This window comes from Nonomuraea sp. NPDC047897 (assembly GCF_043204415.1).
In the GTDB taxonomy this organism is placed as follows: domain Bacteria; phylum Actinomycetota; class Actinomycetes; order Streptosporangiales; family Streptosporangiaceae; genus Nonomuraea.
This window is the reverse complement of the sequence record NZ_JBIDCC010000011.1, coordinates 56880-100411: the sequence shown is the minus strand read 5'-3', so window position 1 is coordinate 100411 and position 43532 is coordinate 56880. Positions and strand designations below refer to the sequence as shown.

Below are 43532 nucleotides of genomic sequence, written 5' to 3'. Positions count from 1 at the left end.
GGCTGGCAGCTCTACGTCTACCTCCGTCGCCTGCACCGCGACGGCACCCGCTGAAGGGGGGGGGCGCCCCCCCCCCCCCCCCCCCCCCCCCCCCCCCACCCCCGCCCCCCCCCCCCCCCCCCGCGGCCCCCCCCCACGTCGCGTCCGGGCCTCAGGAGCCCTTCGGGGTCGCACTCGTCCGGCTCAGCCGCAGGTTCTCCAGCCGGTCGAAACCGTCCAGCAGCCGCTCACCCACGAGCCGCATCCTGCGCAACGTCGACGGGGGCAGCAGCACCGCCCGCACCCGCCTCCCGCGCGACACCGTCGCGGCCAGGGCCTGCCGCACCGTGCGCAGGTCCTTCCGCATCGGCCCGATCTCACCCGGGTCCCTGGCGAACAGCGACCGCTCCACCGCCGAGGCGATCGCCGCCAGGGCCGCAGCCGCTTCGGGGCCGAGCTCGTACTGCTGGGTCAGCCGCCGCGCCAGGGCGCGCGGCGTCTCGCTGGCGTGCCGGGCCATCCCGTAGTCGAGCAGCGCGTCGTCCAGCTCCGCCCACGCCGCGCCGGGCCCGCCCGCGGGCATGCCCGGCGCGCCGCCACCCGCCCGGACGGACGTGTCGCCGCCGTCCCGGCCGAGAGCGCGGACGCGCCGGCCGCGGCTCACCAGCCGCAGCCCCGCCGGCAGGAGCAGGACCAGCAGGAGCGCGGCGGCCCCGATGCCGAGCTTGCCGGCCAGCGGCATCGAGTCGTCCGGCGGCAGCCCGCCGGTGGCCAGGCTCGCCTCGCGGTCCAGCTCGCGCGGGTTGACCCGGGCCTGCGGGTCCACCGGCTCGTCGGCGGAACTGCTCGTCGCCCCGGGCGTCGGGCTCGTGCTGTCGCCCTCCACCGGGTCGAGCGGCGGCACCGTGTACGCCGGCACCCGGGCGCTGCCCTGGCCGAGCGACCCGGTCGGGGTCGGCTCGAACGGCAGCCAGCCCACGCCCTCGAAGTACAGCTCGGGCCAGGAGTGGGAGTCGTTCGTCCCCACCATCCAGCGGTCCGCGATCTTCGTGCCGCCGGTGTAGCCGATCGCCACCCGCGACGGGATGCCCACCAACCTGGCCAGCACCGCCATCGAGGCCGCGAACTGCTCGCAGTAGCCCGCCCGGCTGCGCAGCAGGAAGTCCCGCAGCGCGTTGTTGTCGTGGCCCTGCGTCCTGAGGCTGTAGGTGAAGTTGCCGGTCTTGGTGAAGAACTCCTGCAACTTCACCGCCGCGTCGTACGTCGTGTCGGCGTCGCCCGTGATCCGGGAGGCCAGCTCCTCGATCTCCGGGGGCAGGTCGTCGGGCAGTCTGAGGAAGCGCGGGTCGGCCCCGCTCCTGTTCTGCGGCAGCGACTCCAGCAGCTCGCCGGTGGCGGCGGGCTCGCTCGTGGCCACCTGGTACTGCAGCCCGGCGGCCTCGTCGCGGGTGGAGAACACCATGAGCGTGTCCACGTCGGCACGCCAGTCGCCGTCGACGCGGATCTGCCGGGGCGGGTACGGCAGCGGCAGGAACGACAGATCGGCGATCTCCTCGCTGATCCGGATGTCGGTCACCACGTTGCCGACCTTGACCCCGCCGCCCAGCCCGGGCGGCGGCGGGAGCGGGCCGTTGTCCGTGCGGTTGTCCGCCGAGCCCTCCGGGCGGGTCATGCCGAACTGCTCGCCGTCGAAGGTGTCGAGCGCGTAGATCCGCAGGTAGCGCGGCTGGTCGTCGTTGTTGGTGTAGGTCAGCACGGTGCGCCGCTCGGGCAGCTCCAGCTGGCCCCGCAGGCCCGCGATGGGGCTGGGGATGCTGATCGAGTTTCCCGCCCCCGACCCCCGGCCGCCCACCCCGAACGTGAAGAACGACACCGGCTCCATGGCGGGCAGCGCGGCCGGCACCAGTACGGCCAGCGCGATCGCGGCGAACCCGATGCGCTTGCCCGACAGGCGCAGCCCCCGCGTGTCCATGGCCGGACGCGAGCCGCTGCGCCCCTCGGCGGTGGCCATCCGCGTGCGGCGCACCAGCACGGCCCGGCCCCAGTGGCCCAGCCGCTCCCGGCCGTCGGCGACGAGCAGGCCGGTGAAGCCGAACGCGGCGAGGATGAACGCGGGCCAGCTGATCGGCTCGGTCAGGATCGTGGCCGGCACCGTGGCCAGCGCCAGCATCGGCAGCCCGGCCAGCGCCGCCCGCCGCAGCCGTACGGCGAACAGGTCCACCAGGGTCGCGATGAGCCCCACCCCGCCCGCCGTCAGCAGCGAGATGCCCTCGTTGGCCGGCACCGGGGCGGCGAACCGCTGGATGTCGGTCCAGCCCGTGGCCAGCACCCGCGCCAGTTCCTCCACCGACCCCTTGGTCGGCACCACGTACAGCCACGCCTCCGGGGCGGCGTACGAGGCGGTCAGGTAGATCCACAGCGCGACGAGCGCGACCGGCGGCGCCGCCCAGGCGGGTAGCGACAGGCGGCCGGCCAGCAGGCTCGCGGCCAGCACCGCCAGCACCGCCCCCGCCGACGACCAGAGCCACGAGGCGGCGTCGAACAGCGGGTAGAGCAGGATCGCCGCGGACAGCGTGGCCGCCGCGGCGGCGACGGACAGTCTCATGCCGCCCCTCCCTGACCGAGTGCGAACCTGCCGCGCTGGGCGGCGTCCTGCCACACCGAGGCGATGGACGTGCCGGCGGGCAGGCGCACGATGCGCCAGCCGTAGCCGGCCAGCACGCCCTGCACCGCCCGGTGGTCGTCCGAGGTGTCCGGCTCGCCGCCGTCCCACGTCTCGACGTCGAGCAGCACGGCCACGCCGGTGACGCCGGTGTGCCGCACCCGGCCCAGTTCCCTGGCCTCCTCCAGGTCGAGCGATCCGAGGACCGCCACGACCAGCCCGTCACCGCCGCCCTGACGCAGCGCCGAGACGCCGATCTCCAGCGAGCGGGCGGGGCTGTGGCGGATGACGGCCAGCGTGTCGAGCAGCGAGTGGCTCACCGCCGTGTCCGTCAGGTGCTCGGAGCCCTGGTCGGTGACCAGGCGCAGCCCGAGGCCCTCGCGCGAGAGGTGCACGCCGATCGACGCCGCCGCCGAGACGGCCACCTCGAACGACGAGCGCGGGCCCTCGCCCCGGTGGGCGTGCCTGCGCGTGTCCAGCAGCAGGGCGCCGCGGCTCTGCCACTGCTGCTCCTCGCGCCGCACCATCAGCTCGCCGTGCCGGGCCGTCGAGCGCCAGTGCACCCGGCGCAGGTCGTCGCCCTGCCGGTACTCGCGCGGGGCCACGTCGTCGTCGCCCGCCGCGGCCACGCTCCGGGTGCGGCTGTCGCCGCCGCCCGTCCACTCGCCCGACAGCCGTACGTGGGGCAGCGCCACCACCTGCGGCGTCACCACGAGGGTGTCGCTGATCGTGAACGACCGGGTCAGCTCCACCAGCCCGAACGGGTCGGCGATGCGCACCGACAGCGGGCCGATCGAGTAGCGGCCGCGCAGGTCGGACCGGACCCGGTAGTCGATCTCGCGGATGCCCCGCGGCTCCACCCGGTCCAGGACGAACCGGGGCCGCACGCCCAGCGCGTACGGCACGGTGTCCTCGATGAGAAGCAGCCCGGTCGGCAGGCGGGTGACGTTCTCCAGGCGCAGGGTCACGGTGGCCTCCCCGCCCACCTCGCTCCTGGCCGGGTCGAGCCGCCGGGCACAGCTCAGCCGGTAGCGGGTCCGCGCCACGACCATCGCCGCGAGCAGCGGCAGCGCCGTCACCAGCACCCCGATCCTGAACAGGTCGTTCTCGCCCAGCAGCACCGCCATGAGCAGCGCCGCGATCCCGGAGGCGAGGAAGGACCTGCCCCTGGAGGTGAGCGCCCGAAGCCCGTCCCTCACGACGCCCGCGTCTCCGGTACGGGCACGCGCCTGAGCAGATCGGTCACCACCTGCTCGGGCAGGCGGCGCTGGCCCTGCGCCTCGACGCTGGGCAGCAGCCGGTGCGCGAGCACGGGCACGGCGAGGTCCTGCAGGTCGTCGGGGATGACGTAGTCGCGGCCGGACAGCGCCGCGTGCGCCCTGGCGGCCCGGACGAGCTGCAACGTCGAGCGCGGGGAGGCGCCCAGCCGCAGGTCGGGGGAGGTGCGGGTGGCGACCACCAGGTCGATGGCGTACTTCTTGACCGGCTGCGCGACGTAGACGCCGCGGACCGCCTCGATGAGCGCCCGCACCTCGGCCGTCGTCGCGACCGGCTCCAGCTTGTCCAGAGGGGAGGCGCCGCCGTGCACGTCGAGCATCTCCAGCTCGGCCGTGGGCGCCGGATAGCCCATCGCGACGCGGGCGGTGAAGCGGTCGCGCTGCGCCTCGGGCAGCGGGTAGGTGCCCTCCATCTCGATGGGGTTCTGGGTGGCGATCACCATGAAGGGCATGTCGAGCCGGTAGGTCACGCCGTCGACCGTGACCTGGTGCTCCTCCATGCACTCCAGCAGGGCCGACTGCGTCTTGGGTGAGGCGCGGTTGATCTCGTCGCCCACCACGATGTTCGCGAACACCGGCCCGGGCTTGAACTCGAACTCCCGCGTCTGCTGGTTGTAGGCGCTGACGCCGGTGATGTCGCTCGGCAGCAGGTCGGGGGTGAACTGCACCCGGCGGACCGGGCAGTCGATGGACCGGGCGAGCGCCTTGGCGAGCATGGTCTTGCCGACCCCGGGTACGTCCTCGATCAGCAGGTGGCCCTCGGCGAGCAGGACGGTGAGGGTGAGACGCACGGCGTCGCTCTTGCCCTCGACCACAGACTCGACCGCCTCGCGGATCCGGTGTGCGGTGGAGACCAGCTCGTCGAGCCGGTGAGGGACGTCATGGGTTACTGCCACCAGGCCTCCATGAGACGAAGTGCTACGGGTGTCCCGGCGGCGTGGACGCCATTGCGGGAGCCATGCCTTTCCTTTTCCATTGTCTGTACGACCCTACGACGCTGCGGGTTCTTGGGCGACTTTTGAGGATTTTCCACAGAAGCGAGTCAGTGTCCGGTTTCTGTGGCATACGCGTGCTGATCCGGTCACACGCCCCTCCGCCTCCGCCCCACCGTCCTCCACCCGCCGCCACCCGCCCGCCACCCGCCCGCCACCCGCCGCCGGTTCCGGTGACCTGCGCGTCTTCGACACGCCCAGGGCGGCCGCGCGGCCCCTCACCGCCCCCCACTCCGCTCCACCGCTCTGACCTGCGGAAACGTCCGGCGAACAGGCGGCGACGTGCTGTTGAATCAGTTGACGGTGGGGAGAAGTGGAGTATGGTGGTGCGCAGTGGAGGGCACGGTGCGTCAGCGCTGGGCGCTTCGCTAGGCACGGGAGGTGGGGCCGATGTTCCTCGGCACCCATCAGCCGCGCCTCGACGACAAGGGACGGCTGTTCCTGCCGGCTAAGTACCGTGAGGAGCTGGCGGAGGGTCTTGTGATCACCAAAGGCCAGGAGCGATGCCTCTACGTCTTTCCCGTGGAGGAGTTCCAGCGCATTACCGAGGCTCTCAGCACCGCCCCGGTCACCGCCAAGGCGGTGCGTGACTACAGCCGCGTCTTCTTCGCCAGCGCGTCCGACGAGACTCCCGACAAGCAGGGACGCATCACGATCCCGCAGAGCCTGCGCCACTACGCGGGCCTGCAGCGTGACTGCGTGGTCATCGGGGCCAACACCCGGCTGGAGATCTGGGACTCGCAGGCATGGGACACCTACCTCCAAGCGCAGGAGCAGGCGTTCGCCGACCTGTCGGAGGAGGTGCTGCCAGGGATCTTGTGAGAGCCACGGTCGATCCGTCGGACATGTCGTTCGGCGAGGTCTCCACCCGCAACCACTGCCCGCCGGCTGATGCACCTTCCCCGGTGTCAGATGGAGGGCGTTCACGAAGAGGGTGCGGATGGGGACCTGGCCGGGCGGCGCCGGGTGGGGACCCAGGAAGGTCCGATCGATCACCGGACGCGCGTCAACCGCGAGCACGGACGCGAGAGGGGGGTTGGAGATGCACGACACCGCAGGCACGGGCGGTCACGTTCCGGTCATGCTCGACCGCGTACTGGAGCTGCTGGCCCCGGCGTTGACGGGCGCGAGCCCGGTCGTCGTCGACGCCAACCTCGGCCTCGGCGGCCACTCGGAGGCCCTGCTCGCGGCCCACCCGTCGCTTCATCTCATCGGCATCGACCGCGACCCGTTCGCGATCGAGTTCTCCACCCGCAGGCTCGCGCCCTACGCCGGCCGGACCACGCTGGTGCACGCCACCTCCGACCGGCTGGCCGACGTGCTCGCCGAGGCGGGCCGCCCGTCGATCGACGGCGCGCTGTTCGACCTCGGCGTGTCCTCGCCGCAGCTCGACGAGGCCGAGCGTGGCTTCGCCTACTCCTACGACGCCCCCCTCGACATGCGGATGGACACCAGCCAGGAGCTGACCGCGGAGAAGGTCGTCAACACCTACTCCGCGGCGGACCTGACGCGCATCCTCCGCGACTACGGGGAGGAACGGTTCGCACCGCGTGTCGCGGGCTTCCTGGTCAGGGAACGGGCCAAGGAGGCCATAACGTCGACCAAGCGGCTCGCAGAGATCGTTCGTGACGCGATCCCGGCCGCGACCCGGCGCACCGGGGGCAACCCCGCCAAGAGGACTTTCCAGGCGCTGCGCATCGAGGTGAACGCGGAGCTCGCCGCCCTGGAGGCGGCGCTTCCCGCAGCTCTCGACGCGCTCGCGCTGGGTGGGCGAGTCGTCGTGCTCTCCTACCACTCCCTCGAGGACCGGCTGACCAAGCAGGTCCTCACGGCGCGAACCAGGGACACCAGCCCGCCCGGGCTGCCCGTCCCGCTGCCGGCTCACCAGCCGCGGTTCCGCCTGCTGACGAGGGGAGCCGAGCTCCCGAGCGAAGAGGAGGTGGCCCGTAACCCGCGGGCCGCCTCGGCCCGGCTACGGGCGGCAGAGAGGATCCGTGTTGACCACCACGACTGAGCAGGACACCGGGCGCGACACGCCCTCCCGCGGAGGGTCGCCCAAGACCGGCGTGAAGCCCGGGCCCGGCGCCACGCCACGGACCGGCCGCCGCCGGCCGCCCGCGCCGCACCAGTCCAAGCCCAACCCGGTCACCGGCCCCGCCCCGGACGCCGCACGCCCCGCCCCGGACACCGACGCCGCCTCCGGCACGCGCCGCGCCGGTGCCGCCCCGCCCGCCGCTTCGGGCTCACGGGCTGCTTCGGGCTCGCGCGCCGCGTCCGGTCCTGCCTCTCGTGCGGGTTCCGGCGCGCGTACCGCGTCGCCTTCCGGGACGCGTCCGGCGCAGAAGCCCGGCACGCGTCCCACGCAGGGGCCCGGCACCGGCACCGGCGCAGGATCGCGTCCCGTGCCGCCGCCGCGACCGGCCGCCGACACCGCCGCCCGCGCCGGTGCCGCGCGGCTGCGCGCGGCCCGTCCAGCGGCGCAGCGCCGGCCCGAGCGGCGGCGCCAGCGCGCGCCGTTCGTGCTGCTCGTCGTCGGCCTGCTGTGCGGCGGCCTGATGAGCCTGCTGCTGCTCAACACCGTCCTGGCGCGCGACTCGATCACCGCCGGCGAGCTGCGCGAGGACATCGCCAACGCGCGCCGGCACAACGAGTACCTGCGCCAGGAGAACGACCGGGCCACCCAGCCCGACGCCATCGCCGACCAGGCCGAGCAGCAGGGCCTGACCCGCGACACGGGCATCAACCCGCTGCCCCTCGACGACGAAGCGCCGCTGCCCGGCAGGGCCGCCGAGCCCGGCCCACAGCGGGGCGCGTCGCCCGACGGGCGATCCGGCACCGGGACGGGCACGGAGACCGGCGCGGAAGCGCCGGAGGCCGGTACGGAGTCCGGTTCGGTGGGCCGCGCGCGGTGAGGGAGACAGGCGGCAAGGGCCCGGGGCCCGGCCGCGGCGCTGGCGGCGCCGGCTCTCAGGGAGGGGCCGGCGCCGTTCGTCGTCGGCCGGGTGGTCCGGGGCGGCAGGGCGGCTCGGCGCGTTCGGAGGGCACGGGGCGGCCGGCTGACGAGCGGCGCGACCCCCGCACCGGCCGTAAGCAGCCCGACCCGTTCGACCTGCCCTTCGGCAGCGGCCCTGCGGCCGACGCCCAACGCCGCCGGCCGCCCCGCGAGGCCGCGGGTGGAGGTCCCGACGATGACGAGCCGCGCGGCTCCGGCGCCCGGCGGCCCCGCACCGGTGACGAACCGCCGGGGCCCTCCGGGCAGCGGCCCCGCGCGGGAGACGCCGCCGGCTCCTCCACCCGGCGCTCACGTACCGGCGACGAGCCGTCGGTCGGGCACGATCGCGGGCGCGAGCGTGCCCTGCGCGAGGACGCCGCCGCCCCCCGCTCCCGTGCGGGTCAGGACGACGCGAAGAGGCGTACCGGTGCGGGTCAGGACGACGCGCGTGGTCGTACCCGTGCGGGTCAGGACGACGCGAAGAGGCGTACCGGTGCGGGTCAGGACGACGCGCGTGGTCGTGCCCGTGCGGGTCAGGACGACGCGCGTGGTCGGACCCGCGTCGCGCACCCGGGCGACGCCCCGGACCGCGCCCGCGACGGAGCCGCCGGTCGTCCCCGCGACAGCCGCCACCGGCCGGACGCCGCCACCGGCCGGACCCGTTCCGACGACGCCCTCGGCCGGGCCCGGGAGGGGCGGGAGCCGCGCGACGGCGCGCGCCGCGGCTGGAACGCCTGGCGCCCGTGGCAGGACGGCGACGAGCGGCGGCCCGGGCGCGGCGGCGACGGCCCCCGGCCTCCCCGCAGGCCCCCGGCGCCCCCGCGCCCGCCCAAGCCGCCCCTCGTGCTGCGCCTGGGCAACCCCCGCCGGCGCATCAACATCGGCCTGATCGGCATGACCTTCATCCTGTCGATCTTCGCCGGGCGGCTCATCCAGATGCAGGGCCTCGACTCCAAGGTCTACGAGGCGGCGGCCGCCGGCCAGCGGCTGCACAAGGAGGTCATCCCGGCCAAGCGCGGCACGATCACCGACGTCAACGGCCACGCCCTGGCCGTGACCGTCGAGGCGCGCGAGGTCGCCATCGACCCGAGCAAGGTGCCCGCCGAGGTCCGTCCCAAGATCGCGGCGATCCTGGCCAGGCACCTCGGCAAGTCCGAGCAGGAGATGGCCGCCAAGCTGGCCAAGGACGACACCCGCTACCAGCTCCTGGCCAGGGACGTCGACCCGGTCGTGGCCGACCGGCTGCTCAGGGGGGGCGTGCCGGCGCTGACGGAGAAGCGGACCTACCGCCGCCTCTACCCGGGGGGCGATCTGGCCGGAAGCCTCATCGGGTTCGTCGGCGACGAGGGCAAGGGCCTCGGCGGCATCGAGGCGGCCAAGAACTCCCTGCTGGCCGGCCGCGACGGCGAGTTGCGCGCCGAGACCGGCCGCGACGGGCAGCGCATCCCGATGACCAGCAGCCAGCGGACCGCCCCCGTCGACGGCCGCGACGTACGGCTGACGATCGACCGCGACATCCAGTGGGCCGCCCAGCGCACGCTCGCGGAGCAGGTCGAGAAGTCGGGCGCGAGCAGCGGCACCGTCATCGTCATGGACGTGCGCACGGCCCAGATCCTCGCCATGGCCAACGCGCCCGAGCTGGACCTGGACAACTGGCGCAGCTCGTCCCCCGACCTGTACGTCAACCGCGCCGCCTCCGACGTGTTCGAGCCCGGCAGCACCAACAAGGTGATCACGGCGGCGGCCGCGCTGGAGGCGCGCGCCGTCACACCTGGCACGGTGTTCCAGGTCAAGGACAACATCAAGTGCGCCGACCGGACCCTGCGCGACGCCCACCCGCACCCGCCGCAGGCCATGACGTTCCAGGAGGCGATGGCCCAGTCCAGCAACGTCGCCACCATCATGGCCGCGCGCAAGATCGGCGACGCGAAGCTGTACGAGATGCTCCGGGCGTTCGGGTTCGGCAGCCGGTCGGGCGGCGGCGTGCCCGGCGCCGGGGCGGGCCTGCTGCCCGACCACAAGAACTGGTCGGGCAGCCAGAGCTGCACCGTAGCCTATGGTCAGGGCGTGTCGGTGACGGCGCTGCAGATGGCCAGCGTCTACCAGACCATCGCCAACGGCGGTGTCAAGGTGGAGCCGCAGATCGTGGCGGGCACCACCGACGCGGCGGGCAGGTTCGTCCCCGCTCCTGCCGGTAAGCAGACCAGGGTGGTGAGCGAGAAGACCGCCGACGAGATCACGACCATGCTGGAGGCCGCAGTGAGCGCGCAGGGCACCGGCGAGCTGGCCGCGATCCCCGGCTACCGGGTCGCGGGCAAGACCGGCACCGCCGACCGCTACGATCAGCAACTCGGCCGTTACGACGGCTACACGGCCTCCTTCGCGGGCTTCAGCCCCGCCGACGCGCCCCGCCTGGTGGTGCTCTCGGTGCTGCAGAACCCGAAGAACGGTCATTTCGGCGGGCAGGTCGCCGCGCCCGTGTTCAAGGATGTGATGACGTTCGCCATCAAGAGCAGGAAGATCCCGCCGACCGGCTCGGCCGCGCCTCCAGCGCGGACACGCGCGGGACAGTGACCGGGAAAGGTACGCTGCCGCCGTGCGTCCCCCGTCCATGCGTCCCACGACCACCGCGCCCCGTCCGCTGACGGGGCTCGCGACCATGCTCGACGCCGAGCCCGGCTCGCCCAGGTCGCCCCACGCCGCGCTGACCGGCGTCACCCTCGACTCCCGCCAGGTCATGCGCGGCGACCTCTATGTCGCCGTGCGCGGCGCACACGCGCACGGCGCGAGCTTCGCCGGCGAGGCGCTGGCGCGCGGCGCCGTCGCCGTGCTCACCGATCCCGCCGGCCGCGAGGCGGCGGCGGCGACCGGGCTGCCGGTGCTGGTCGTGCCCGACCCGCGCGCCCTGCTCGGGCAGATCGCCTCGTGGGTGTACGGCCAGCCGGCGCACGACATCCAGGTGCTGGGCGTCACCGGCACCAGCGGCAAGTCGACCACCACGTTCCTGCTGGAGGCGGGGCTGCGCGCGGCGGGGCACACGGCGGGGCTGGTCGGCGGCGTCGAGATCCGGGTGGGCGACGACCGTTTCCCGGCCCGGCTGACCACGCCGGAGGCGTCGGAGCTGCACGGCTTGTTCGGCCTCATGCGCGAGCGCGGGGTGACGGCCGCCGCGATGGAGGTCTCCAGCCACGCCCTGGCGCTCGGCCGGGTCGACGGCGTCTTCTACGACGTGGCCCTGTTCACCAACCTGTCGCAGGATCATCTCGACTTCCACAAGGACCTCGACGACTATTTCTCGACCAAGGCGCGGCTGTTCCAGCCGGAGCTGAGCCGCGCGGGCGTGACCAACCTCGACGACCCCCACGGCCGCGAGCTGCTGGCGCGGGCCAAGGTGCCGATGACGACCTTCTCCGCGCTGGGCGACCCGTCGGCCGACTGGCGGGCCCTCGACACCCGGCTGGGCGCCGACGGCAGCACGTTCCGCGTGGTCGGCCCGGGCGGGGTGGAGGCCGACGCGCAGATCGCGCTGCCCGGCCCGTTCAACGTGGCCAACGCGCTCGGCGCGGTCGTCACGCTGGTCGAGGCCGGGGTGACGCTGCAGACGGCCGTCCACGGGGTCGGCGCCGCGGCCGGGGTGCCCGGCCGGATGGAGCGGGTGACCGGGCCCGGCGAGGACTTCCAGGCCGTCGTCGACTACTCGCACAAGCCGGGTGCGGTCGAGTCGGTGCTGCACTCGTTGCGCGAGGTGACCGCGGGGCGCCTCACCGTGGTGCTGGGCTGCGGCGGCGACCGTGACGCCGGAAAACGCCCGCTGATGGGCGAGGCCGCGGCGCGGCTGGCCGATGTGGCGATTTTCACCAGCGACAATCCCCGCTCCGAGGACCCGCTGGCGATCCTGGCCGCGATGATGGAGGGAGCGCTCCGCGTTCCGCAGCACGACCGCGCTCATGTGATCATTGAGCCTGACCGCGCGGCCGCCATCGACCGGGCGATCGGCCGGGCCGAGCGCGGCGACGTGGTCGTCGTGGCAGGCAAGGGCCACGAGCAGGGCCAGTACATCTCAGGCGAAGTGATCCCCTTCGACGACCGCGAGGTCGTCGCCGAGGCGATCGCCGCACGCAAGGAAAGCAGGAAGCACGCATGATCCCGTTGCCCCTGGCCAGGATCGCCGAGATCACCTCGGGCGCCCTGTCGGGCAAGGCCGACCCCCGGGCGGTGGTCCGCGGTCCCGTCGTGATCGACTCGCGCGACGTCCGGCCGGGATCGCTGTTCGTCGCGTTCAAGGGCGCGCGCGTCGACGGCCACGACTACGCCGCCCAGGCGGTCCGGGCCGGAGCCGTCGCGGTGCTGGCGAGCAGGCCGGTCGAGGCGCCCGCGGTGATCGTGCCCGATCCGGCTCTCGCGCTGGCCGGGCTGGCCACGGCGCAGGCGGCGGCGCTGCCCGACGCCACCGTGATCGGCGTGACCGGGTCGGCCGGCAAGACGACCACCAAGGACCTGCTGGCCCGGCTCACCGCGCGGATCGGCCCGACCATCGCGCCGGTCGGCAGCTACAACAACGAGATCGGCCACCCGCTGACGGTGCTCAAGGCCGACCTCGACACCCGGTTCATGGTGCTGGAGCTCAGCGCGCGCAACATCGGCCACATCGAGGCGCTCACCCGCATCGCGCCGCCCCGCATCGGCGTCGTCCTCAACGTCGGCACCGCCCACCTCGGCGTGTTCGGCGGCAAGGAGGCGATCGCGCGGGCCAAGGGCGAGCTGGTCGAGGCGCTGCCCCGCGACGGGGTCGCGGTGCTCAACGCCGACGACCCGCTGGTGCGGGCGATGGCCGCGCGCACCGCCGCCCGGGTCACCCTGTACGGGCAGGGCGAGGACGCCGCGATCCGCGCCGAGGGCGTGACCGTGGACGAGCGCGGCCGGGCCTCCTTCACGCTGCACACGCCCTCCGGCGCCGCCCCGGTCAAGCTGAAGCTGTACGGCGCCCCGGCCGTCGAGAACTCCCTGGCCGCCGCGGCGGCCGCCTACGAGCTGGGACTGCCCGTCGCCACCATCGCCGAGGAGCTGTCGGAGGCCACGCCGCGCAGCCGGTGGCGCATGGAGGTCACCGACCGGCCCGACGGGGTCACGGTCGTCAACGACGCCTACAACGCCAATCCCGATTCGATGCGGGCCGCGTTCGAGGCGCTGGGCGCGCTCGGCAAGGGGCGGCGGCGGTTCGCCGTGATCGCGGCCCTGCGCGAGCTGGGCGAGGACGGCGCTGCGCTCAACGAGGAGCTGGGCCGCCTGGCGGGCGGCTCGGGCCTGGCCGGCCTCGTCGTCGCCGGCCCCGACGCGGAGCCGGTCCTGGAGGGGGCCGCGGCGGTCGCGGGGCCCCCGTCCGCCGTCTCGCCGGACATTTCCGGTATGTCGCCCAGCAACGGCCGGGCGCTCCCGATCGTGCACGTGCCCGACGCGCAGGCCGCCGCCGCCCAGGTGGACGCCTGGCTGCAGCCCGGTGACGTGGTGCTGGTCAAGGGCCCGCGGGCGATGGGTCTTGAGAGGACGGCCGAGCTGCTGCTCGGGGGTGCCCCCCAGTGACCAACATCATCATCGCCGGCGCGGTCGGCCTGATCCTGTCCATGCTCGGCACGCCCCTGGCCATCCGGCTGTTCTCCCGGCGCGGCTACGGCCAGGAGATCCGCGAGGAAGGCCCGTCCGGCCACTACGACAAGCGCGGCACCCCCACCATGGGCGGCACCGTCATCGTGCTGGCCTCCCTGCTCGCCTACGGCGGCTCGCACGCGGCCACGCTCACCCCGCCGACCGTGTCCGGGCTGCTCGTGCTGTTCCTGATGACCGGACTCGGCGCGGTCGGCTTCCTCGACGACTTCATCAAGATCTACAAGCAGCGCAGCCTGGGCCTGCGCAGCGGCGCCAAGGCCCTCGGCCAGCTCGTCGTCGGCGCGGTCTTCGCCGTCCTGGTCACCCAGCAGGCCAACGTCTACGGCATCACCCCCGCCGAGACCCGGCTGTCCTTCCTGCGCGACTTCGGACCGTCGATCGGCATCGTCGGGTTCACCGTCTGGGTCCTGATCATGATCGTCGGCTTCTCCAACGCGGTGAACCTCACCGACGGCCTTGACGGCCTGGCCAGCGGCGCCACCGGCGTCGTGCTCGCCGCGTACGTGCTGATCGGCAACTGGCAGCTGCGCAACAACTGCATCGACCAGCTCGGCCCCAACTGCTACTGGGTGCGCGACCCGCTCGACCTCGCCGTGGTGGCCGCGGCCGTGCTCGGCGCCCTGATCGGCTTCCTGTGGTGGAACGCCCCGCCCGCCCGGATCTTCATGGGCGACACCGGCTCGCTGGCGCTCGGCGGCGTCCTGGCGGGCCTGGCCATCGCCACCCGCACCCAGCTCCTGCTGATCATCCTCGCCGGCCTCTGCGTGATCATCACGCTGTCCGTCATCATCCAGGTCGGCTTCTTCAAGATGACCGGCAAACGCGTCTTCCGGATGGCGCCGCTGCAGCACCACTTCGAGCTCAAGGGCTGGGCCGAGACCACGATCGTGGTCCGCTTCTGGCTGATCGCCATGCTCTGCGCCGCCCTCGGCCTCGGCCTGTTCTACGTCGAGTGGATGCCGAGGTGACCCGATGAGCCGCACCTGCGTCGCCGGGCTCGGCGTCTCCGGCACCGCCGTCGCGCGGGCGCTCGCCGGGCGCGGCGAGCACGTCGTGGTCGTCGAGTCCACCGAGGGCGAACGGCAGCGCGCGGCGGCCGCCGAGCTGGCCGGACAGGGCGTCGAGGTGCGGTTCGGGCCGATGGAGCTGCCCGAGGGCGTCAGCCGGCTCGTCACCACCGGCTGGGCGCCGCACCACCCGCTCATCGCCGCCGCGTCCGCCGCCGGCGTGGAGATCGTCGGCGAGGTCGAGCTGGCCTGGCGGCTGCGACCCGCCCACGCCGCCCCCTGGCTGGCGCTGACCGGCACCAACGGCAAGACCACGGCCGTGCGCATGCTCACCTCCATCCTGCGGGCGGCCGGCCGCGACGCGCTCGCCGTCGGCAACGTGGGCGTCCCGGTCATCCAGGCCGTCACGGAACCGTACGACGTGCTCGCCGTCGAGCTGTCGAGCTTCCAGCTCCACTGGTCGAGCAGCCTCGCCCCGCACGCCGCCGCCATCCTCAACGTGGCGCCCGACCACCTCGACTGGCACGGCTCCATGGACGCCTACGCCGCGGCCAAGGGACGCATCTACGAGCGGGCCGGCACCGTCGTGCACAACGCCGACGACCCCGAGGCCGCCCGCCTGGCCGAGCCCTACGCCGGAGCCGTCGGCTTCACGCTCGGCGTCCCCCGGCCCGGCCAGCTCGGCGTGGTCGAGGACCTCCTCGTCGACCGGGCGTTCGTTGCCGACCCCGTCGAGGTGGCCGAGGAGCTGGCCACTCTGGCCGACGTGCGCCCCCTCGCCCCGCACAACGTGGCCAACGCCCTGGCCGCCGCCGCGCTGGCCCGCTCCGTGGGCGTGCCCGCCGCCGCCGTGCGGCAGGGCCTGCGCGACTTCACGCCCGACCCGCACCGGCTGGCCCACGTCGAGCGGATCGGCGAGGTCGACTACGTCGACGACTCCAAGGCCACCAACCCGCACGCGGCCGCAGCCGCCCTGTCGGCCTACCGCTCGATCGTGTGGATCGCGGGCGGCCAGCTCAAGGGCGCCGACGTGGACGACCTGGTACGCCGGGCCGCCCCCCGGCTGCGCGGCGCGGTGCTGCTCGGCGCCGACCGCGCCACGATCGCCGAGGCACTCGCGCGACACGCGCCGAATGTCCCCGTCGTGGACATCCCCGGCCAAGACACTGGAACGATGAACCGAGTCGTCTCCGAAGCCGCCCGCCTGGCCTCGCCGGGGGACACCGTGCTGCTCTCCCCGGCCGGCGCGTCGCTCGACATGTTCACCGGCTACCCGGCCCGGGGGGAGGCCTTCGCGCGAGCCGTACGCGAGTTGAAGGCGGCCACGTGAGCGCCACCACCGACGACCGGCCGCGGCGCACCGCCGTCGAGGGCCCGGCCGGGTGGGCCCGCGAGCAGCTCGGCGCGCTCAAGGAGCTGCTGGGCAAGCCGCTCACCACCTACTACCTGGTCATCGGGTGCAGCGGGCTGCTGCTGGCGCTCGGGCTGATGATGGTGCTGTCCGCCTCCAGCATCGAGTCGATGCAGAAGACCGGCAGCCCCTACTCGTGGTTCATCAAGCAGTCGCTGTCGGCCGCGGTCGGCGTGGTCGTCATGTGGGTGTGCGCGCGGCTGCCGCACAAGTTCTTCCGCTGGGCCGGCTACCCGCTGATGGCGCTGTCCATCATCGCGCTGGTCATGGTGCTGTTCATCGGCTCCGCCGAGCTGGGCGCCCAGCGGTGGATCTACCTGCCGGGCGGGCTGACCATCCAGCCGTCCGAGCCGGCCAAGCTCGGCCTGGCCCTGTGGGGCGCCGACCTGCTCGCCCGCCGGGCCCGCCAGGGCCGCATCGAGTGGCGGCACATGCTCATCCCGCTCATGCCCGGCACGGCCATCCTGGCCGTCATGGTCATGCTCGGCCGCGACCTGGGCACCACCCTCGTGCTGTTCATGATCTTCCTGGCGCTGCTGTGGGTGGTGGGGGCGCCGATCCGGCTGTTCGGCGGCATCCTGGCGCTCGCCGTGCTCGCCGCCGTCATCATGATCAGGGTGGAGCCCTACCGGATGGCCCGGGTCAACTCGATGCTCAACCCGTGGGCCGACGCGCAGGGCGCCGGCTACCAGGCCGTGCAGGGGCAGATCGCGATGGGCTCCGGCGGATGGTTCGGCCTCGGCCTCGGCAGCAGCCGGGCCAAGTGGAACTGGCTGCCGCACGGCGAGAGCGACTTCATCTTCGCCATCCTCGGCGAGGAGCTGGGCCTCATGGGCACCCTCGTCGTGGTGGCGCTGTTCGGCCTGCTCGGCTACGCGGGGCTGCGCGTCGCCACCCGGGTCAACGACCCCTTCGTCCGCCTGGCCGCCGCCGCCGTGGTCGCCTGGATCGCCGGGCAGGCCATCGTCAACATGGGCGCCGTGCTCGGCGTGCTGCCGATCACCGGCATTCCGCTGCCCCTGGTGTCGTACGGCGGCTCGGCGCTGCTGCCGACGCTGGCCGCGCTCGGGATGCTCCTGTCGTTCGCCAAGAGGGAACCGGGTGCGCGCGAAGCTCTGGCCGCACGCGGCCCCGGGCCGGCCGTACGGGCCCTAAGCTGGCTTGGCCTGGGCGGAATGACCAGACGCGGAGCGAGACGTTAGGGAGTGGACATGAGGGTGGTCCTCGCCGGGGGAGGGACGGCCGGCCACATCGAGCCGGCCCTCGCCCTTGCCGACGCGCTGCGCCATCTCGACCCGAGCGTCGGCATCACCTGCGTCGGCACCGAGCGGGGCCTGGAGACCAGCCTCGTCCCGGCCAGGGGCTACGACCTGGAGCTGGTGCCCGCCGTGCCGCTGCCCCGCGCCCTCACCACGCAGCTGCTCACCATGCCCGGCCGGCTGGCCGTGGCGGTCAACGCCGTGGCCGGCGTTCTCGACCGGGTCGGCGCCGACGTCCTCGTCGGGTTCGGCGGCTACGTGGCCACCCCGGCCTACCTCGCGGCCAAGCGCCGCGGCCTGCCGATCGTCGTCCACGAGGCCAACCCGCGGCCCGGCCTGGCCAACCGGCTCGGCGCCAAGCTCACCGACCACGTCTTCGCCGGCTGCCCCGACGCCTCGTTCAAGGGCGACTACATCGGCACCCCGCTGCGCCGCGAGATCGTCACCCTCGACCGGCTGTCCACCGGCGACAAGGCCCGCTCCTGGTTCGGGCTGGAGAACGACCGGCCGACCCTGCTCGTCTTCGGCGGCTCCCGCGGCGCCCGGTCGATCAACCAGGCCGCCCTGGCCGCCGCCCCCGCCCTGCGCGCGGCCGGCGTGCAGGTGCTCCACGTGCTCGGCCCGGGCAACACCGCCGAGCGCGAGCCGCCGCCCGGCGACCCCCAGTACGTCCTGCTGCCGTACGTCGACCGCATGGACCTCGCCTACGCGGCGGCCGACGTGGCGCTGTGCCGCAGCGGCGCCTCCACCTGCGCCGAGATGACCGCCGTCGGCCTGCCCGGCGCGTACGTGCCGCTCCCGCACGGCAACGGCGAGCAGCGGATCAACGCCGAGCGCGTCGTCTCGGGCGGCGGCGGGCTGGTCGTCGACGACGCCGAGCTGTCACCCGATTGGATCATCCGTAACGTGCTGCCCATCCTGCGCGACCCCGAGCGGGTCGCCGTCATGTCCGAGGCCGCCTCCCGGCTGGGGCGCAAGGACGCCGATATCATGCTCGCGAGGAAAGTCTTGGAGATAGCCCGATGAGTCTGGTCAAGCTGGTCGACCCCGTCTCCGCCGAGGACCTGGGGCGGGTGCACTTCATCGGCATCGGCGGCGCCGGCATGTCGGGCATCGCGCGCATCCTGCTCAAACGGGGCGTCCACGTCTCCGGCAGCGACGCCCGCGGCGGCGACCTGCTCGACGAGCTGCGCCGGCTGGGCGCCGCCGTGCACGTCGGCCACGCCGCCTCCCACGTCAAGAACGTCGACACCGTGGTCGTCTCCACCGCGATCCGCGACTCCAACCCCGAGCTGGGCGAGGCGCTCAGGCAGGGGCTGCGGGTCATCCCGCGGGCCGCCGCTCTCGCCTCCGTGATGGCCGGCCGCACCGCCGTCGCCATCGCGGGCACCCACGGCAAGACCACCACCACCTCCATGCTCGCCGTGGCGCTGCAGAAGTGCGGCGCCGACCCGTCCTACTGCGTGGGCGGGCAGCTCGTCACCACCGGGCTCGGCGCCGACGAGGGCTCCGGACAGGTGTTCGTGGCCGAGGCCGACGAGAGCGACGGGTCGTTCCTCATGCTCGCGCCCGACATCGCCGTGGTGACCAACGTCGAGGCCGACCACCTCGACAACTACGGTGACCCGCGGGCCGTCCACGACAGCTTCGCCCGCTTCGCCGACCGCGTCGGCTCGGTGCTCATCGCCTGCGCCGACGACCCCGGCGCCGTCGAGCTGGCCGAGGTCGCGCGCTCGCGCGGCATCCGGGTGCGCACCTACGGCGCCGCGGGCGAGCTCCGCGTCACCGACGTGCGGCCCGACGGGTTCGGCACCACGTTCACCGTCGAGGGCCGCGGCGACGTCAGGCTGGCCGTTCCCGGGGCCCACAACGCCCTCAACGCCACGGCGGTCATCGCCGTGGCCGAGGAGCTGGGGCTGCCCTTCGAGGAGATCAGGGACGGCCTGGCGGCCTTCACCGGGGCCAAGCGGCGCTTCGAGGCCAAGGGCGAGGCCGGCGGGGTCGCCGTCTTCGACAGCTACGCCCACCACCCGACGGAGCTGGCCGCCGACCTGAGGGCCGCGCGCGACGTGGTGGCCTCCTTCTCCGGCACCGGCCGGGTCGTCGCGATCTTCCAGCCGCACCTCTACTCGCGCACCAGGTTCTTCGCCGACGAGTTCGGCGCCGCGCTGGCTCTCGCCGACGAGGTCGTCGTGCTCGACGTCTACGGCGCCCGGGAGGACCCCGAGCCGGGGGTGTCCGGGGCGATGGTCGCCGAGCGGGTCCCGCTGCCCGCCGAGCGGGTGGCGTACGCGCCCGACCGCGCCGCGGTGCCGGCGCTGGCGGCGGCGCGGGCGCGGCCCGGTGACATCGTGCTCACGATGGGCGCCGGCGACGTCACCGAGCTGGGCGCGCTGATCCTCGCCGAGCTCTCCGCCCGCTGACCGGCCCGCCGGTGCCGCCGACCCGCCCGCGCGTCCCGTGCTCCGGCCCGTGCTCCGGCCCGCCGGTGCCGGGCGCGTCCCGGGCGGCGAGAGGCTCCGCGCGGCGTAGGGTCGGTGTCACGATCATGTCCCGGCGCCCGGCGGCGCCGCGACGGAGGACCCGGGGGGAGTGATGAAGGCGCGCACGGCACTGCTGGTGCTGCTCACCGCCGGCGTGGTCGGCACGGCCGCGTGGCTGGTGTTCTTCTCGCCCGTGCTCGGCGTCCGTTCGATCGACATCGTGGGAAATATCACAGTTCCCACCGATCGTGTCAGGCAACAGGCGGCGGTGCCCGCGCTGCACCCGCTCGCCACGGTTGACCTGGCCGGCGTCGAGGCGCGGGTGCTGGGCATCCGCCGGCTCGCCACGGCCAGGGCCGAACGGGTGTGGCCGGGCACGCTCAGGATCGAGGTGGTCGAGCGCGAGCCCGTCGCCGCCCTCCAGGTGGGCGGCAAGGCGGCGGTGGTCGACAAGCATGGCGTGGTCATCGAGGTCAAGGACACCGTCCCGCCGTTGCTGCCCGTGCTGGTCGTGGACCGGCCCGCCGCGGGCGACCCGGCGACCACGGCCGCGCTCCAGGTGATCCAGCACCTGCCCGGCGAGCTCGTGGGCCGGGTCAGGCAGGTGCGGGCCACCACCGCCGAGGGGGTGTCGCTCACGCTCTCCGACGGCCGCAGCGTCGTCTGGGGCGGCACCGACCGGGGCGAGGAGAAGGGCCGCATCCTCACGAGGCTGCTGCGGCGCAAGGCCGACGTCTACGACGTCAGCTCCCCGGACGTGGTGACCCTGCGCTGAGCCGGCGCTGAGCCGGCGCCGCACACCGGCACGCGGGCGTGGCGGCCTGGCGAGGGCCCGTCGCGGTCGCCGCGCCACAGGTCTCGCGCGCCTGTGCGTGGTCGGGGCCGCGGCGTGAGAGCCTGTACGAGGGCGTACGGCGGAGGAGTGCCCCGACCAGGCGTGACCACAGAGCGAAACGGACAGCCCGCGACACGCCGGACGTGCTTGCGGCGCGGTTAGTTGACCCGCCCGGAGCGTAACTCCTACTGTCCGTATCAATCCTCAGGTTGACATAAATCTGAATCTCAACTTGAGGTTGAGAGTTACCGAAGTGAGAAACGCGGAGTGATCCGCACCGAAATGGCAAGTACACGAGCGGAAAGGCCCCTCGTCGTGGCAGCACCGCAGAACTACCTCGCGGTCATCAAGGTCGTCGGCATCGGCGGCGGCGGAGTCAACGCCGTCAACCGGATGATCGAGGAGGGACTCAAGGGCGTCGAGTTCATCGCGATAAACACCGACGCCCAGGCGCTGCTGATGAGTGACGCCGACGTCAAACTCGACGTGGGCCGCGAGCTCACGCGCGGACTGGGTGCCGGCGCCAACCCCGACGTGGGGCGCAAGGCGGCCGAGGACCATCGCGAGGAGATCGAGGAGGTCCTCAAGGGGGCCGACATGGTCTTCGTCACAGCCGGCGAGGGCGGCGGCACCGGCACGGGCGGCGCGCCTGTCGTGGCCAACATCGCGCGCTCCCTCGGCGCCCTGACCATCGGCGTGGTCACCCGGCCCTTCAGCTTCGAGGGCCGCCGCCGGGCCATGCAGGCCGAGGCGGGCATCGAGACGCTGCGCGACGAGGTCGACACCCTCATCGTGATCCCCAACGACCGGCTGCTGTCGATCTCCGACCGGCAGGTGAGCGTGCTCGACGCGTTCAAGGCGGCCGACCAGGTGCTGCTGTCCGGTGTGCAGGGCATCACCGACCTCATCACCACGCCCGGCCTGATCAACCTCGACTTCGCCGACGTCAAGTCGGTCATGTCCGGCGCGGGGTCGGCCCTCATGGGCATCGGCCACGCCCGGGGCGACGACCGCTCCGTCGCGGCGGCCGAGATGGCCGTCTCCAGCCCGCTGCTGGAGGCCAGCATCGACGGCGCCCACGGCGTGCTGCTGTCGATCGCGGGCGGCTCCGACCTCGGCCTGTTCGAGATCAACGAGGCGGCTCAGCTCGTCTCCATGGCGGCGGCGCCCGACGCCAACATCATCTTCGGCACGGTCATCGACGACGCGCTCGGCGACGAGGTGCGCGTCACCGTCATCGCCGCGGGCTTCGACGACCTGCCGCCGGTCGAGAAGCAGATGCCGCGCCCGCAGAGCCGGCCCGCCGCCTCCCCGGTGTCCTCACCCGCCAGGCCCAGCGTGGCCCCGCCCACGGTGAAGACCGAGCCGGCGCCGCGCGTCGAGCACCGGCCCGAGCCGCGGACGGACCTCAGGCCCGAGCCGCGGCCCGAGTTCCGGTCCGAGGCGCGTCCGGAGCAGCTTCCCGAACCCCGCCCCGAGCCGCAGCTGGAGTCGCGCGCGGAGTTCCGGCCCGAGCCGGTCCGCCCGGTGGAGAGCGTCCCCGAGCCCGCCCCGGCCCCCGAGCCGGTCGCCGAGGAGCCGCCGAGCCCGGTCTCGATCCCCCGGCCGACGCCCGAGCCGGCCAACCCGCCCACGCCCATCACCTCCCGCCTGTCCGAGCCCGCCAAGCGCCGCCCGGTGGTCTTCGAGGAGCAGGAGGAGGAGCTCGACGTCCCCGACTTCCTCAAGTGAGCGCCTCGCCCGCGCCGCTCCGTCCGGGTACGGCGGGGCGGCGTCGCCGTGTCCGGCTGCTTGCCGGGGTGACGATGTTCACACCGCACGAGGTCGCGGCGGTCGCGGCGGTCGCGGCGAGCCGAGGGCCCGTCCCCCGAGCCCTCGGCGGGCCGGGGGAGCGGCAGAATGAGGGCGGCGCGGACGAGAGGGGAGAGACGCGATGAGGCGGGATGAGATCGCGGCCGGGCTGGCCGAGGTCGAGGAGCGGATCGCGAAGGCGTGCCGGGCGGCGGGACGCGACCGCGGCGAGATCACACTGATCGCCGTGACCAAGACCCGCCCCGCCGAGGACGTGCGGATCCTGGCCGAGCTGGGCGTGCGCGACGTCGGCGAGAACCGCGACCAGGAGGCGGCCGCCAAGGCGGCCGAGCTCGCCGGGCTCCCGCTCACCTGGCACTTCGTCGGCCAGTTGCAGACCAACAAGGTGCGGTCGGTGGCCGGCTACGCCGACGTCGTCCATTCGGTGGACCGGCTCAGGCTGGCCGCCGCCATCAGCAAGGAGGCCGGGCGGCTCGGCCGTGAGATCGGCTGCCTCGTGCAGGTCGCGCTGGACGACGACCCCGGCCGGGGTGGAGCGGTCCCGGCCGACGTGCCGGAGCTCGCGGACGAGATCGCCGCGCTCGGCGACGTCCGGCTGGCCGGCGTCATGGCCGTCGCGCCGCTGGGCGAGGACCCCGGCAAGGCGTTCGCGCGGCTGCACGAGGTGGCCCTGGCCGTACGGGAGCGCCACCCCGGCGCCACGATGATCTCGGCCGGGATGAGCGACGATCTGGCCGAGGCCATCGCGCACGGCGCGACACACGTGCGGGTCGGTACGGCGTTGCTCGGCCGCCGCAAGCCCTTCGTCAGGTAATGTCCCCTCAAGTGGGCCTTCAGGCCCACGCCAACGGTAGAGGTCGATCTGCGGTGAGCTTCAAGGGGGGGTGCGGCTGCCGCCTCGGGCCCTCGCGACAGGCCCGAGCGAGTGCGACCATGAGCGGGAGGACGACGTAGCGATGGCCGGCGCGATGCGCAAGATGGCGGTCTACCTCGGTCTCGTGGAGGACGACCGCTACGAGAGGTACGAGACCTACCCCGACGACTACGCCTACGAGGACGAGCCGGCGCGCACCGGCGAGGAGCGTCCCGTGGCCGTCCAGGAGCGCGAGGAGGAGCCCGAGGCGGGCGTGCCCGCCCCCAGGCCCGCCACGACCGTCCTGGAGCGCCGCACGACCGATCTGGCCCGCATCACCACGCTGCACCCCCGCACGTACAACGAGGCCCGCACGATCGGCGAGCACTTCCGCGACGGCACCCCGGTGATCATGAACCTGACCGAGATGGTTGACAGCGACGCCAAGCGCCTTGTGGATTTCGCGGCAGGTCTGGTCTTTGGCCTACACGGCAGCATCGAACGTGTTACCAACAAGGTGTTCCTGTTGTCCCCAGCCAATGTCGAGGTGACCGCCGAGGACAAGGCACGAATCGCGGAACGCGGGTTCTTCAACCAGAGTTAGAGTCTCTGTATGTCTATCGCACCCCACCAGGCCTCAGCGAGGCCCGGAGGGCACACCGGAAGTGGAGGCGCGGCCAGACCGTGGGGATCGTAAGTCAGATCTTGGTCGTAGTCCTGTCGCTCTATCTGGTGCTGCTCATCGGCAGGATGATCTTCGAGACGGTGCAGGCGTTCGCCCGGCAGTGGCGTCCCTCCGGGGTCGTGCTGGTGCTGGCGGAGGCCACATACACCGCAACAGACCCACCCCTCAAGTTCCTCCGCCGTTTCATTCCTCCGCTCCGGTTGGGTACGGTGGCCTTTGACCTAAGCTTCACCGTCCTCTTCATCGTCGTCCTCCTCCTCATCCAGATCGTTGGATGGCTGGGCCGGTGACGGGGGCTGCGGGGCACCGGTCGAGAGCCAACTCGTGTCCGCGCTGAAGTGAATCGGGTCCACAGTCCCTCCGGACAGACTCCACGCGCGCCAAGGAGACCAAAAGATGCCGCTGACGCCCGCTGACGTGCGGAACAAGCAGTTCAGTACCACCCGGTTGCGCCCGGGCTATGACGAGGAAGAGGTCGACGCGTTCCTCGACGAGGTCGAGGCCGAGCTTGACCGCCTGATCCAGGAGAACGAGGAGCTGCGGGCCAAGCTGGCCGAGTGCCTGCGCGGGAAAGTGCCGGGCGGCATGAACATGCCGATGGCCTCCGCCCCCGTGCAGGAGCAGCCCAAGCCCGAGATGATGATGCCGCCGCAGCCGGAGCCGATGAAGGCGCCCGAGCCGCAGCCGCAGCAGCAGCCGGTCCCCGTGGCGATGAACATGCCGCCCGCCGAGGACAACATGGACACCGCGGCCCGCGTCCTCGCCCTGGCTCAGCAGACCGCCGACCAGGCGATCGCCGACGCCCGCCGCGAGGCCGACGAGACCGTCACCCGTGCCCGCCGCGAGGCCGACGAGATCCTGACCAAGGCACGCCGTCAGGCCGAGCAGGTCATCGGCGACGCCCGCGCCCGCGCCGAGACGCTCGAGCGCGACGCGCAGGAGCGCCACCGCCAGGCCATGGGCTCCCTCGTGCAGACGCGCGACGAGCTCGAGCGCAAGGTCGAGGAGCTGCGCAGCTTCGAGCGCGAATACCGCAGCCGTCTCAAGCTCTACCTGGAGAACCAGCTCGCCGAGCTCAACGTCTCCGCCGAGGGCAGCGGTGCCTTCCCGGTGATGTCGGGCGGCCCCTCCGCTCCGGCCATGTCGCACGCCGTCCCCCAGGGCGGCCAGCAGCCCCTGCCCGGCGGCCCCAGCCCCTTCGGCGGCGAGCCTCCCCAGGGCGCTTTCCCCGGCGGTGACGGTCCTCACAACGACCGCCGGTAAAGTAGCGGGTCAACAAGGACCCGTCACTCGAAAGAGCCCTCTGTGATCCTAATCAGTGCTGGTCTGGTGCTCGCGGCGGTCATTCTGCTGATCGCGGGCTTCGTACTGGCCAAGGTTTACCTGATCATGTGGTCCATCGTGGCCAGCGTGCTGTCCGCGCTGTTCCTGGTGATCGGGGCCTTCTTGCGGCGTCACGAGCTGTTCCCCGGTGGTGGGCAGGCGGCAGGGCCGGCCACCCCACCGGCAGGGCTCGTGCCACCCGGCGTCGCGCACGGTCAGACCGCACCGCACGCCCCGACCGGTCCGCATGCCACGACCGGTCCGCAGGGCCGGCCGCCCGGCCAGACCGGTCCGGCGGGAGCGCCGCAGTCCCGGCACCCGCGCGCCCCGCAGCCGACGGTGACGATGCCGCAGACGGCGCCCGCGACGGCCCCGCGCCGTCCGGCGGCGAGGGGGATCTCCCCGGACGCGATCGTCCTGGTGATCCCCGGACGCAAGCGCTACCACGTCCCGGGGTGCCGCCAGCTGATCGGCCGGGATCACGAGGAGCTGACGTACGAGGAGGCACGCGAGGAGGGCTTCACCCCCTGCACGGCGTGCCTGCCCGATGCCGCGCTCGGCGGACGGCAACTGCCTCCCGGAGCCGACCCCGAGCCCGCCACCGACCCCGAGCTCGCCGGCGCGGAGCCGGCGAAGACTCCGGCCTCGGGACCCGCCAAGGGCCCGGCCGCCTCCGGCACCGGACCGGCCGCCTCCGGCACCGGCCCGGTCGGCGATTCGGCCACCGAGCCCGCCGCCAAGCCGAAGCCCGGTTCCCCCGCTCCCGCCTCCGGACCTGAGCCCGATCCCGCCACTTCCGGAGAGGACGGGTCGAAGGGGTGGTTCGCCCGCCCCGCGTCCCTGGACACGCCCTCCGGCGACGCTGCCGGCAGCACCTCGCCCGGCTCCTCCACGTCCCCCCGCTCCCTCGCCGCCGACGACGAGACGGACCCCAAACTCTCGCCTCCGCCCGCCCCGGGCGCCAGGCCCGCACCGGCCAGGGGCGGCAGGCCCGACCGGCCCCAGGCCCGCCCAGGCGACCCGGCCGGCGAGCGTCCCGAGGGCTCCGGCAAGCGCCCCACCCCCAGTAAGCCCGCCAGGGAGGGCGATGGGGATGAGACGATCCTGAACATCACGCCGCCTGCCGCGGCCTCCACCGGCCGGCCCTCCGGCAAGCACCCCGAGGCCGGCTCGCCCGCCGGGGAGGGCGACGGGGATGAGACGATCCTGAACATCACGCCGCCTGCCGCAGCCTCCGCCGCCCGACCTTCCGGCAAGCGCCCCGAGGCCGGTGCTGCCGGATCCCCCGGCAGGCGCCCGGAGAGCGGACCCACCGGATCCTCCGGTGAGCGGCCCGGCGGTTCGTCCGCCAAGGGGGCGGCGCGTCCCGCAGCGTCCCGGACCGAAACTCCCGATGACGACGATTCCGGCCCCGCGACCCGGCCCCAGCGTGCCGTCTCCGCGTCGGGCGAGCCGGTCGAGCCCCCGGTCAAGCCCGCTCGGCCCGCCGACGGCAAGCCGGGATCGGAGTCCGCGCCTCGGCCTGCAGGTGCCCGGCCGGCGTCCGCGCAGGCGGGGCCCCGGGGCGACCGCCCGGCGGACGGGCCCACGGCACCGGAGCGGCCGGCGTCGGCGGCCGAGTCTCCGGCGAAGGCCCGGGGCCCCCTGCCCGGCGGTGCCGCGGCGGCCGGTAAGCCCGTGACGGGCAAGCCTGGCAGCAAGGACGACATGGCCGGTAAGGACGTACCGGGTAAGCCCGGCGGCGGCGACGAGACGGCCGGTAAGTCCGTGACCGGCAAGGACGAGACGGTCGGCGAGGGCGAGGCCGGGAGCGGCCGGAAAGGCGGCGCGGTCGGTGAGGAACGCGGCGGCACCGTCAAGGTGATCGTCGGGACCCGGCGCTACCACGGTACCGACTGCCCGCTGATCCAGGGCGCGGGAGACGACGGTGTGGAGACCATGACCCTGGCCGAGGCGGAGGACGCCGGCCTGACAAGCTGCTCGGTCTGCCAGAGCGACCGCGAGACCGTCGCCTAGCGAAGCTCCACCGACCAGCCCAGCAGCTCCCGGCACGCACCCGCGCCGGGAGCTGCTGCCTTTCGGGCGGCCGGAAACCAGGACCCAGCCGAGGCGTTCCATGAGCGTGGGCCCCGCACTGCGTGGCGCGGGCCGTGCCTGTCGCGGGTGTGGAGATCGCGACCTCGTCGCCGTACGATGTACGGTACTGCGTATGACGGACTGCATCGTGATCCGGGGCGCCCGTGTCAACAACCTCCGTAACGTCGACCTGGACATCCCCAAGAACCGCCTGGTGGTCTTCACCGGAGTGTCGGGTTCGGGCAAGTCGTCGCTGGTGTTCGACACCGTGGCCGTGGAGTCGCAGCGGCAGCTCAACGAGACCTTCAGCTGGTTCGTCCGCAACCGCCTGCCGGCCTATGAGAAGCCTGAGGTGGACGACCTGGCCAACCTCGGCGCGGCCATCGTCGTCGATCAGAAGCCCGTCGGGGTCAACGCCCGCTCGACCGTCGGCACCATGACCGACGTCTTCCCCGTCATCCGGGTGCTGTTCTCCCGGTACGGCACGCCGAGCGCCGGCTACTCGTTCGCGTACTCCTTCAACGACCCGGCCGGGATGTGCCCCGCGTGCGACGGCCTGGGCAGGGCGGTCCGGCTGGACCTCGACAGGTTCCTCGACGAGGACAGGTCCCTGGACGAGGGCGCGATCAGGTTCCCGCTGTTCGGGGTGGGCACCTGGCAGTGGCAGATCTACGCCAGGTCCGGCACGTTCGACCCGGCCAAGCCCGTCAGGGACTACACCCCCGACGAGCGCGAGCTGCTCCTGCACGGCGCCGGGTTCACGGTGGACGTCCGCGGCAAGAACGGCACTCTCAACAAGGTCGACTACGAGGGCGTGGCCGACCGGTTCACCCGCCTCTACCTCAAGCGGGACCTGTCGGGGCTGGCCGGCAGGACCCGCGAGGCGGTCCGGGCCTTCGTCACCGAGGGTGTCTGCGCGACCTGCGCGGGCGCCAGGCTGAACGAGGCGGCCCTGCGCACCACGATCGGGCCGCACACCATCGCGGACTACGGCCGGATGGAGGTCACCGACCTCATCGCCGTCCTCGACGGTCTGGACAACCCGGTCGCCGCGACCGCCCGCGCCGCGCTGAGCCGGGTGGAGCGGATCGGCCTGGGCTACCTGACGCTGGAACGGGAGACGTCCACCCTGTCGGGCGGGGAGGCGCAGCGGCTGAAGATGGTCCGTCACCTGGGCTCGGCCCTGACCGGCATGACGTACGTCTTCGACGAGCCCAGCGCCGGGCTGCACCCGAGCGACGTCGGCCGGCTGAACGACCTCCTGCTGGCGTTGCGGGACAAGGGCAACACCGTGCTCGTCGTCGAGCACGACCTCGACGTGGTGGCGGTCGCCGACCACGTCGTGGACCTGGGCCCCGGAGCGGGGACGCACGGCGGCCGGGTCGTCTACCAGGGCCCTGTCGCCGGGCTCGCGCGGGCGGACACCCTCACGGGCCGCCATCTCGGCCACCGGGCCCCGGTGAAGACCGTGGTCCGCGAGCCGGTGGGGACGTTGCGCATCGACGGGGCGAGCCTGCACAACCTCGACGACGTCACCGTCGAGCTGCCCGCGGGCGTGCTCACCTGCGTCACCGGCGTGGCCGGTTCGGGCAAGTCCACGCTCGTCGGCGAGGTGTTCGCCGCCCGCTACCCCGAGGCCGTCGTGGTGGACCAGGGCGCCATCGGCGTCTCGGCCCGCTCCAGCCCCGCGTCGTTCCTGGGCGTGCTGGACCCGATCCGGAAGCTGTTCGCCCGGGCCGGCGGCGCGGACCCCGGCCTGTTCAGCCACAACTCCGCCGGGGCCTGCCCGGTGTGCGAGGGGCGCGGCGAGATCCACACCGACCTGGCGTTCATGGACCCGGTCACGAGGGTGTGCGAGGCGTGCGGCGGCGGCAGGTTCGGCCCGGAGGCGCTGCGGTACGAGCTGCGCGGCAGGACCATCGTGGACGTGCTCGCGTTGACGGCGGAGCAGGCCGTGGAGTTCTTCCCGGAGAAGGCGGTCAACGCGCGGCTGCGCACGCTGGTGGAGGTGGGGCTCGGCTACCTGACGCTCGGCCAGCCCACCAGCTCCCTGTCCGGTGGGGAGCGCCAGCGGCTCAAGCTGGCGGGTGAGCTGCACCGGACGGGCAGCGTGTACGTCCTGGACGAACCCACCACCGGGCTGCACCCGGCCGACGTCGGCGCCCTGCTGGACCTTCTCGACCGCCTCGTCGACCGGGGCAACACCGTCATCGTCGTCGAGCACAACCTGGAGGTCGTCAAGCGCGCCGACTGGGTGATCGACCTCGGGCCCGGCGGTGGCAGGCACGGCGGCCGGGTGATCTTCGAGGGCACCCCGGCGAGGCTGCTCACCGCACAGGGCTCTGCGACCGCCGAGCACCTGCGGCGGGCCGTCGCCTGCCCGAGCCCTGCCTGAGCCGTGTCTGAGCCGTGTCTGAGCTGTGCCTGAGCCTGGCTGAACTGAGGCCGGCCGGCCCTCAGGAGACTGTCCGAGGGGCGGGGCGTCGCGGAGACGCCCCGCCCCGGACGGGTCAGGCGCGGCGGAGCTGGAAGGTCAGGCCCAGGTCCGCGTCCGTGTGCGCGGGCAGGTCCGGCCGGCTGCCCTCGGTGACGGACGTGGCCAGCACATCCTCGGCCACCAGGCCGCCGTCCGCGGCCAGCGCCTGCGCCAGGTCGGCGTTGGTGGCGGTCCACCACAGGTCGATCCGGTCGGTGATGGACAGGCCGGTGGCCTTACGGGCCTCCTGCACCAGCCGGATGACCTCGCGCAGGAGCCCGGCGCGGCGCAGCTCGTCGGTCAGCTCCAGGTCGAGCGCGACCGTCTCGCCGGTGCCCGTGTCGACGGCGCCCGTCTCCACGGCCCAGCCGGACCGCGGGTGCTCGGTGACGATCACGTCGTCGGCGCCGAGCGTGACCGGCCCGAGGTCGGCCGCCTCGACGGTCACCGTGCCGCCGGAGCGCAGGGTCGGAGCCAGCGAGGCCGGGTCGGCGGCCGACACCGCGGCGGCCACCAGCTTCGTCTGAGAGCCGAACCGCTTGCCGAGCGCCCGGAAGTTCGGCTTGACCGTGTAGGACACCAGGTCGGCGCTGAAGCCGGACATGTCTTCCAGGACCTGCACGTTCAGCTCGTCGGCGATGAGATCACGCAGCTCGGCCGGCAGCGACGGCCAGCCGTGCGCGCCGACGAGCGCCCGGCGCAGCGGCTGGCGGGTCTTGACGCCGGACGAGGCGCGGGCCGAGCGGCCCAGCTCCACCAGGCGGCGGACCAGCGCCATCTGCTCCGACAGCGCCGGGTCGATCAGCTCCGCGCGGGCCTGCGGCCACGACGTCAGGTGCACCGACGGCGGCGCCTCGGGGGAGCGCAGCACGTCCCACAGGTAGTCGGTGACGAACGGCGCGATCGGCGCCATCAGCCGGGTCACCGTCTCCAGGCACTCGTACAGCGTGGCGAACGCCTCGCGGGAGCCCTGCCAGAAGCGGCGGCGGGAGCGGCGCACGTACCAGTTGGACAGGTCGTCGAGGAACTCGGCGAGCCGGCGGCCGGCCCGCTGCGTGTCGTACTCGTCCAGCGACGCGGTCACCTCGGCCACCGTGCGGTGCAGCTCGGCCAGCGCCCACCGGTCGAGCAGCGGCCGCTCGGCCGCGGGCGGCGCGTCGGCGAGCATCGCCGGCGACCACGACTCGGCGCCGGCGTAGAGGGTGAAGAACGACGCGGTGTTCCAGTAGGTCAGCAGGACCTTGCGGACGATCTCCTCCAGCGCGTGGTGACCGACCCGCCGGGCCGACCACGGCGAGCCGGAACAGGCCATGAACCAGCGCAGCGCGTCGGCGCCGTGCTCGTCCATCAGCGGGATGGGCTCCAGCACGTTGCCGAGGTGCTTGCTCATCTTGCGGCCGTCCTCGGCCAGGATGAGGCCGAGGCAGAGCACGTTCTCGTAGGAGGACTGGCCGAACACCAGCGTGCCGACCGCCATCAGCGAGTAGAACCAGCCGCGGGTCTGGTCGGTCGCCTCGCAGATGAACTGCGCCGGGTAGACCCCCTCCGGCTTGCCGCGCGCCCCCCACTGGGCGAACGGCATGGACCCCGAGTCGTACCAGGCGTCGATCACGTCGGGCACTCGCACGGCCGTCTCGCCGCACTCCGGGCAGCCGAAGGTGACGTCGTCCACGTACGGGCGGTGCGGGTCGAGCGCCGACACGTCGCGGCCGGCCAGGCGGCCCAGCTCCTCCAGGGAGCCGACGCACGTCACGTGGCCCTCGTCGGCCGAGCACACCCACAGCGGCAGCGGCGTGCCCCAGTAGCGCGAGCGCGACAGCGACCAGTCGACGTTGTTGCGCAGCCACTCGCCGAACCGGCCCCACTTGATCGTGTCGGGGAACCAGTTGGTCTTCGCGTTCTCCGCCAGCATCGCGTCCTTGACCGCGGTGGTGCGGATGTACCAGGACGGCAGCGCGTAGTAGAGCAGCGGCGTGTGGCAGCGCCAGCAGTGCGGGTAGCTGTGCTCGAAGTGGCCGCCGCGGAACAGCAGCCCGCGCGCCCGCAGGTCGCCGGTCAGCGTCTCGTCGGCGTCCTTGAAGAACATGCCGCCGACCATCGGCACCTCGTCGAGGAAGCGCCCGTCGGGGCCGATCGGGTTGACGACCGGCAGGCCGTACCGCTTGATCACCGCCAGGTCGTCGGCGCCGAACGCCGGAGCCTGGTGCACCAGGCCGGTGCCGTCCTCGACCGTCACGTAGTCGCCGAGCACCACATGGTGGGCGTCGGGGATGTCGACCAGTTCGAACGGCCGGGCGTAGGTGGTGTGCTCCAGCTCCCGCCCGGTGAGACGGGCCACCTCGGTGGCGCCCTCGCCCAGCACGTGCAGCAGCGGCTCGGCCACCACCAGCACCTCGCCGTCGGCGGTGCGCGCCGCCACGTAGGTCACGTCGGGGTGCACGGCCACCGCCGTGTTGGACACGAGCGTCCACGGCGTCGTCGTCCAGATCAGCAGGGACGCGCCCAGCTCGGCCAGCGGGCCGGAGGTGGCGGGCATGCGGACGTACACCGACGGGCTGGAGACGGTCTCGTAGCCGCCCGGCTGGCCCAGCTCGTGGTCGGACAGGCCGGTGCCGCAGCGCGGGCAGTACGGCGTGATGCGGAAGTCGCGGAACAGCAGCCCCTTGTCGAAGATGACCTTCAGCGACCACCACACCGACTCGACGTAGGAGGGGTCCATGGTGCGGTAGGCGGTGGACAGGTCGATCCAGTAGCCCATCCGCTCGGTCATCTGCTCGAACGCGTCGACGTGCCGCAGCACCGACTCACGGCACCGGGCGTTGAACTCGGCGATCCCGTACGCCTCGATGTCGCGCTTGCCGGAGAGGCCGAGCTCCTTCTCGACGCCGACCTCGACCGGCAGGCCGTGACAGTCCCAGCCGGCCTTGCGCGGCACGCTGAAGCCCCGCATCGACTTGTAGCGGGGGAAGATGTCCTTGAAGACGCGGGCCTCGACGTGGTGGACGCCGGGCAGCCCGTTGGCGGTGGGCGGGCCCTCGTAGAAGACCCAGGCGGGGTTGCCGTCGTTCTGCTCGACGGAACGCTCGAAGATCTTCCCGTCCCGCCACCGGTCGAGGACCTCGCGCTCGAGCGCGGGCAGGTCGACCTGCGCGGGAAGAGAGCGGAAAGTAGGGGACGACATCTCGGGCGAGCCTCCACGCGGTCACTGAACGACAGATCGGCGTGAAGGGACGAAGCCGGACACGGCCCCGCGGTACCACCCTTCTTGGCCTCGGGAGACCGAGGCCCACTTCATTGGCCTGCTGCCGGGTCTAGTGAGCTCCGGGGAGCCGTTCTTCCGGCGGCTCCGGGGTGATATCCCTCACAGCCGAGGGCCCCATCAACGCCTTGCAGTGCTTCACACCATAACGCAGAGCGGGGCGTATGGCTTCCGGGTTTCGCTGGTGAGAGCCCTGGCTCCGGTCGGCAACTCGCAAACGGCGACAAAGTTGGGGAATGGACTTGGGCTCGGCAGGAGTTGAACGGGCGCGACTGGATAGTACGGGAGAGGTAAATCGGCCGGAGGGTCGTTTGCCGCTCTGTTACAGGGGCACCTAAGCTGCCCGCACCATTCAGGCCTTGATCAGCGGCCTTGTCACCAGGGAGGCGCCATGACGGCAGTCACGCAGACCGCTACACCCGCGATGTGGTCCGACGATGAGCTGGCCGAGGTACGCGGCGTCCTGCAGCGGGAGATCGACGAGCTGAACGCCGACATCCTGCGGCACGAGATGGAGATCGCCTCCGGTGACGTCACCCAGGGAGCGGGTGACGACCAGGCGGACGCCGGCGCGAAGACGTACGAGCGCGAACGCGAGATCGCCCTTACCCTGAATGCGCGCGACCTGCTCGCGCAGAGCGAACGTGCGATCGCCAGGATCGACGCAGGGACCTATGGAGTGTGCGAATCGTGCCACAAGCCGATCGGCAAGGAACGCCTTCAGGCGTTCCCGAGGGCGACGCTGTGCGTGACCTGCAAGCAGAGGGAGGAACGCCGGTAGCGCCGCAGGGCGCGTCCCGGCGCGACCGCCGCCTGCTGCTCACCGTTCTCGGCGCGCTGGCGGCGGTCATCTACGTGAGTGACCTCGCGACGAAGACGTGGGCGCTGGGCGCCCTGGAGGATCGCCAGGGTCCCCTCGTGGTCCTGCCGGGCGTCCTGCAGTTCAGGCTGATCTTCAACTCGGGCGCCGCGTTCAGCATCGGCACCGGGATGACGATCGTCTTCACCTTCATCGCGGCCGGTGTGGTGATCGCCATCCTGCGCACGGCGCGCACCCTCGGCAGCCGGCCGTGGGCCTTCACCCTGGGCCTGCTCCTCGGCGGGGCGTTCGGCAACCTGACCGACCGGTTGCTGCGCTATCCTTCGGGCTTCGGCAGGAGCACGCAGTTCCAGGGTCACGTGGTCGACTTCATCGAGGTCCTGCCCGGCAACTTCCCCGTGATCGACTACTTCCCCATCTTCAACATCGCCGACTCGGCGATCGTCTGCGGCGGGATCCTGGCGGTGGTCCTGGCCTGGCGGGGTTACCAGATCGACGGAACGAGGGAGGGCAAGGGTTGAGCGAGCAGCGGAGCCTGCCCGTGCCCGACGGGCTGGAGGGCGAGCGGCTCGACGCCGCCCTGTCGCGGCTGTTCGGCTTCTCCCGCACCCGGGCGGCCGAGCTGATCACGGCCGGCGAGGTGCTGGTCGACGGCCGGCAGCCCGCCAAGTCCGACCGGGTGCACGCCGGAGCCTGGCTCGACGTGACGCTCCCGCCCCCGGTGAGCGCTCCGGCGCCGGTGGCCGAGCCGGTGCCCGGCATGCGCGTCGTCCACGAGGACGACGACATCGTCGTGGTCGACAAGCCCATCGGCGTGGCCGCCCATCCGACCGTCGGCTGGACCGGCCCCACCGTCCTCGGCGGCCTGCTCGGCGCCGGGCACACCATCGCCACCAGCGGCGCGGCCGAACGCCAGGGCATCGTGCACCGGCTCGACGCCAACACGACCGGCGTGATGGTGGTGGCCAAGAGCGAGCACGCCTACTCCTGGCTGAAGCGCGCCTTCAAGGAGCGCACGGTCGACAAGCGTTACCACGCGCTGGTGCAGGGCCATCCCGACCCGTTCCGCGGCACGGTGGACGCGCCCATCGACCGGCACCCGTCCGGCGACGGCCGCTTCGCGGTGGTGGCGGGCGGCAAGCCGTCGGTCACCCACTACGACACGATCGAGGCGTTCCGGGCGGCGTCGCTGCTCGACATCAAGCTGGAGACGGGCCGCACCCACCAGATCCGGGTGCACATGTCGGCGCTGCGCCACCCCTGCGTGGGCGACCTCATGTACGGCGCCGACCCGACGATCGCGGCCCGGCTGGGCGTGGGCCGGCAGTGGCTGCACGCCGTGTCGCTCGCGTTCGAGCACCCGGGCACGGGGGAGTGGGTGTCGTTCGGCACCGACTACCCCGAGGACCTGCAGAAGGCCCTCGACCTGGTGCGCGCCGAGTCCTGACCGCCCCGCCCTGCCCGCCCGCCCTGCCCGTCCGTCCGTCCGCCCCGCCCGCCCGTCAGGGCGTCTCGGGGCCCTTCGCGGCGACCTCCTGCGGCTGGTCGCCGTCACCCCGCTGGGCGTTCCCGCCGTTCTCCCCGCTCTTGCCGGCGTCTGCGTCGCCGCCGTCCGAGGACGGCTCGACCTGGCCCGGGTCGCGTGAGGCGGGCCGGTCGCCCGACTCCTCGCGGGACGGCTCCTCGGTGGGCTTCTTCGTCGGCTGCCGTGTCGGCTGCCGCGTGGGCTCGCGGTTCGGCTCACGGTTCGGTTCGTCCGAACGGGGCTGGGCGGTCGGCTGCGACCGGGGCTCGTCCGGCGGCTGTTCGCTCTGCAGTACGCGCGGCTCGGCGGGCCCGGTCGCGGTCTGGGTGGTGGGTCCGGTGGCGGGCTCGGTGGCGCGCGGGTCGGCGGAGGGGCGCGATTCCCCGGCGGACGGCTTCGGCGAGTTCACGACGGCCGGTACGGTCGCCGGCGGCCGGTCGGCCCCGTCCCGTTGCGACCACCAGGCGGTGCCGCCCGTGGCCAGCCCGACGGCGACCACCCCGGCCGCCAGGGCCAGCAGCGAGGTGCGCCGGCGGGGCGACGGCGGGGCCTGCGCGTCCGGCGGAGCCTGCGCCTGCTGCGGGGCCGGCGGTCCGGACGCGCCCGGCGGGACGGGCGGGGTCGCCCCGGGCGGAGGCGCCTGGCGGGGGATCGGCGGGACGGCCACCGGCGCTGTCGGCTCGGGGGCGCTGCCCGCGACGATGGCGTGCAGCCGCATCCGCGCCTCGTCCAGCGTCATCCGCTCGGCCGGGTCCTTGCGCAGCAATCCGAGCAGGACCGGCCCCAGCGCGCCCGCGCGGGACAGCGGCGCCGGCTCGTCGTGCATGACCGCGCCGAGCGTGGCCAGGGCATGCGGGCGCTGGAACGGCGAGTGGCCCTCGACGGCCACGTACAGCGTCACCCCCAGCGACCACAGGTCCGAGGCCTGGGTGGCCTGGCCGCCCGCGGCCCGCTCGGGGGAGATGAACGCGGGCGTACCGAGCAGGATGCCGGTCCGGGTGACCGGAGCCTCGTCCTCGGTGGTGGCGATGCCGAAATCGGTCAGCACCGCCCTGCCGTCGTCGGTCAGCAGCACGTTGTCCGGCTTGACGTCCCGGTGCAGCACGCCCGCCGCGTGCGCCGCGTGCAGCGCCTCCAGCAGCTGCAGCCCGACCGCCGCCGCCTGGGAGGGCGGGAGGGGACCGTCGTCACGGACGAGCTGGCCCAGCGTGCGCGACCGGACGAACTGCATGACGATCCATGGATGGCCGCGCTCCTCCAGCACGTCGTAGACCGCGGCGACCCCCGGGTGCGCCACCCGCCCGGCCGCCCGCGCCTCGCGGAAGGTGCGGACGCTGAACACGTCGCGTTCGGCGCCCGTCAGATCCGGGGGCGGATGCACCTCCTTCACCGCGACGTCGCGGCCCAGCACCTCGTCGTGCGCCTGCCACACCGTTCCCATGCCGCCCTGGCCAATGGTCCTGAGCAGCCGGTATCGTCCACCGACCATCCCCGCTGATTCGGACATGGAGGGCGACTACCCGCTAAAAACCCGGACAAGCGCAGTAATAGCCAGGGCAATGAGCAGGACGGCAGAAAGGGCGCCTCACAGCCAGCCGCGCTCGTTGGCCAGGGCGCCTGCCTGGAAACGGGTGTCGGCGCCCAGGCGAGTCATGAGGGCGGCGACGTGGGTACGGAACTTGCGGACCGATACGTTGATCGACCGGGCGGCGGCCTCGTCGGTGCCGTGGACGGTCAGCGCCCGCAGCACCCGCTGCTCGATCGGCGACAGCGGCAGGTCGTCCAGGTCCCGCGCCCGCGCCCACATGCCTTCGAACACGTCCACGAGCATCGCGACCGCCCCCGGCTGGCGGATCTCCAGCGCACCGGCCTTCGGCCCGGTCGGGTCGGCCTGGACGAAGGCGACGGACCGGTTGACGATGGCCATGTGCCGGATCGGCTCGGCGGTGACGCGGTGCAGATCTCCGAGGGCGTGCAACTGCTTGGCGTGGGACTCCTGCCGTGGATCTTCCAGGGCGCGGACGGAGAAGAGAGTCCGGCTGGTCAACCCTCCGGCCAGCGCGCGCTTGAAGGGGGCGGCATCGTAGCGTGGGTCGCCGATCAGGGCGTGTGACTTCATGTGCATGTAGTCATCGGCGTCAGCGCTCAGCAGGGCGCGGGTACGGCTGGTGACGCTCTGTCCGTCCGGAAGGTGTTCCACGAGCTGGACCGGACGGCCCCGGCGTTGTTCCTCGGCCAGTTCCCTGACGACGTCCCAGGCTGAGGTGAGCTCGGTGAGCTGGCGCCGGGTCTGCTCGATGCGCCGCTGTACCAGCAGGTCCACCGCGGCGGTGGGAGATATCGCGATCAGAGACGCGTCCAGCAGGCCGAGCGTCTGCAGCTCAACGATCGACCGATCCACCTCGGGCATGACGAGGTCCAGGGCGGCGCTCTGCCGATCGGCGCGCGGGTTGCGCAGGAAGTAGCGGTAGGCGCGTTCTTGCTCGGGGGTCAGTCCGAGGTCGGCCAGGCTCATCATCACCTCACGTCTACGTGCAGGAGTATGCAAGCACATGTGCAGCCTTTTCGGGTGTTCAGTCCACCATGTGGGTCGCCATGCTGTCCGCATGAATCCCCCAGGCGCCCGCTCGTGACCCGAGGGGCTTCCCGCCATGCAGCGTCAACCCAAGGCCGCTTCGACCTACACCTGAGGATCGCCATGAACAAGATCGAGGCCATCGAGCGCTTCTTCGCCGCCTATGCCGCACACGACCTCGACGGCATGCGGTCGGTGCTGGCAGACGACATCGAGTGGATCATCCCCGGCCGCCATCCGTTGTCGGGTGTCAAGCGCGGTGTGCCGGAGGTGGCCGCCTTCCTGGAGCAACTCGGAAAGGCCGGTTTCCAGGCCGAACCGGTGTTTCTGGAGGCCAACCAGGACCACGTCGTGGACATCCACCGCGGCTGGACGACTCAGGGCATCGGCGAGGTGGACACCCTGTGGGCACTGGTGTGGCATTTCGACGCCGACGGCAAGGTCGACCGGGTGGTCAATCTCTCCGGTGACCAGCACCAGATGGACGCCTTCGTATGGGCCAACTACGCTCTGGCGCCGATCCCGGAGCGGCTCGCATGAGACCCGCACGGCTCCCCTCCGCGGTGCGCAGCCCCGCCACCGCCACGGTGAGCAGGCAGACGGTGACGACGTGACCGCCGCGCGTGCGCCGATCTCAGGGGCCGACTACCCGCCGAGAACCCGGACAAGGGCAGTAACAAGGGCGGCAATGGCCAGGACGATCAGAAAGGGCGCGCGGAGCAGCAGCGCGACCACCGCCGCGGCGAGGCCGGCCGTCCGGGCCGGGTCGACGTACAGCCGTCCCTGCTCGCTGAACATCTGCACCGCGACCAGCGCCGCGAGCAGCGCGACCGGCACCAGCTCGGCGAACCGGCTCACCACCGGATGCTCCAGAACCCAGCGCGGAGCCGCCAGCCCCGCCAGTTTGAGCGCGTAGCAGCCGGCGCAGACCACGGCGACCGCCCACCACAGCGTCATCGCACCATCACCCCCAGCACCGCCACGGCCGACAGCAGCACGGGCACGCCCGGCGGCAGGAACGGCGTGGCGGCCAGCGCGATCGCCGCGCCGCCCGCCGCCAGCCACCGCAGCTCGGCGCTGCGGGTCAGCCGCGGCCACAGCAGCGCCAGGAACGTGGCCGGGCCCACCGCGTCCAGCCCCAGCATGCGCGGGTCGCCCAGGAACGACGTGCCGACGGCCCCGCCGAGGGTGGTGAGGTTCCAGGTGACGTACACGGCGGCGAACGTGGCGGTGAAGCCCGCCCGGGCCGCGGCCGGGTTCGGCTGGGCCAGCGCCACCGCGGTGGTCTCGTCGATCACGCCCTGCGCGACGACGAGCCTGCGCGGACCACTCGCCCGCAGCAGTCCGGCCAGGCGCAGGCCGTACAGGGTGTTGCGGCCGCCCAGCAGCAGCGCCCCGGCGGCCGACGCGGCGAGGTCGCCGCCCGCCCCGACGGCGCCGGCCAGCGCGAACTGCGAGGCCCCGGTGAACGCCAGCAGGCTCAGCACGCACGCCTGGGCGATGCTCATGCCCGCGGTGACGGCAGCGGCGCCGAAGGCGAGCCCGGCCAGCCCCACGGCCACGCCCACGCCCAGACCGTCCCGTATCGCGGCGGCGCGGTGTGATGTCTCTTCCATACCACCCGAGGCTATGACCTGGGACGATGTCAGGTCTTGTACGTTCCTGCGGCCCGCTGGTACGCCGCCGGCGGCACGCCGACGATCCGCTTGAAGTGCCGGCTCAGGTGGGCCTGGTCGGTGAAGCCCACCTCGGCCGCCACCTCGGCGGGCGGCCGGCCCGACTTCAGCAGCCGGCGCGCCCGCCGGACCCGCAGGGAGGTGAGGTAGGCGTGCGGCGGCAGCCCCGTCTCGGCCTTGAACGCCCGCAGCAGCGGGAACGGGCTGGCCCGCACCGTCTCCGCCAGCCGGTCGAGCGTCGGCGGGTCGGCCAGGCTCGCGCCGAGCACCTCGATCGCCTCGCGGACGGCCCGCCGCCCCGCCCCGGCGGGCACCGCTCCGCGACCGGCGAGGGGATCGGTGAGCGGGCCCGGCGCCCCATGGCGGGCCAGCAACCGGCCGAACAGCGTGCGCGTCAGCGTGGAGGCCGCAAGGCCGTCGCCCCGCTCGGCCGCCCGGTGCGCCCGCTCCAGCAGCGCGGCGAGCGCCGGGTCGCGCACCACCTGCTCGGGGAAGTACGGCGTGGCGCCCGCCCTGCCCAGGTCGGCGGCGATCTCGGTCATCGACTCCAGCGACGGGTAGAGCATCCGGTACGCCCAGCCGCCGGGCACGCCCGCGTGGCCGGTGTGCGCGACCTCCGGGTTCACCAGCACGATCTCCCCCGCGCCGGCCCGGTGCACGGTGCCGCCGTAGGCGAACTCCTCGACACCGTCCAGGATCAGCCCGATCGCGTACTCCGCGTGGGCGTGCCGGGCGAAGCGGTGGGTGACGTAGCGGGCCTTGAGCAGGTCCACGTCGGGCACCGCGGGATGCCGCCAGAACCTCGCCTGCTCCTCCACCGCCGCTCGCCTCAGCGGGGGGTGAAGGTCTGGGCGAACGTGTCGAAGTAGCGGCGCTCGCGCGGCCAGCGGGCCTCCGTCGTCTCCCAGTAGATGGCGTACGGGCGGCCGGAGGCGGTGCGGAAACCGCGGTTGACCACGTGGATCACGGTGCCGTCGGCCTCACGGGTGAACTCCCAGTCGGCCGCCGGGCGGCCCAGGTAGGTGGTGGGCTCGATGGACAGGCGCCGGTAGCCGGAGAACTCCCTCTTGGCCAGGATCTCCTTCTCCAGATCTGCCCAGTGCCGCGCCGGGTCCGTCCATGGCCGCTCCGCGACGGTCCATTCGATGATCAGCTTGCTGGGCGAGCCGGGAGGCCGGACGGTGACGCTGGCCCGCTCCCGGCTCTGGACCGCCCGCCAGCCACGCGGGACGGCGACCGAGAAGCGCCCGGCCGCGTTGGTGTAGAAGCGCCAGCCGGGAGGCGGCGCGACGCGCGTGGGACCGGACGGCGTGGCGCCGGGGGTCGCCGCCGTGGCGGTTGCCATGCCGGTGGCGACGGGCGTGGCGGGCGTGGCGGGAGTGGCGGGCGCGCCGCTGCCCGGGCCGCCGGAGGTCGCCGTGCCCGCCCGGTCCGTGGCGCCCGTGCCGCCGCCCGGAGAGTCGGTACGGTTGGTCAGCAGCATGGCGCCGACGCCGAGCACGGCGGCGGCCGTCACGGCGGCCACCACCTGCAGCACGCCGCGCGGCCGCCGCCTTCCGCCACCGTCCGGCACACGGGCGCCAGGACCGGCCGGAGCGCCGTGCGCCGGGTGGGCGACGTGGCCGGGGTTACCGGCCGGAGGGTGGCCGGAATCGGGGTTCCCGGCCGGAGGGCGGCCGGGACCGGGATGGACGGCAGGAGGGTGGCCGAAGCCGGGATGACCGGCGGCAGGGAGACCCGGAGCCTGGAGGGTCGGGTGGCCGGAGGCGGCCCCCGGCGAGGGGTGGGTCGGGTGACCAGGAGCCCTGCCGGGCGTGGCGTGGCTCGCGGCGGCGCGGAGCTGCCGCGCGGCCTCCCCGGCCGGCATGCGGGCGGCCGGATCGCGGTGCAGCAGCCCCATGATGACGGGCGTCAGCGGCCCCGCCCGCCGGGGCGGCTCGGGCTTGTCGCGCAGCACCGCGGCCACCGTCGCCGCCCACGAGTCGCGCTGGTACGGCGGCGCGCCCTCCACGGCCGCGTACAGCGTCGCGCCGAGCGCCCACAGGTCGGACTCGGGCCGGGCCGGTTCGCCGTGCAGCCGCTCGGGCGGCATGTACGCGGGCGTGCCCACCAGGCCACCCGTGGCGGTCAGGCCCGCCTCCGCGTCCAGCGAGGCGATGCCGAAGTCGGTCAGCACCACCCGGCCGTCGTCGGCCAGCAGCACGTTCTCGGGCTTGACGTCACGGTGCAGCACACCGGTGGCGTGCGCGGCGCGCAGCGCGTCGAGCACCTGCCAGCCGATCACCGCCACCTGCCCGGCGGGCAGCGGCCCGCGCTCGCGGACCACCTGGGCCAGTGAGCGCGACCGGACGAGCTGCATCACGATCCACGGCCGGCCGTCCTCCTCGACCACGTCGTGGATGACGACCACCGAGGGATGGTCGAGCCGGCCCGCCGCCCGGGCCTCCCGGATGGTGCGGCGGTTGAGCTGGGCCCGCTCGTCGTCGGCGACCCCGGAGTAGCGGACCTCCTTGACCGCCACGGTGCGGTCGAGCAGCTCGTCGTAGGCGCGCCAGACCACGCCCATGCCGCCCTCGCCGATCGGCTCGACGAGGCGGTAGCGGTTGCCGACCTGCCTTTCCACGTCGGCGAGCCTACTTGCGGGGCTTGAAGGTCGCGCAGAAGCCCTCGAAGAAGTGCAGGTCCTTCTTCCACCTGCTCTTGAGCGTGTGCCAGTAGATGGCGTAGCCGCGGCCGTTGTCGGTGACGAAGCCCCGGTTGCGCACCCGCGACGGACCCGAGTTGGCGTTCCAGGTGAAGTCCCAGTCGGCGGCCGCCTTCTGGTAGTCGACCTTCTTGATGTCGAGCTTCTCGTAGCCACCGAAGTTGTGCTTGAGTATCGGCTCCTGCTTGATCCAGTCCTTGTACGGATCGGGGCCCGGGTTCGACGCCTCCTCGATCAGCAGGTAGGACTTGGGGCCGGCGCCGGGGCCGCGGAAGGTGACCTGGTTGGAGTTGCGGGTGTGGACGTCCCAGCCCTTCGGCAGACCGACGGAGAAGCCCATCTTCTTGTCCTTGTACATCTTCCAGCCGTCGGGCAGCGCGTCGGCCGTCTCGCTGGGCGAGGCGCTCGGGCTCGCCGTCTCGGTGGGGCTCGCGCTCGGGCTCGACTCGGCCGTCGGCGACGCCGGGGGGCCGTCGGACGACTCGGAGGCGGAGACGGACGCGGACGCGGACGGCGTGGCGACGGCGCCGGTGCGCGTCGAGCCGGGGCGGTCGTCGGCGGCGGAGTTGAGCCCCAGGTAGCCGCCGATCGCCGCCACCAGCACGACGGCGCCAGCCGCCGCGACGACCGGCCAGGGCCGGCCGCGCAGGTCGGACCGGGAGGAGAGCGCTGTCGGGGGGAGGAGCCGGTCGGGGTCGCCGGTCGCCGGGGTGATCCGCGCGCCGGTCTCGGGCAACTCGTGGGCGGGCTGCGCCGCCCACGGGTCGGCCGGTGCGGGCGCCGGGGCGGGGGTGCGCGCCGCCGCCGGGCGCCCGGCCTCGGCCCGCGACTCCGCACGCGCGGAGTCGGGCCGCGCGGAGTCGGGCCGCATGGAGTCGAAACGCGCGGAGTCGGGCCGCGCCGCGTCGGGCCGGGCGGCGGGTCGCGCGGACGAGGGCCGCGCCGAGATGGGACGCGGCTTGGCCGCGGGCCGCGCCGGCCTGGACTCGGGGGCCGGCGTCCCGGCGGCTCCGGGCATCGGCAGATCCGGGTCGGTCGGGGCGTCGTCGTCCATCGGAGCCGGCTCGGGGGCCGGCCGCTGGGCCGGCATCACCGCGGTGGCGCGCGGCGAATCGGCCCGTGGGGGCCGGCTCACCTGCCGCGGGGTCGAGGCGGCGATGGCCTCGCGCAGCAGCCGCTCGGTCTCC

At 73.5% G+C, this 43532-nt stretch carries 35 protein-coding genes (1 of these 35 only partly in view); 23 read left to right on the top strand and 12 right to left on the bottom strand.

Annotated elements, in window-relative coordinates:
• Positions 1-151 precede the first annotated feature (151 nt).
• From ACGF0J_RS24595 to ACGF0J_RS24585, 3 genes are read right to left on the bottom strand one after another with little or no spacing between them, the layout of a single operon-like run.
• Positions 152-2584 carry a transglutaminaseTgpA domain-containing protein gene (locus ACGF0J_RS24595; RefSeq protein WP_393149311.1) on the bottom strand — a complete coding sequence of 811 codons (2433 nt, stop codon included), beginning with the start codon at positions 2582-2584 and terminating at the stop codon, positions 152-154.
• Positions 2581-3840, bottom strand: a complete 1260-nt coding sequence (locus ACGF0J_RS24590) for a DUF58 domain-containing protein (protein WP_393149310.1) — start codon at positions 3838-3840, stop codon at positions 2581-2583. Before ACGF0J_RS24590 ends, ACGF0J_RS24595 begins: the two co-directional genes overlap by 4 nt.
• A complete protein-coding gene (locus ACGF0J_RS24585) occupies positions 3837-4814 on the bottom strand; it encodes a MoxR family ATPase (protein WP_101783010.1) in 978 nt (325 codons plus the stop codon). The genes ACGF0J_RS24590 and ACGF0J_RS24585 overlap by 4 nt, the downstream gene beginning before the upstream one ends.
• A gap of 486 nt (positions 4815-5300) precedes the next feature.
• On the opposite strand from ACGF0J_RS24585, the gene mraZ reads away from it, so the two are divergent.
• The 3 genes from mraZ (at position 5301) to ACGF0J_RS24570 (ending at position 7822) form a co-directional block, all read left to right on the top strand.
• Complete coding sequence (mraZ, locus tag ACGF0J_RS24580) at positions 5301-5732, top strand: division/cell wall cluster transcriptional repressor MraZ (protein WP_393149309.1); 432 nt, start codon at positions 5301-5303, stop codon at positions 5730-5732.
• Between the two features lie 220 nt (positions 5733-5952).
• On the top strand, positions 5953-6924 hold the full coding sequence (gene rsmH, locus ACGF0J_RS24575; protein WP_393149308.1) for a 16S rRNA (cytosine(1402)-N(4))-methyltransferase RsmH: 972 nt from the start codon (positions 5953-5955) through the stop codon (positions 6922-6924).
• Between the two features lie 388 nt (positions 6925-7312).
• Positions 7313-7822, top strand: a complete 510-nt coding sequence (locus tag ACGF0J_RS24570) for a hypothetical protein (protein ID WP_393149307.1) — start codon at positions 7313-7315, stop codon at positions 7820-7822.
• Between the two features lie 389 nt (positions 7823-8211).
• On the opposite strand, the gene ACGF0J_RS24565 is transcribed toward ACGF0J_RS24570, so the two are convergent.
• Complete coding sequence (locus tag ACGF0J_RS24565; protein WP_393149306.1) at positions 8212-8535, bottom strand: hypothetical protein; 324 nt, start codon at positions 8533-8535, stop codon at positions 8212-8214.
• A gap of 210 nt (positions 8536-8745) precedes the next feature.
• Between ACGF0J_RS24565 and ACGF0J_RS24560 the strand changes: the two genes are divergently transcribed.
• The 16 genes from ACGF0J_RS24560 (at position 8746) to ACGF0J_RS24485 (ending at position 29705) form a co-directional block, all read left to right on the top strand.
• Positions 8746-10476 carry a peptidoglycan D,D-transpeptidase FtsI family protein gene (locus ACGF0J_RS24560; RefSeq protein WP_393149305.1) on the top strand — a complete coding sequence of 577 codons (1731 nt, stop codon included), beginning with the start codon at positions 8746-8748 and terminating at the stop codon, positions 10474-10476.
• Between the two features lie 37 nt (positions 10477-10513).
• The gene (locus ACGF0J_RS24555) at positions 10514-12046 is read left to right on the top strand and encodes a UDP-N-acetylmuramoyl-L-alanyl-D-glutamate--2,6-diaminopimelate ligase (protein ID WP_393149542.1); all 1533 of its coding nucleotides are present in this window, start codon (positions 10514-10516) and stop codon (positions 12044-12046) included.
• Positions 12043-13482: a UDP-N-acetylmuramoyl-tripeptide--D-alanyl-D-alanine ligase gene (gene murF, locus ACGF0J_RS24550; RefSeq protein WP_393149304.1), complete on the top strand. Its 1440-nt coding sequence runs from the start codon at positions 12043-12045 to the stop codon at positions 13480-13482. The genes ACGF0J_RS24555 and murF overlap by 4 nt, the downstream gene beginning before the upstream one ends.
• A complete protein-coding gene (gene mraY / locus ACGF0J_RS24545; RefSeq protein ID WP_393149303.1) occupies positions 13479-14534 on the top strand; it encodes a phospho-N-acetylmuramoyl-pentapeptide-transferase in 1056 nt (351 codons plus the stop codon). Before murF ends, mraY begins: the two co-directional genes overlap by 4 nt.
• A 4-nt stretch (positions 14535-14538) precedes the next feature.
• On the top strand, positions 14539-15903 hold the full coding sequence (murD, locus tag ACGF0J_RS24540) for a UDP-N-acetylmuramoyl-L-alanine--D-glutamate ligase (RefSeq protein WP_393149302.1): 1365 nt from the start codon (positions 14539-14541) through the stop codon (positions 15901-15903).
• Positions 15900-17186, top strand: a complete 1287-nt coding sequence (gene ftsW / locus ACGF0J_RS24535; protein ID WP_393149301.1) for a putative lipid II flippase FtsW — start codon at positions 15900-15902, stop codon at positions 17184-17186. Before murD ends, ftsW begins: the two co-directional genes overlap by 4 nt.
• A gap of 9 nt (positions 17187-17195) precedes the next feature.
• Positions 17196-18269 (top strand): undecaprenyldiphospho-muramoylpentapeptide beta-N-acetylglucosaminyltransferase, encoded by a 1074-nt coding sequence (gene murG, locus ACGF0J_RS24530; RefSeq protein WP_393149300.1) that lies wholly within the window; start codon positions 17196-17198, stop codon positions 18267-18269.
• Positions 18266-19666 carry a UDP-N-acetylmuramate--L-alanine ligase gene (murC, locus tag ACGF0J_RS24525; protein WP_393149299.1) on the top strand — a complete coding sequence of 467 codons (1401 nt, stop codon included), beginning with the start codon at positions 18266-18268 and terminating at the stop codon, positions 19664-19666. Before murG ends, murC begins: the two co-directional genes overlap by 4 nt.
• 172 nt (positions 19667-19838) lie before the next feature.
• Complete coding sequence (locus tag ACGF0J_RS24520; RefSeq protein WP_393149298.1) at positions 19839-20501, top strand: cell division protein FtsQ/DivIB; 663 nt, start codon at positions 19839-19841, stop codon at positions 20499-20501.
• A gap of 375 nt (positions 20502-20876) precedes the next feature.
• Positions 20877-22292, top strand: coding sequence for a cell division protein FtsZ (gene ftsZ / locus ACGF0J_RS24515; RefSeq protein WP_393149297.1), 1416 nt, complete (start codon positions 20877-20879; stop codon positions 22290-22292).
• 202 nt (positions 22293-22494) lie between these two features.
• Entirely contained in the window at positions 22495-23187 is a 693-nt protein-coding gene (locus ACGF0J_RS24510; protein WP_393149296.1) for a YggS family pyridoxal phosphate-dependent enzyme, read from the top strand.
• A 142-nt stretch (positions 23188-23329) separates the two neighbouring features.
• Positions 23330-23830 (top strand): cell division protein SepF, encoded by a 501-nt coding sequence (locus ACGF0J_RS24505; protein ID WP_393149541.1) that lies wholly within the window; start codon positions 23330-23332, stop codon positions 23828-23830.
• A gap of 80 nt (positions 23831-23910) precedes the next feature.
• Positions 23911-24201, top strand: coding sequence for a YggT family protein (locus ACGF0J_RS24500; RefSeq protein WP_393149295.1), 291 nt, complete (start codon positions 23911-23913; stop codon positions 24199-24201).
• Between the two features lie 106 nt (positions 24202-24307).
• Positions 24308-25174, top strand: coding sequence for a DivIVA domain-containing protein (locus ACGF0J_RS24495; RefSeq protein ID WP_393149294.1), 867 nt, complete (start codon positions 24308-24310; stop codon positions 25172-25174).
• A gap of 42 nt (positions 25175-25216) precedes the next feature.
• Positions 25217-27250: a hypothetical protein gene (locus ACGF0J_RS24490; protein ID WP_393149293.1), complete on the top strand. Its 2034-nt coding sequence runs from the start codon at positions 25217-25219 to the stop codon at positions 27248-27250.
• Between the two features lie 193 nt (positions 27251-27443).
• Positions 27444-29705, top strand: a complete 2262-nt coding sequence (locus tag ACGF0J_RS24485) for an ATP-binding cassette domain-containing protein (RefSeq protein ID WP_393149292.1) — start codon at positions 27444-27446, stop codon at positions 29703-29705.
• 115 nt (positions 29706-29820) lie between these two features.
• On the opposite strand, the gene ileS is transcribed toward ACGF0J_RS24485, so the two are convergent.
• On the bottom strand, positions 29821-32967 hold the full coding sequence (gene ileS / locus ACGF0J_RS24480; RefSeq protein ID WP_393149291.1) for an isoleucine--tRNA ligase: 3147 nt from the start codon (positions 32965-32967) through the stop codon (positions 29821-29823).
• Positions 32968-33436: 469 nt separating this feature from the next.
• Between ileS and ACGF0J_RS24475 the strand changes: the two genes are divergently transcribed.
• From ACGF0J_RS24475 to ACGF0J_RS24465, 3 genes are read left to right on the top strand one after another with little or no spacing between them, the layout of a single operon-like run.
• Complete coding sequence (locus tag ACGF0J_RS24475) at positions 33437-33826, top strand: TraR/DksA family transcriptional regulator (protein ID WP_393149290.1); 390 nt, start codon at positions 33437-33439, stop codon at positions 33824-33826.
• Positions 33790-34386, top strand: coding sequence for a signal peptidase II (locus ACGF0J_RS24470; protein ID WP_393149289.1), 597 nt, complete (start codon positions 33790-33792; stop codon positions 34384-34386). The genes ACGF0J_RS24475 and ACGF0J_RS24470 overlap by 37 nt, the downstream gene beginning before the upstream one ends.
• Positions 34383-35312: an RluA family pseudouridine synthase gene (locus ACGF0J_RS24465; protein WP_393149288.1), complete on the top strand. Its 930-nt coding sequence runs from the start codon at positions 34383-34385 to the stop codon at positions 35310-35312. The genes ACGF0J_RS24470 and ACGF0J_RS24465 overlap by 4 nt, the downstream gene beginning before the upstream one ends.
• 55 nt (positions 35313-35367) lie before the next feature.
• On the opposite strand, the gene ACGF0J_RS24460 is transcribed toward ACGF0J_RS24465, so the two are convergent.
• Together ACGF0J_RS24460 and ACGF0J_RS24455 are read right to left on the bottom strand one after the other, a co-directional pair.
• Positions 35368-36897 (bottom strand): protein kinase, encoded by a 1530-nt coding sequence (locus ACGF0J_RS24460; RefSeq protein ID WP_393149287.1) that lies wholly within the window; start codon positions 36895-36897, stop codon positions 35368-35370.
• Positions 36898-36975: 78 nt separating this feature from the next.
• Positions 36976-37908, bottom strand: coding sequence for a hypothetical protein (locus ACGF0J_RS24455; protein WP_393149286.1), 933 nt, complete (start codon positions 37906-37908; stop codon positions 36976-36978).
• A gap of 180 nt (positions 37909-38088) precedes the next feature.
• Here ACGF0J_RS24455 and ACGF0J_RS24450 point away from each other — a divergent pair, with 180 nt between their 5' ends.
• Positions 38089-38505, top strand: a complete 417-nt coding sequence (locus tag ACGF0J_RS24450) for a nuclear transport factor 2 family protein (protein WP_393149285.1) — start codon at positions 38089-38091, stop codon at positions 38503-38505.
• 105 nt (positions 38506-38610) lie between these two features.
• Here the strand turns inward: ACGF0J_RS24450 and ACGF0J_RS24445 are convergent, their stop codons facing one another.
• The 5 genes in view from ACGF0J_RS24445 to ACGF0J_RS24425 are tightly spaced (at most 29 nt apart) and all read right to left on the bottom strand, a layout consistent with a single transcriptional unit that may run on beyond the window.
• On the bottom strand, positions 38611-38922 hold the full coding sequence (locus tag ACGF0J_RS24445) for an AzlD domain-containing protein (protein ID WP_393149284.1): 312 nt from the start codon (positions 38920-38922) through the stop codon (positions 38611-38613).
• Positions 38919-39581, bottom strand: a complete 663-nt coding sequence (locus ACGF0J_RS24440) for an AzlC family ABC transporter permease (RefSeq protein WP_393149283.1) — start codon at positions 39579-39581, stop codon at positions 38919-38921. Before ACGF0J_RS24440 ends, ACGF0J_RS24445 begins: the two co-directional genes overlap by 4 nt.
• Positions 39582-39610: 29 nt before the next feature.
• Positions 39611-40459 (bottom strand): AraC family ligand binding domain-containing protein, encoded by an 849-nt coding sequence (locus ACGF0J_RS24435; RefSeq protein WP_393149282.1) that lies wholly within the window; start codon positions 40457-40459, stop codon positions 39611-39613.
• An 11-nt stretch (positions 40460-40470) separates the two neighbouring features.
• Positions 40471-42264 carry a protein kinase gene (locus ACGF0J_RS24430; protein ID WP_393149281.1) on the bottom strand — a complete coding sequence of 598 codons (1794 nt, stop codon included), beginning with the start codon at positions 42262-42264 and terminating at the stop codon, positions 40471-40473.
• Positions 42265-42274: 10 nt separating this feature from the next.
• Positions 42275-43532, bottom strand: partial view of a protein kinase gene (locus ACGF0J_RS24425; RefSeq protein WP_393149280.1) — the 3' portion only. 782 nt of this gene lie beyond the right edge of the window; the window shows 1258 of its 2040 coding nt (coding positions 783-2040); the start codon falls outside the window, past its right edge; its stop codon occupies positions 42275-42277.

What these genes read in the sequence shown, in the direction of transcription:
- ACGF0J_RS24505 (WP_393149541.1), top strand. Translation starts at nt 23,330, where the DNA reads ATGGCCGGCGCGATGCGCAAGATGGCGGTCTACCTCGGTCTCGTGGAG.
- ACGF0J_RS24455 (WP_393149286.1), bottom strand. Translation starts at nt 37,908, where the DNA reads ATGATGAGCCTGGCCGACCTCGGACTGACCCCCGAGCAAGAACGCGCC.
- murC (WP_393149299.1), top strand. Translation starts at nt 18,266, where the DNA reads ATGAGTCTGGTCAAGCTGGTCGACCCCGTCTCCGCCGAGGACCTGGGG.
- ACGF0J_RS24445 (WP_393149284.1), bottom strand. Translation starts at nt 38,922, where the DNA reads ATGACGCTGTGGTGGGCGGTCGCCGTGGTCTGCGCCGGCTGCTACGCG.
- murF (WP_393149304.1), top strand. Translation starts at nt 12,043, where the DNA reads ATGATCCCGTTGCCCCTGGCCAGGATCGCCGAGATCACCTCGGGCGCC.
- ACGF0J_RS24485 (WP_393149292.1), top strand. Translation starts at nt 27,444, where the DNA reads ATGACGGACTGCATCGTGATCCGGGGCGCCCGTGTCAACAACCTCCGT.
- ACGF0J_RS24460 (WP_393149287.1), bottom strand. Translation starts at nt 36,897, where the DNA reads ATGTCCGAATCAGCGGGGATGGTCGGTGGACGATACCGGCTGCTCAGG.
- ileS (WP_393149291.1), bottom strand. Translation starts at nt 32,967, where the DNA reads ATGTCGTCCCCTACTTTCCGCTCTCTTCCCGCGCAGGTCGACCTGCCC.
- ACGF0J_RS24495 (WP_393149294.1), top strand. Translation starts at nt 24,308, where the DNA reads ATGCCGCTGACGCCCGCTGACGTGCGGAACAAGCAGTTCAGTACCACC.
- murD (WP_393149302.1), top strand. Translation starts at nt 14,539, where the DNA reads ATGAGCCGCACCTGCGTCGCCGGGCTCGGCGTCTCCGGCACCGCCGTC.
- ACGF0J_RS24520 (WP_393149298.1), top strand. Translation starts at nt 19,839, where the DNA reads ATGAAGGCGCGCACGGCACTGCTGGTGCTGCTCACCGCCGGCGTGGTC.
- rsmH (WP_393149308.1), top strand. Translation starts at nt 5,953, where the DNA reads ATGCACGACACCGCAGGCACGGGCGGTCACGTTCCGGTCATGCTCGAC.
- ACGF0J_RS24475 (WP_393149290.1), top strand. Translation starts at nt 33,437, where the DNA reads ATGACGGCAGTCACGCAGACCGCTACACCCGCGATGTGGTCCGACGAT.
- mraZ (WP_393149309.1), top strand. Translation starts at nt 5,301, where the DNA reads ATGTTCCTCGGCACCCATCAGCCGCGCCTCGACGACAAGGGACGGCTG.
- ACGF0J_RS24440 (WP_393149283.1), bottom strand. Translation starts at nt 39,581, where the DNA reads ATGGAAGAGACATCACACCGCGCCGCCGCGATACGGGACGGTCTGGGC.
- murG (WP_393149300.1), top strand. Translation starts at nt 17,196, where the DNA reads ATGAGGGTGGTCCTCGCCGGGGGAGGGACGGCCGGCCACATCGAGCCG.
- ACGF0J_RS24510 (WP_393149296.1), top strand. Translation starts at nt 22,495, where the DNA reads ATGAGGCGGGATGAGATCGCGGCCGGGCTGGCCGAGGTCGAGGAGCGG.
- ACGF0J_RS24555 (WP_393149542.1), top strand. Translation starts at nt 10,514, where the DNA reads ATGCGTCCCACGACCACCGCGCCCCGTCCGCTGACGGGGCTCGCGACC.
- ACGF0J_RS24450 (WP_393149285.1), top strand. Translation starts at nt 38,089, where the DNA reads ATGAACAAGATCGAGGCCATCGAGCGCTTCTTCGCCGCCTATGCCGCA.
- ACGF0J_RS24595 (WP_393149311.1), bottom strand. Translation starts at nt 2,584, where the DNA reads ATGAGACTGTCCGTCGCCGCCGCGGCGGCCACGCTGTCCGCGGCGATC.